Origin of the sequence: Paenibacillus sp. BK033 (assembly GCF_004345425.1) — a bacterium.
Classification (GTDB): Bacteria; Bacillota; Bacilli; order Paenibacillales; family Paenibacillaceae; genus Pristimantibacillus.
The window spans coordinates 115,344-171,077 of sequence record NZ_SLVP01000004.1; the positions used below are offsets into that span (position 1 = coordinate 115,344).

The 55,734-nt window shown below is 53.4% G+C and carries 59 protein-coding genes (2 of these 59 running past the window's edge); 37 read left to right on the forward strand and 22 right to left on the reverse strand.

Annotation, left to right across the window (positions count from 1 at the left end; translation table 11 throughout):
* The 3 genes from EV294_RS15375 to EV294_RS15385 form a co-directional block, all read left to right on the forward strand.
* Positions 1-349, forward strand: partial view of a polysaccharide deacetylase family protein gene (locus EV294_RS15375; RefSeq protein WP_132308239.1) — the 3' end only. The gene continues 950 nt to the left of window position 1, outside the view; the window shows 349 of its 1,299 coding nt (coding positions 951-1,299); its start codon lies beyond the left edge, outside the window; its stop codon occupies positions 347-349.
* Positions 350-583: 234 nt separating this feature from the next.
* Positions 584-958, forward strand: a complete 375-nt coding sequence (locus EV294_RS15380; RefSeq protein ID WP_132308241.1) for a YciI family protein — start codon at positions 584-586, stop codon at positions 956-958.
* A gap of 4 nt (positions 959-962) precedes the next feature.
* The gene (locus tag EV294_RS15385) at positions 963-1,766 is read left to right on the forward strand and encodes a GNAT family N-acetyltransferase (RefSeq protein WP_132308243.1); all 804 of its coding nucleotides are present in this window, start codon (positions 963-965) and stop codon (positions 1,764-1,766) included.
* Here the strand turns inward: EV294_RS15385 and EV294_RS15390 are convergent.
* Both EV294_RS15390 and EV294_RS15395 read right to left on the reverse strand, forming a co-directional pair.
* The gene (locus EV294_RS15390) at positions 1,748-2,110 is read right to left on the reverse strand and encodes a hypothetical protein (protein ID WP_132308245.1); all 363 of its coding nucleotides are present in this window, start codon (positions 2,108-2,110) and stop codon (positions 1,748-1,750) included. The two genes, EV294_RS15385 and EV294_RS15390, sit on opposite strands and share 19 nt — an antisense overlap.
* A 209-nt stretch (positions 2,111-2,319) precedes the next feature.
* The gene (locus EV294_RS15395) at positions 2,320-2,961 is read right to left on the reverse strand and encodes an NAD(P)-dependent oxidoreductase (protein WP_132308247.1); all 642 of its coding nucleotides are present in this window, start codon (positions 2,959-2,961) and stop codon (positions 2,320-2,322) included.
* A gap of 143 nt (positions 2,962-3,104) precedes the next feature.
* On the opposite strand from EV294_RS15395, the gene EV294_RS15400 reads away from it, so the two are divergent.
* Together EV294_RS15400 and EV294_RS15405 are read left to right on the forward strand one after the other, a co-directional pair.
* Entirely contained in the window at positions 3,105-3,455 is a 351-nt protein-coding gene (locus tag EV294_RS15400) for a winged helix-turn-helix transcriptional regulator (RefSeq protein WP_132308249.1), read from the forward strand.
* Positions 3,456-3,701: 246 nt separating this feature from the next.
* Entirely contained in the window at positions 3,702-5,273 is a 1,572-nt protein-coding gene (locus EV294_RS15405) for a malate:quinone oxidoreductase (protein ID WP_279513588.1), read from the forward strand.
* A gap of 66 nt (positions 5,274-5,339) precedes the next feature.
* Here the strand turns inward: EV294_RS15405 and EV294_RS15410 are convergent, their stop codons facing one another.
* The 7 genes from EV294_RS15410 to EV294_RS15440 all read right to left on the reverse strand — a co-directional run bounded on the left by EV294_RS15410 (position 5,340) and on the right by EV294_RS15440 (position 11,792).
* Positions 5,340-5,801 (reverse strand): SgcJ/EcaC family oxidoreductase, encoded by a 462-nt coding sequence (locus EV294_RS15410; RefSeq protein ID WP_132308253.1) that lies wholly within the window; start codon positions 5,799-5,801, stop codon positions 5,340-5,342.
* 109 nt (positions 5,802-5,910) lie between these two features.
* A complete protein-coding gene (locus EV294_RS15415) occupies positions 5,911-7,425 on the reverse strand; it encodes an alpha/beta hydrolase family protein (protein WP_165930692.1) in 1,515 nt (504 codons plus the stop codon).
* 13 nt (positions 7,426-7,438) lie between these two features.
* Positions 7,439-8,203 (reverse strand): ABC transporter permease, encoded by a 765-nt coding sequence (locus EV294_RS15420; RefSeq protein ID WP_243711689.1) that lies wholly within the window; start codon positions 8,201-8,203, stop codon positions 7,439-7,441.
* Position 8,204: 1 nt separating this feature from the next.
* Complete coding sequence (locus tag EV294_RS15425) at positions 8,205-9,125, reverse strand: ABC transporter ATP-binding protein (RefSeq protein ID WP_132308259.1); 921 nt, start codon at positions 9,123-9,125, stop codon at positions 8,205-8,207.
* 118 nt (positions 9,126-9,243) lie between these two features.
* A complete protein-coding gene (locus tag EV294_RS15430) occupies positions 9,244-10,167 on the reverse strand; it encodes a sensor histidine kinase (RefSeq protein ID WP_132308261.1) in 924 nt (307 codons plus the stop codon).
* 4 nt (positions 10,168-10,171) lie between these two features.
* Complete coding sequence (locus EV294_RS15435; protein WP_207918151.1) at positions 10,172-10,873, reverse strand: response regulator transcription factor; 702 nt, start codon at positions 10,871-10,873, stop codon at positions 10,172-10,174.
* A 73-nt stretch (positions 10,874-10,946) separates the two neighbouring features.
* Positions 10,947-11,792 carry an AraC family transcriptional regulator gene (locus tag EV294_RS15440; RefSeq protein WP_132308265.1) on the reverse strand — a complete coding sequence of 282 codons (846 nt, stop codon included), beginning with the start codon at positions 11,790-11,792 and terminating at the stop codon, positions 10,947-10,949.
* A gap of 121 nt (positions 11,793-11,913) precedes the next feature.
* Here EV294_RS15440 and EV294_RS15445 point away from each other — a divergent pair, with 121 nt between their 5' ends.
* Positions 11,914-13,236, forward strand: a complete 1,323-nt coding sequence (locus EV294_RS15445) for an alpha-L-fucosidase (RefSeq protein ID WP_132308267.1) — start codon at positions 11,914-11,916, stop codon at positions 13,234-13,236.
* A gap of 304 nt (positions 13,237-13,540) precedes the next feature.
* Here EV294_RS15445 and serS read toward each other — a convergent pair whose 3' ends face one another.
* Together serS and EV294_RS15455 are read right to left on the reverse strand one after the other, a co-directional pair.
* Positions 13,541-14,818, reverse strand: a complete 1,278-nt coding sequence (serS, locus tag EV294_RS15450; protein WP_132308269.1) for a serine--tRNA ligase — start codon at positions 14,816-14,818, stop codon at positions 13,541-13,543.
* Positions 14,819-15,113: 295 nt separating this feature from the next.
* On the reverse strand, positions 15,114-15,608 hold the full coding sequence (locus EV294_RS15455) for an 8-oxo-dGTP diphosphatase (RefSeq protein ID WP_132308271.1): 495 nt from the start codon (positions 15,606-15,608) through the stop codon (positions 15,114-15,116).
* 191 nt (positions 15,609-15,799) lie between these two features.
* Between EV294_RS15455 and EV294_RS15460 the strand changes: the two genes are divergently transcribed.
* The 6 genes from EV294_RS15460 (at position 15,800) to EV294_RS15485 (ending at position 20,169) form a co-directional block, all read left to right on the forward strand.
* A complete protein-coding gene (locus tag EV294_RS15460) occupies positions 15,800-16,693 on the forward strand; it encodes an NUDIX hydrolase (RefSeq protein WP_207918152.1) in 894 nt (297 codons plus the stop codon).
* Positions 16,690-17,235 (forward strand): NADAR family protein, encoded by a 546-nt coding sequence (locus EV294_RS15465; RefSeq protein ID WP_132308275.1) that lies wholly within the window; start codon positions 16,690-16,692, stop codon positions 17,233-17,235. The genes EV294_RS15460 and EV294_RS15465 overlap by 4 nt, the downstream gene beginning before the upstream one ends.
* A gap of 17 nt (positions 17,236-17,252) precedes the next feature.
* The gene (locus EV294_RS15470; RefSeq protein WP_132308277.1) at positions 17,253-18,092 is read left to right on the forward strand and encodes a TIGR02452 family protein; all 840 of its coding nucleotides are present in this window, start codon (positions 17,253-17,255) and stop codon (positions 18,090-18,092) included.
* Positions 18,092-18,898 carry an AAC(3) family N-acetyltransferase gene (locus EV294_RS15475; protein WP_132308279.1) on the forward strand — a complete coding sequence of 269 codons (807 nt, stop codon included), beginning with the start codon at positions 18,092-18,094 and terminating at the stop codon, positions 18,896-18,898. The genes EV294_RS15470 and EV294_RS15475 overlap by 1 nt, the downstream gene beginning before the upstream one ends.
* Positions 18,899-18,918: 20 nt before the next feature.
* Positions 18,919-19,578 (forward strand): hypothetical protein, encoded by a 660-nt coding sequence (locus tag EV294_RS15480; protein ID WP_132308281.1) that lies wholly within the window; start codon positions 18,919-18,921, stop codon positions 19,576-19,578.
* A 108-nt stretch (positions 19,579-19,686) separates the two neighbouring features.
* Positions 19,687-20,169, forward strand: a complete 483-nt coding sequence (locus EV294_RS15485) for a GyrI-like domain-containing protein (protein ID WP_132308939.1) — start codon at positions 19,687-19,689, stop codon at positions 20,167-20,169.
* A gap of 50 nt (positions 20,170-20,219) precedes the next feature.
* Here EV294_RS15485 and EV294_RS15490 read toward each other — a convergent pair whose 3' ends face one another.
* On the reverse strand, positions 20,220-21,005 hold the full coding sequence (locus EV294_RS15490; protein WP_132308283.1) for a DeoR/GlpR family DNA-binding transcription regulator: 786 nt from the start codon (positions 21,003-21,005) through the stop codon (positions 20,220-20,222).
* Positions 21,006-21,260: 255 nt separating this feature from the next.
* Between EV294_RS15490 and EV294_RS15495 the strand changes: the two genes are divergently transcribed.
* The 12 genes from EV294_RS15495 to EV294_RS15550 all read left to right on the forward strand — a co-directional run bounded on the left by EV294_RS15495 (position 21,261) and on the right by EV294_RS15550 (position 35,246).
* Positions 21,261-22,067: a creatininase family protein gene (locus EV294_RS15495; RefSeq protein WP_132308285.1), complete on the forward strand. Its 807-nt coding sequence runs from the start codon at positions 21,261-21,263 to the stop codon at positions 22,065-22,067.
* Positions 22,068-22,080: 13 nt separating this feature from the next.
* Positions 22,081-22,854, forward strand: a complete 774-nt coding sequence (locus tag EV294_RS15500; protein WP_132308287.1) for an ABC transporter ATP-binding protein — start codon at positions 22,081-22,083, stop codon at positions 22,852-22,854.
* Between the two features lie 15 nt (positions 22,855-22,869).
* The gene (locus tag EV294_RS15505; protein ID WP_132308289.1) at positions 22,870-24,222 is read left to right on the forward strand and encodes an FAD-binding oxidoreductase; all 1,353 of its coding nucleotides are present in this window, start codon (positions 22,870-22,872) and stop codon (positions 24,220-24,222) included.
* 3 nt (positions 24,223-24,225) lie between these two features.
* The gene (locus EV294_RS15510) at positions 24,226-25,095 is read left to right on the forward strand and encodes an ABC transporter permease (RefSeq protein ID WP_132308291.1); all 870 of its coding nucleotides are present in this window, start codon (positions 24,226-24,228) and stop codon (positions 25,093-25,095) included.
* A gap of 12 nt (positions 25,096-25,107) precedes the next feature.
* On the forward strand, positions 25,108-26,433 hold the full coding sequence (locus EV294_RS15515; RefSeq protein ID WP_132308293.1) for an amidohydrolase family protein: 1,326 nt from the start codon (positions 25,108-25,110) through the stop codon (positions 26,431-26,433).
* A gap of 121 nt (positions 26,434-26,554) precedes the next feature.
* Positions 26,555-27,559, forward strand: a complete 1,005-nt coding sequence (locus tag EV294_RS15520; RefSeq protein WP_132308295.1) for an ABC transporter substrate-binding protein — start codon at positions 26,555-26,557, stop codon at positions 27,557-27,559.
* Positions 27,560-27,627: 68 nt separating this feature from the next.
* Positions 27,628-28,323 (forward strand): NAD(P)H-dependent oxidoreductase, encoded by a 696-nt coding sequence (locus tag EV294_RS15525; protein WP_132308297.1) that lies wholly within the window; start codon positions 27,628-27,630, stop codon positions 28,321-28,323.
* Between the two features lie 14 nt (positions 28,324-28,337).
* Entirely contained in the window at positions 28,338-29,651 is a 1,314-nt protein-coding gene (locus EV294_RS15530; protein WP_243711679.1) for an amidohydrolase family protein, read from the forward strand.
* Between the two features lie 93 nt (positions 29,652-29,744).
* The gene (locus EV294_RS15535; RefSeq protein ID WP_132308301.1) at positions 29,745-30,734 is read left to right on the forward strand and encodes a phage baseplate protein; all 990 of its coding nucleotides are present in this window, start codon (positions 29,745-29,747) and stop codon (positions 30,732-30,734) included.
* Between the two features lie 108 nt (positions 30,735-30,842).
* A complete protein-coding gene (locus EV294_RS15540) occupies positions 30,843-31,832 on the forward strand; it encodes a phage baseplate protein (protein WP_132308303.1) in 990 nt (329 codons plus the stop codon).
* A 127-nt stretch (positions 31,833-31,959) separates the two neighbouring features.
* Complete coding sequence (locus EV294_RS15545) at positions 31,960-33,255, forward strand: MFS transporter (RefSeq protein WP_132308305.1); 1,296 nt, start codon at positions 31,960-31,962, stop codon at positions 33,253-33,255.
* A gap of 35 nt (positions 33,256-33,290) precedes the next feature.
* Positions 33,291-35,246 carry a GTP-binding protein gene (locus EV294_RS15550; RefSeq protein ID WP_132308307.1) on the forward strand — a complete coding sequence of 652 codons (1,956 nt, stop codon included), beginning with the start codon at positions 33,291-33,293 and terminating at the stop codon, positions 35,244-35,246.
* Between the two features lie 34 nt (positions 35,247-35,280).
* On the opposite strand, the gene EV294_RS15555 is transcribed toward EV294_RS15550, so the two are convergent.
* A complete protein-coding gene (locus EV294_RS15555) occupies positions 35,281-35,694 on the reverse strand; it encodes a MerR family transcriptional regulator (protein ID WP_132308309.1) in 414 nt (137 codons plus the stop codon).
* A gap of 182 nt (positions 35,695-35,876) precedes the next feature.
* Here EV294_RS15555 and EV294_RS15560 point away from each other — a divergent pair, with 182 nt between their 5' ends.
* The 3 genes from EV294_RS15560 to EV294_RS15570 all read left to right on the forward strand — a co-directional run bounded on the left by EV294_RS15560 (position 35,877) and on the right by EV294_RS15570 (position 38,452).
* A complete protein-coding gene (locus EV294_RS15560; RefSeq protein ID WP_132308311.1) occupies positions 35,877-36,707 on the forward strand; it encodes an SDR family oxidoreductase in 831 nt (276 codons plus the stop codon).
* Between the two features lie 157 nt (positions 36,708-36,864).
* Positions 36,865-37,386 carry a TetR/AcrR family transcriptional regulator gene (locus tag EV294_RS15565; protein ID WP_132308313.1) on the forward strand — a complete coding sequence of 174 codons (522 nt, stop codon included), beginning with the start codon at positions 36,865-36,867 and terminating at the stop codon, positions 37,384-37,386.
* A 115-nt stretch (positions 37,387-37,501) separates the two neighbouring features.
* Positions 37,502-38,452, forward strand: coding sequence for an SDR family NAD(P)-dependent oxidoreductase (locus EV294_RS15570; RefSeq protein ID WP_132308315.1), 951 nt, complete (start codon positions 37,502-37,504; stop codon positions 38,450-38,452).
* A gap of 149 nt (positions 38,453-38,601) precedes the next feature.
* On the opposite strand, the gene EV294_RS15575 is transcribed toward EV294_RS15570, so the two are convergent.
* Together EV294_RS15575 and EV294_RS15580 are read right to left on the reverse strand one after the other, a co-directional pair.
* A complete protein-coding gene (locus EV294_RS15575) occupies positions 38,602-39,588 on the reverse strand; it encodes a GNAT family N-acetyltransferase (protein WP_132308317.1) in 987 nt (328 codons plus the stop codon).
* Between the two features lie 71 nt (positions 39,589-39,659).
* On the reverse strand, positions 39,660-40,298 hold the full coding sequence (locus EV294_RS15580) for a DUF2306 domain-containing protein (protein WP_132308319.1): 639 nt from the start codon (positions 40,296-40,298) through the stop codon (positions 39,660-39,662).
* A 173-nt stretch (positions 40,299-40,471) separates the two neighbouring features.
* On the opposite strand from EV294_RS15580, the gene EV294_RS15585 reads away from it, so the two are divergent.
* The gene (locus EV294_RS15585) at positions 40,472-41,410 is read left to right on the forward strand and encodes an RNA polymerase sigma factor (RefSeq protein ID WP_132308321.1); all 939 of its coding nucleotides are present in this window, start codon (positions 40,472-40,474) and stop codon (positions 41,408-41,410) included.
* 41 nt (positions 41,411-41,451) lie between these two features.
* Here the strand turns inward: EV294_RS15585 and EV294_RS15590 are convergent, their stop codons facing one another.
* Complete coding sequence (locus tag EV294_RS15590) at positions 41,452-42,342, reverse strand: hypothetical protein (RefSeq protein ID WP_132308323.1); 891 nt, start codon at positions 42,340-42,342, stop codon at positions 41,452-41,454.
* Positions 42,343-42,519: 177 nt separating this feature from the next.
* On the opposite strand from EV294_RS15590, the gene EV294_RS15595 reads away from it, so the two are divergent.
* Positions 42,520-42,837, forward strand: coding sequence for a hypothetical protein (locus EV294_RS15595; RefSeq protein ID WP_132308324.1), 318 nt, complete (start codon positions 42,520-42,522; stop codon positions 42,835-42,837).
* Between the two features lie 77 nt (positions 42,838-42,914).
* Here the strand turns inward: EV294_RS15595 and EV294_RS15600 are convergent, their stop codons facing one another.
* Entirely contained in the window at positions 42,915-44,093 is a 1,179-nt protein-coding gene (locus EV294_RS15600; RefSeq protein ID WP_132308326.1) for an MFS transporter, read from the reverse strand.
* 100 nt (positions 44,094-44,193) lie between these two features.
* Here EV294_RS15600 and EV294_RS15605 point away from each other — a divergent pair, with 100 nt between their 5' ends.
* From EV294_RS15605 to EV294_RS15620, 4 genes are all read left to right on the forward strand, one after another.
* Positions 44,194-45,138 (forward strand): helix-turn-helix transcriptional regulator, encoded by a 945-nt coding sequence (locus EV294_RS15605; RefSeq protein WP_132308328.1) that lies wholly within the window; start codon positions 44,194-44,196, stop codon positions 45,136-45,138.
* A gap of 189 nt (positions 45,139-45,327) precedes the next feature.
* Positions 45,328-46,125, forward strand: coding sequence for a lipase family protein (locus tag EV294_RS15610; protein ID WP_132308330.1), 798 nt, complete (start codon positions 45,328-45,330; stop codon positions 46,123-46,125).
* 89 nt (positions 46,126-46,214) lie between these two features.
* Positions 46,215-46,535, forward strand: a complete 321-nt coding sequence (locus EV294_RS15615) for a MazG nucleotide pyrophosphohydrolase domain-containing protein (protein ID WP_132308332.1) — start codon at positions 46,215-46,217, stop codon at positions 46,533-46,535.
* Positions 46,536-46,548: 13 nt separating this feature from the next.
* On the forward strand, positions 46,549-47,130 hold the full coding sequence (locus EV294_RS15620) for an LOG family protein (RefSeq protein WP_132308333.1): 582 nt from the start codon (positions 46,549-46,551) through the stop codon (positions 47,128-47,130).
* Between the two features lie 182 nt (positions 47,131-47,312).
* Here EV294_RS15620 and EV294_RS15625 read toward each other — a convergent pair whose 3' ends face one another.
* Together EV294_RS15625 and EV294_RS15630 are read right to left on the reverse strand one after the other, a co-directional pair.
* Positions 47,313-48,326: a bifunctional glycosyltransferase family 2/GtrA family protein gene (locus tag EV294_RS15625; RefSeq protein ID WP_132308335.1), complete on the reverse strand. Its 1,014-nt coding sequence runs from the start codon at positions 48,324-48,326 to the stop codon at positions 47,313-47,315.
* 17 nt (positions 48,327-48,343) lie between these two features.
* Positions 48,344-49,342, reverse strand: a complete 999-nt coding sequence (locus EV294_RS15630) for a phosphodiester glycosidase family protein (protein WP_132308337.1) — start codon at positions 49,340-49,342, stop codon at positions 48,344-48,346.
* A gap of 438 nt (positions 49,343-49,780) precedes the next feature.
* Between EV294_RS15630 and EV294_RS30905 the strand changes: the two genes are divergently transcribed.
* The gene (locus EV294_RS30905) at positions 49,781-49,903 is read left to right on the forward strand and encodes a hypothetical protein (RefSeq protein WP_279513589.1); all 123 of its coding nucleotides are present in this window, start codon (positions 49,781-49,783) and stop codon (positions 49,901-49,903) included.
* On the opposite strand, the gene EV294_RS15635 is transcribed toward EV294_RS30905, so the two are convergent.
* Complete coding sequence (locus tag EV294_RS15635; protein WP_132308339.1) at positions 49,900-51,192, reverse strand: sensor histidine kinase; 1,293 nt, start codon at positions 51,190-51,192, stop codon at positions 49,900-49,902. The genes EV294_RS30905 and EV294_RS15635 overlap by 4 nt on opposite strands.
* Positions 51,192-51,869, reverse strand: a complete 678-nt coding sequence (locus EV294_RS15640; RefSeq protein ID WP_132308341.1) for a response regulator transcription factor — start codon at positions 51,867-51,869, stop codon at positions 51,192-51,194. The genes EV294_RS15635 and EV294_RS15640 overlap by 1 nt, the downstream gene beginning before the upstream one ends.
* Before the next feature lie 191 nt (positions 51,870-52,060).
* On the opposite strand from EV294_RS15640, the gene EV294_RS15645 reads away from it, so the two are divergent.
* From EV294_RS15645 to EV294_RS15655, 3 genes are read left to right on the forward strand one after another with little or no spacing between them, the layout of a single operon-like run.
* A complete protein-coding gene (locus tag EV294_RS15645; protein WP_132308343.1) occupies positions 52,061-52,801 on the forward strand; it encodes a polyphosphate polymerase domain-containing protein in 741 nt (246 codons plus the stop codon).
* Complete coding sequence (locus tag EV294_RS15650) at positions 52,798-53,478, forward strand: DUF4956 domain-containing protein (protein WP_132308345.1); 681 nt, start codon at positions 52,798-52,800, stop codon at positions 53,476-53,478. Before EV294_RS15645 ends, EV294_RS15650 begins: the two co-directional genes overlap by 4 nt.
* Before the next feature lie 36 nt (positions 53,479-53,514).
* Positions 53,515-55,317, forward strand: coding sequence for a carbohydrate-binding domain-containing protein (locus EV294_RS15655; RefSeq protein WP_132308346.1), 1,803 nt, complete (start codon positions 53,515-53,517; stop codon positions 55,315-55,317).
* Positions 55,318-55,390: 73 nt separating this feature from the next.
* Here EV294_RS15655 and EV294_RS15660 read toward each other — a convergent pair whose 3' ends face one another.
* On the reverse strand, positions 55,391-55,734 hold the final stretch of the coding sequence (locus tag EV294_RS15660; RefSeq protein ID WP_132308348.1) for a sulfatase family protein. It continues 952 nt past the right edge of the window; only the last 344 of its 1,296 coding nucleotides appear in the window; the start codon falls outside the window, past its right edge — the gene reads right to left on this strand; it ends in the stop codon at positions 55,391-55,393.

Below are 55,734 nucleotides of genomic sequence, written 5' to 3' on the forward strand. Positions count from 1 at the left end.
GCTTACCAAATCCGACGCGCAGGAGCAGAGCGAGAATTTGTCCAAAGTAAATATTGCGATTGAAGCGCTGACCCACAAGCCGGTTACGTTATTCCGTCCGCCGTATGGAGCGGTCAATGACGAATTGGTCGCCTCAGCCGGTAAGCAGCATATGAAGACCTTGCTGTGGAACCGGGATCCGGAGGATTGGAATGCGAAGACGCCGGAGGATATTACCCGGTACTTCCATCATGTTGAAGCCGCTGGCGGCATCTATGTTCTGCATGAAGACAAACACACGGTAGAAGCGCTTCCCGCTATCATAAAATATTTAAAAGGCAAGAATTTAACGTTTGTTGCCTTCAAGTAGTCGAAGTAATCGTAACCTTTCTTAATATGGTTCGCAGCGAAGCACCCGTTTGGGTGCTTTTTGTGTTTTTATTCAAAAAATATTTTCGGCCGAATGGGAACGGCAGGTTTCAGTCTTTAAGCGAAGAAAGATTTAACCTTAAGCAGAGTCGAATTCGCAAGCTGCCATTCGTTGATTCTATAGAGCCCGGTACCATTGGCTAACCATAATCTACGGGTAAAGGAGAATATCGTCATGAAATTCCTTTGTTTAGGTTATTTAAATGCGGAGAAAATGGATGCGCTCCCTAAGGAAGCGATCGCTGAGGTCATGGGCCAATGCGCGCCTCATCTTGAGGAGCTTTATGGCACGGACCAGGTTCTTGTCGATGCGGGTCTAGGCAAGGACGTCAGAAGCCTGCGGCGGGCGAACGGGAAGGTAAAGGTGCTGGACGGTCCTTTTACCGAGACGAAAGAGATGATTGGCAGCGTGTTTATTATTGAAGCAGAGAATATGGAAGAAGCGGCGCGGGTCGCGGCCCTGCATCCGGCCGTGCAAGTGGATGACGGCGAGCCGTTCGAATGGGGTATTGAGATCAGGCCGATTCATTATTATAAAGGGGGAGATTGATCCGATGATTATACAGGCGTGCGCAATGGACGAGATTAAACCGCTTGTAGCGGAATATTTGAAAAGCTTGTCTTCGCCGTTTGATTCTTTTCTGGAGGAGCATATCCTGTCATCTGCCTTTTACCGGATTCAAGACGGTCAGGAGGACATTGGGTATTACGCCTTGCACAACGGGGAGCTGATGACGCAGTTTTACATCAGAAGGTCCACTTTGCAGAAAGCACAGGCCTTGTTTCTCGAAGCGCTCGAGCGTCATGCCGTCAAAAACTTGTTTGTACCCACCTGCGATGAGCTGTTTGTAAGTCTCGCTATCGATCGGGACTATAAGATCCACAAGCAGGCTTACTTTTTTCAGGACAGTGGAGTTGAAATTTCGGTAAGCACGGAAAGCGATGCGGTATTCCGTGCTGCGGGGCCGCAAGACCTTCCTGTCATTCAGCAGGTATGCGGGGATTTTCTGAATAATTATGAGCAGTGGCTGCATGACGGAGGGCTGTTCGTTTACTACAAAGACCAGGATTTGCTGGGTATCGGAGTTATGGAACAATCCAAGCTGCTTGAAGGATTCGGCAGCATTGGAATGTTCACGAATGAAGCCCACAGAAAGCGGGGCTATGGGACCGCGCTAATCGTCCAAATGCGCAATTGGTGCAAGGCCCGGGGCATAACCGCGATCTGCGGCTGCTGGTATTACAACGAGGCGTCCAAGCGCACCCTGGAGAGGGCAGGCATGGTAACGAAGACAAGGCTGCTTAATATAGAAGTGTCTTTAAAAGCTGAAAAGGAAGCCTACAACACAGAGAAGTAACTCATGGATTCCTCGAATAAGATGGAGGAATCAGGTGTTTCTTCTTCTTTGGCCGCCGCCGAATGGGCCAGGTTCGATAAAGCCATGAGCACAAGCTCGGTCTTGGCGTCGCCCCATGCCTCGCGGTTCAGGAGAGCCGTACTACGGGCATCGGCAAGAGATTGCCGGTTTAGCTTGCACAGAAAATCGCCCCAGGCAATGATGTCGAAATGCGAAGCATCGGTCGTTATGACGCATTCGCCCCAGCCGGTTTCCGAACCGCTGGACACGCTGAGAAGTCCGTAATGATTTTTGTTTCTGCATAGATGATAAAGCTGAATTCCCGAAATGATGCTTGTGCTCATAGGTAACAATCCTCTCTTTTCTCACGCGCATGAAATTAATAGCATCTTACTCTTAATGGGGCGCGGTGTAAAATAAGAGAGGAATGAATTCCCGCCAAATCCGGTCAATTAACCGGATCTGGCGGGATTACACCCGGTAAACCGAAATAGCTATTCCGTTTACGGCGAGAATTCTTGCTAAAACAGCGCTTCGCGTTTCCCTTTATTCTTTATTCCGCTTCGCCAACAATCGTAAAGCGCTTGTTCACATGCTGCGGATTCTCGATTTCGTCCAATACGGCGATGGCATAGTCGGCATAGCTGACGTAGCTTTGGCCTTGGCTGTTCACGATGACGTGATCGAGACCTTTCGTATACGCGCCGGTTCGTTTTCCTTTTGGATCAAAGAATGCAGCCGGGCTAATGTATGTCCAGGTAATGGAGGTGGTATTCTTAAGCTCATCCAGCTGCTTGCCGGCGTTTGATGCTGTCGGATAGACGAAGGCCGGAAACTCGGGAGTGTCCATCAGCTTTGTTGTCTTTTGATCGTCGACGAAGAGGCTTCCCGCGCCGCCAACTACGATCAGCTTCGTTCCGGGCGCATCCTGTAACGCAGCCGTCAGCGCTTTGCCGGCGTCCACGTAAAGATGCTCTTCCCCTTCGGGGGCTTTAAACGTATTAACGACCACATCAAAAGGCTTCAAATCCGCACCGGTCAGGTGAAAAATGTCCTTCTCCAAAACGGTGACGCTCGAATCGCTGATTTTGGATGCGTTCCTTACGATAGCCGTTACCTCGTGGCCTCTCTCCAGGGCTTCCTTCACAATCAGGCTGCCTACTTGACCGTTAGCGCCAATAATACCGATTTTCATCTTTTATTCCCTCCGAATTTCATGGTTTTAGTTGTGTGATTTCGCATAAACTAATATTATTTCTTTAGTTCAATTTTTTAAAGTAGTCACTATTTTATTACATAGTCATAAAAACCATACCGTGGAAGAAACGAGGGATTGGAATGGCTCGCAGCTCGTTTGAAGGCGAAATTCCGGAGGAGCAGATTGAGGTATGCCCGGTGACAGAGACGCAGAATGTAATCGCGGGTAAATGGAAGATCATTATTTTGTGGCATCTGCGGGAGACGCGGCGGTTCGGGGAGCTTCAGCGCCTCGTGCCCGGCATCTCGAAGGCCATATTAACCAGCCAGCTCAGAGAGCTGGAGAAGGATCGGATGGTCAACAGAGTGGTATATCAGGAGGTTCCGCCCAAGGTCGAGTACTCTCTTACGGAAGCGGGGGAGCAGTTTCTTCCGATTCTCGAAAGGATGGGCGAGTGGGGCAAAAAGTATGCGGCGCGGCGCAAACCGTGAAAGCCTCCCATATTCCAAATGAAGAGATAAGCTGAAGTTATAAGAAACCACGCCAAAGTTTGGGGTGGTTTTGCTGTTTTTCGGGCGTGCCCGATCCGAGAAAGTGGAGAATTGTTCAGGGAATGGTTAAAAAATCATGTGGAAATGGCGTCGATTATAGCTTCAAACTGTCGTATAATAGAACTAGACATTTTATCTATTTATCAACCTGTAGCATAGAAGCAGTTCATTTTTTGATCAGAAATGATGTGTGAGAAATTTCACGAGCGTGAAACATCCTTTCTGCAAATCGAAAGGTTAAGGACGGTTAACATGAGCAAACAAACGAAAACAGACGTAATTTTGATTGGTGCCGGCATTATGAGCGCGACTTTGGGTTCTTTGCTGAAGGAACTGAAGCCGGAGTGGGAAATTACCGTGTTCGAACGGCGCGCAACAGCCGGCGAAGAAAGCTCCAACGAATGGAACAACGCAGGAACAGGACACTCCTCCCTATGCGAGCTGAACTACACAACGGAGAAGCCGGACGGCTCCATCGACATTAGCAAAGCAGTTAAAGTCAATGAAGAGTTCCAGGTGTCGAAGCAGTTCTGGTCTTATCTCGTGAACAGCAATCTGATCCGTAATCCGCGGGACTTTGTAGTACCCGTTCCTCATATGAGCTTTGTGCAAGGGGAAAAAGACGTTACGTTCCTGAAGAAGCGTTTTGCGGCATTATCCGGCAATCCATTGTTTGAAGGCATGGAATTCTCCGAAGACCCTGCGAAGCTGGCGGAATGGATTCCGCTTATGATGAAAGACCGCAAGGTAAATACGCCAATTGCAGCAACCAGAATTGAGTCCGGGACGGACGTCAACTTTGGTTCTTTGACACGTATTCTGTTCAATCAATTGAAGAAGCAAAACGTCGACATAAACTACAACCATAATGTAGATGATATTAAACGTGCGAACGACGGCAGCTGGGAGCTGAAGGTGCGCAATCTGCAAAGCGGCAGCTCGGAGCGCATCAATGCGAAATTCGTCTTTATCGGCGGCGGCGGCGGAAGTCTGCATCTACTGCAGAAATCCGGCATTGAGGAAGGCAAAGGCATCGGCGGCTTCCCTGTAAGCGGTCTGTTCATGGTCTGCAAGAAGCCGGAAGTGGTTGCTCAGCACCGTGCGAAGGTATACGGCCAAGCGCCGGTTGGCGCCCCTCCAATGTCCGTACCGCATCTGGATACGCGCGTTATCGACAACAAAGAGTCGCTGTTCTTTGGTCCGTTTGCGGGCTTCACGCCAAAATTCCTGAAATACGGCTCCAACATGGACCTTATTACATCGGTCAAACCGCATAACTTAACGAACATGCTGGCGGCAGGCGCGAAAAATATGTCCTTGACCACGTACCTGATCAAACAGCTTATGCTTTCCAAAGAGCAGCGCATGGAAGCCTTGCGCGAGTTCATCCCGAATGCAAAAAGCGAGGATTGGGAGCTGCTCGTAGCTGGCCAACGCGTACAGATTATTAAAGAAACGAATGCAGGCAAAGGCACTCTGCAGTTCGGTACGGAGGTTATCAGCGCGGCTGACGGCTCGATCGCTGCCCTTCTAGGCGCTTCGCCTGGCGCATCGACGGCCGTGTCCGTTATGCTCGAGGTTATCGGCAAATGCTTCCCGCAGCATATCAAAGAGTGGGAGCCTAAGATCAAAGAAATGATTCCTTCCTACGGAACCAAGCTTCTGCAAAATCCTGAGCTGATCCAACAGATCAACGCAACGACAAATGCGGCTCTAGGGCTTGCAGGCAAAAAACAAACGAGCTCGGCGTTGGCTTAACGCCTGCTTATATAGAGAAAGCCTTCAGTTGCCGATTCGGCAATTGAAGGCTTTTTTAATTGCTCTCTATTTCGCCGACGTTTTGCTCTTAGGCTGAAACAGGAGCTTGGTCAGCCAATTGAACTTTTTGATGCGGCAATTGTGGAAGGCAGCGATCTTCCATTCACCGTTTTGTCTCACCAGCACATTGGTGTTAATGGAGTCGCGGCTCGCGGGCGCTTTTTTCTGCCACCGCATCAGAACGGCCCCGGTTGCATGGGCAATGGCAACGTCCTGAGAAATAAAACGAAGCTTCATTTCCCGCAAATCCGCAATCATCTTGGATCCGCGCAGCGGACCGTCCCATAAAGCCTGATGAGCGCTGTCAATCTCGCTCCGGCCTTTCAGGTGCTCGCCGAAGAAGGTGACATAGTCGGCATCCGGGGTGAAAAACTCGCTATAGGCCTTGCCGTCACCCTGATCCCATGCCCTATACAGAGCCCGAAATACATTGTGAATAGCCTGAATATCCTCTTGTTGACCCGACATTGGCATCCATCCTTTCTTTCCCGACATTTCTCTATGCCACTGATTATAAAATAATCCCGAAGCCGGATAATCGCCCATAGGAAGGAAGCTGCCTCAGACTTTGGTCGGATCAGAGGGTTACTTTCTCAAGCTCCGGGTATTCCTGAAGCAAGGCGTTAAGGGAATCCGCGGGTGCATTTTTCAAATGCTGATCAAAAAAAGCCCGTGTTAAAGCTTCCGTAATAACCAGGCATCGCGCCGGGTCTGTCTGACCGCCTATGCCAATGAGATTACGGAGTTTGTTAGAGCCGATAAACAGGCCAATGTCGGAAAATTTCATATGGTCGCTGCCCCTAATCGTAAACAAGCTATCGGAGGCTTGTAGCACTTCGGTAAGCCCGGCGATATTGCGCTGCGCCTCACGATAAGCCTGCATGTAGGCGTCTCTCGTGCCATATACGGACTCGGATACCGCCTTCTCTTGTCCTTCGGCGGACAAATCGTCCAGATTCGGAATCAAAGGCTTTCGCTGCTTGATTTGCTGAATATGGTTCCTGTCGTTTGCCAGCATAAGGAATGGCGCCATATTCGCGTTCTCTTCAGGCGTCATATAGACGGCGCCATCGAGGTTCACCGCAGCTTTTACCCGGCTGTTATGAATAGCCAGATTATAAGCGGTGGCACCGCCGACTGAATGTCCGATAACACCAATACGATCGAGATCTAGTTTGTTTTTAAAGCTAACGTCCTGCGTGCCCCTGCCTTCGTTCCATTCGCTGAGCTTATTCATCACGAAAGAAACATCATCGGCCATAATTTGCGTAATAATCTTTGCAGGCTCCGCCGTATGAAAGTCTGTCGTCGCATCCATAGCCGAAACGGCATGATCGGGGAAAACGGTGCCTGCCGAGACATAGGTGTGATCAATGGCGGCAACGATATACCCGTGACTGGCCAGGTCCTCGTATTGAGAGGTGTGCACGGCCATGGAAGTACCGGCGCCATGGGAGAACAGAACAATAGGGTACCGCTGCTCTTGACCGGATACGGGGAGATTGGCTTTGGCATCCGTATGAATCAGATTCAAATGTCCAAGCGCGAATTCGGGTACATGGAAGAAGGAAGCAAATAACCTAATGAGTTCAGGCTGCAAATAACGTTCGTAAGGTTTTGTGTTATTTTTCTCCGACGGATAATAAAGCTTGACCATAAGCTCGCGTTTTTTCGGTGACTGATCAAGGAAAGGATCATTACGGTTCTCATCAACGAGATGCAGCTCTTCTACGCCTATCTGATAATCGCCTGTAGGCTTCGGAAGAGCGAATACAGGAAGCGCATAGGACAGGAAGGAGGTTAAGGCAAGACTTCCTGCGGATACAAGTATGACAAATCCCTTCAGCGCTTTGGGCATTGTCTTTGTGTACAAACGGGTTGAAGTCTTAAATAACGTATAGATGAGCAGCATGGCTACAAAAGCATAGGCCGGAAGCATCTGGAACCGGAAGCCTTCGATAAGGCCATGCAGGGTCAGGATAACCAGATTGACCGCTGCGGCTCCAAGCCAGATTTTCCTCGAAGGCTTGCAAAAGCAAAGCGACAGTGACAGTGCATTGGCGACAACCAGAACGATCTCCAATAATCTCATGTATGCGACCGCCTCAAGATCCGCTGTGCACATCAGATCTCATGTAATAGACGAGACTGAAGGCAAGCGACAGGATAAAGGTTAGCGCCAAAATGATAAGCGCGGGGACCGCGTAAGGGTTCGCCCCTGTATTATCCGCAATGTCCTGGGCAAGATGACGGACGGGCCAATAAGGCGCGAGCCAAGGGAATAGGATGCCGCCTTGACCATGGCCAATCTCGCCAATAACGGTGACGATCGTTGCGAACACCCCAAGAACAGCGGCGGGAATGACATTCTTGGCGACTAGGCTGACGGCCGCTGCAACCGGAACGGTTCCGAAGGACAGCAGGCAGATGAGCAGGTTTGTTTTCAAGCCTAACCCGATCATGGTGAAATCGATATGCCCTTGCAGAAGCTTTACAAACCCGACGACAAAAGCTGCGATACAGGACAGAACGGTTGTTGCGGCGATCAGGATAAATACCACGGATAGCTTCGCTGCAAGGATGGAAGCGCGTGAGACCGGATAGGAAAATAACTGGTTAATGGTCCGTTCCTGGTATTCCCTTGCAATAATATAAGCCGTAATGAGGGTGAATATGGACGGGGCGATCATGACAAGCATCATGCCCTGTCTGTAGAACATATCCTGAATATCTATTCCGGCACGGGTTCCATCCGGCATTATTCTCGGCAGAAAGGCGAACAAAGTAACCAGATTCGCGGGGATCGCCCCAAGCAGCGCAAGCCAGGGGATTTTCGTGGCCTTCAGCTTGAGCAGCTCCGTATAGATCACGTTAAACAAGCGGAACACCTCCCGTTACCTTCAAAAAATAATCCTCGAGGCTGTCTCCGGACAGCCGGATCTCTCGCACGCCAACCCCTTGACTGGTTAACGTCAGATTGACGTTGGCTGACTGATCCAGAATATCGTAAAGATGGATAATGCCCGGACCTGCCAGGCGGTAATCCGATACGCCAAGCTTTTGCTCCAGAAGATAGGCCGCCTTCTTGTCATCGTCAACCTTGATTTCCAGATAGTGCCGGGTCTTTCGCTGCAGGTCCTCGTAATCGATCTCCTCCATAAGAGTTCCTTGATGGATAATTCCAACCCGGGTAGCCAGCTGCTCGACTTCGCTCAGCAGATGGCTGGAGATGATAAAGGTAATGCCACGTTGTCTGGCCAAATCGAGGAATAGCTGCCGGATTTCCTTGATACCTGCCGGATCAAGTCCGTTCGTTGGTTCGTCTAAGACAAGAAGCTCTGGACGATGGAGCAAGGCGCGGGCAATGCCAAGCCGCTGCTTCATGCCAAGCGAGTAATGCTTCACCTTCTGATTCCGGACATCAAGCAGGCCAACGGTCGACAGGACTTCTTGGATATATTCCTTATTGCCTATACCCATAAGACGACGATGAATCTCCAAATTGTCCACAGCGCTCAGGTTTAAATAGAATCCCGGATATTCGATGATCGCTCCAATCCGTTCCATTGCTCCGGCTCTTCCGCCGTTCAGCCCTTCGCCGAACCATTCGACTTCTCCGGCAGTAGGCCGAATCAGGCCCATAATCATCCGGAGGGTTGTTGTCTTGCCTGCGCCGTTCTGGCCGAGAAATCCGTAGATATCGCCTCGCCTGATATTCATATGGACGTTATGGACGACGGTTTTTCCGCCGTAACGTTTGGTTAACTGATTGGTTCGCAGCACGTAGTTCACGCGGCTCAACTCCTTTCGAAGCTTAGTGTATCGCGGATTTTTCACAGACTATTAAGGAATACCTTACAAAAATCTTAAATCGCGTCATAAAAAGAAAAAGCCAAACCGGTCTGCCGGTTTAACTTTTCATAAGGCTGAAGGTAAATACGGTTTTTTCATTGGGCGTACTGGATACTGTTATCTGGCTGCCAAGCTTCCCGACGAGATTTCTGACGATCGCCAGTCCAAGTCCGGTGCCCCGAAGAGAGGTATTTCTGGAGGCTTCGCCGGTATACAGGCGTTCAAAGATATGCGGCAGATCCCGCTCCGGAATCCCCTTGCCCCGGTCCCACACATCGACCCACACCTTGCCGGATTCCTCCCTTACCGTAATGCCAAGCTCGCCGCCGTCTGCCCCGTACCGCAAGCTGTTAGACAGCAAATTATTCACGATTCGTCTTAGAACGGCGGTATCTCCAATGACGAAGAGCGGCTCTTCCGGGAGCTCCATCACAGGCGTCAGGCCCGCTTTCACGAACGCCGGGTAGAAGTCGACGAGAATCTCAGGGATAAGCTCGGACAGATTAAGCTTATGTAGCTCCGGTATTGAATCCTCCGTTTCGAGGCGAGCCAGCTCGAAGAAATTTTGCAGCAGGACCAACAGATCATCCCCTTTGCCCACGGCTATGCCGAGAAACGTCTCTTTCTCCTCGGGGGACAAGCTTGCATCCTGCTGAAGAGCCTCCATGTAGCCGAGCAGCGAGGTCAGCGGAGTACGCAAATCATGCGAAATATTGGCGATCATCCGTTTCCGTTCTTCCTCCAGAAAGGCGGTCCGTTCGAAGGACTTCTGAACGTAATCGATCAGCCGGTTCAGCTCCTCGCTTAGCTCGGTTAGCGGCTTGTCGGCCGAAGGGAGACGATAGCGCCTGTTGAAATTACCGCTTCGGATATCGGACGTGGTGCGGGAGATCCTGCGAATACCCCGCTGCAGCCTGGTATAGCGGGATAGTAAAATAAGAATAAACAGCAGGAGGACGGCGATGATTATGGAGTACGCCATCTTGTCACCACTCGCCCAGTTTGTAGCCGAATCCCCAGACCGTCTGAATATATTGAGGGCTCGAAGGATCCTTCTCGATCTTTGTCCTTATCCGGTTAATATGCACCATCACGGTATTGTCGTCCGACATGCTATCTTCCTGCCATACGGACTGGAAAATATGGGACTTGGCGAATACCCGGGTAGGGTTTGAGAGGAAAAGCTTTAGAATAGCGTATTCTTTGGCGGTAATCGGCTTCTTTTGCCCTCTGACCGTAAGCTCGCAGGAGCTGGTATCCAGCTCCAAATCGCCATGCTTAAGGATTTTGGGTGCAGCCGAAGCATGATCGGGTTGGAAACCGATATACCGGCGAAGCTGCGCTTTAACCCTTGCTACAAGCTCGCCAATGGTAAAAGGCTTCGTGATATAATCATCGGCGCCAAGCTCAAGCATGCTTATTTTGTCCATTTCCCTGTCTTTGGCGGACAAAACAATGATCGGCGTGGTTTTGGTCTCACGGACCTTCCGAAGTATTTCCGGGCCGTCTACAATAGGGAGCATGAGATCGAGAATGACAAGCTGATACTCGTCCCTGGTCAGGTAGGCGAGGGCTTCTTTGCCATTGTAGGCAGACTGAACCTCGTAGTCTTCTTTCTTAAGGTACCGTGCAATAAGCTGGTTGATTTCCAGATCGTCTTCAATAATTAGAATGCGGGTTGCGTTCATTATTAGTCCCCTAACATCGCGGTTATCTTCCGTTTAATTCCGAATATACCTTAGGGCATGTCTAGGTTTCAAGTCAGCTGCGCCCCGCACGCAGGCGGTATTCCGTCGGGGAGCAGCTGGCTTCCTTGCGGAAGGCCTTGGCGAAATGGTTCGTATCGGGGAAGCCGACAAGCTCGGCAATTTCCTTAATGGAGAGGTTTGTTGCGCCCAGCAGGGACTTCGCCTTCTGCATTCGTTTGCGGTTCAAATATTTGAGCGGCGAGACCGCGAAATGCTTGTTGAAATAACGGACAAGATAGTTGGGATGAAGATGGACATGCTTCGCAAGCTGCTCCAGCGTCAAAGCCTCGGACAGATTGGCTTCGATAAAAGCTTCAATCTGCTTCAGTCTCTCGATTTCGCCAAGCCGGCCCGGCACGAATTTCGGATGCGTATCGGACTGCGAGAGAAACAAGGCAATGACTTCCAGAAGAATGGCTTTTTCCCGTATTCTCGCCAGGTAAGAGCGATTCTGACACAGCTCTACCAGCTCCCGGAACAACTTCATTAAGTTATCCCTATGGCCGGGAGAGACGTCGAGAATGGGGGGGATCTCCAGCCACTGGAACAGATCCAATTCGCCCATCGTGGCGGTGAAGTGACACCAGTATTTGGAATAAGGGCGGCCGCTGACAGCGGAGTAGGATTGCAGAACGTGAGCGGGCATATGGACGAGTTGTCCGGGAACGGGGCGGTATTCCTGGCCGTCGATTTTGAGCCAGCCTTCGCCCTCGCAGATCAGATAGAATTTATTGTAGGACGGGATATAATCGAGCTCGCGCCACTGCGGCGTGCATTCGGTATAATAAGCTTCCTCGAGATGCACCTGCAGATGCTGAAGCATTTCGTTAAGAAACCCGTGATTAGGATTGAGCGACATGAAGCGACACCTCGAATTAGGTTAATCTAATCCCCATACAAGCTAATTTGCTGCCTATATCATATCACAAATGACCGCTAGACTAGGGGTATATCCTAAGCTTTTGGAGGCGATCCAGTCTATGAGTCAATCCAATATCGAGCAGCGCACGGAACGGACCAAGTGGTTCCTGCAGGACAGATTCGGCATGTTTATTCATTGGGGATTATATGCGATTCCCGCGCGCGGGGAATGGGTAAGAAACGGGGAACGGATCAGCGTCGAGGATTATCAAGTGTACTTCGACGAATTTAATCCGGAACGATACGATCCGAAAGAATGGGCGAAAGCGGCCAAAGCGGCGGGTATGAAATATGCGGTACTGACGGCCAAGCATCATGACGGCTTCTGTCTCTTCGACAGCCAGTTGACCGATTATAAGTCTACCAATACGGCATGCGGAAGAGATCTGGTGAGAGAGTTTCTGGACGCTTTCCGCGCGGAAGGGCTTAAGGTAGGGCTATACTACTCGCTGCTGGACTGGCATCATCCGGATTATCCGGCATACGGGGACCGTCATCACCCGATGCGCGATAATGAGGAATATAAGCGCGATCCGGAGCGGTTCGCGGGCTATCTCGACTACATGCACGGTCAGGTGCGCGAGCTCCTTACCGGCTATGGCAAGCTGGATATTATGTGGTTCGATTTCTCCTATGACGAGATGAAGGGCGAAGCTTGGCGCGCAACCGAGCTGATGGAGATGATCCGTTCCATTCAGCCGCATATCATTGTCGATAACCGTCTGGATGCAGGCGGGGAAGGGGGCGGGTCGATCTATACGAATAATCCGAACCTCTACGCGGGCGACTTTGCCTCTCCGGAGCAGATTATTCCTCCAAGCGGCGTTACGGACGAAGAGGGCAACTCCATCCCGTGGGAAGCCTGCATTACTTTGAATAATAATTGGGGCTACAGCGCGGCCGATTTTACGTACAAGTCAGCCAAGACGGTTATCCGCAAGCTGGTCGAATGCGTCAGCAAGAACGGCAACCTGCTCCTTAATGTAGGGCCTAACGCCAAGGGCGAGATCCCGCGGGAGTCGTTGAACATCTTGGAGGAAGTAGGGGAATGGCTCGGCAAAAACGGCGACAGCATTTACGGCTGCGTGGAAGCCGGTCTGCCCAAGCCGGAGTGGGGCCGGTACACGCGCAAGGGAAATAAACTGTACGCGCACTTACTCGAGGAAAGCATCGGACCAATCGGCCTCGTCGGTCTGGCCGGCCGCGTGAAGCAGGCGAGACTGCTGTCCGACGGCTCCGAGGTATTTGTCACCCGTCCGTGGAATGTCCATCTGTTTGAGAAGGATGCCTTTTTCAACTTTGCAAGACCGGAGACGGCTACTTATCCGCTCCCGGATGAGCGTAATACCGTTGTGGAGCTTACGCTCATTGACGAGGAATAGGGCAACGGTTCATCGTTTGAAAACAGACCGTCCTGCTATAGCAGGACGGTCTGTTTTTGGCTGCCATGGTTGTAGCTGCCCGGCTACATTGCACAGAATGCAGCATAATGGAGGCAAATAGCCCGGTGTACGGAAATATCCTGCACAGAGTGCAGGATATTGGAGGGGGTTTGCCCGGCTGGGCTCAAGTCGGCGAAATATCATGCATTCTGTACAGTATAATTTGCCGGATCTGCCCGATTTGGGCAAATATCCTGCATTTCGTGCAGCCTACGCTAACTAGCGAGCAAGCTTCTAAACTTCCTCAGAGCTGCAGCCGCTCCATCCCGTTCATATACTTGCGCAAGGCCTCCGGAATACGGATCGAACCATCCTCCTCCTGATGATTCTCCAGCAGGGGGATAAGGATGCGCGGCGAAGCGACGGCGGTGTTATTTAGGGTATGGCAGAATCTTAGCTTGCCTTGGGCATCCCGATAACGGATGTTCGAGCGGCGTGCCTGGAAGTCAAGCAGATTCGACGACGAATGGGTCTCGCCGTATGCTTGGCGGCTTGGCATCCAGGTCTCGATGTCGAATTGCTTATAGGTTTTTTGCGACATATCTCCCGTGCATACCGCCATAACGCGATAAGGAAGCTCCAGCTGCTGCAGGAGATCCTCCGCATTTCGCGTAATCTCTTGAAGCATCTGCTCCGACGCCTCCACGCTGTCCTCGCATATGACGATCTGCTCGACCTTTGAGAACTGATGAACCCGGTATAAGCCATGCACATCCTTGCCCGACGAGCCTACCTCGCTGCGGAAGCAGGTCGAGGCGGCTGCCAGTCGAATCGGCTTGCCGACATCCACGATTTCATTATCGTAGAACGCGATAAGGGGCACCTCCGATGTGCCGACCAGATAGTGGTCGCCGCCATCGATGCGGTAGGTCTGATCCTCCCCAAGCGGGAAGAAGCCGGTATTGTAAAGGGCTTCCCTGCGCACCATAAGCGGCACCTCGAGCAGGGTGTAGCCTCTCTCGATAAGCAAGTCGAGCGCAAGCTGCTGCACGGCACGATGCAGGGTGGCGCCGGCTCCGGTTAAATAATAATTGCGGCTTCCGGCCGTTTTGACCCCGCGGGGGATGTTAATCATTTGGTGAAGCTCGCCAAGCTTTACGTGATCCTTGATTTCAAAGGCAAAGCCGGGCGGCTCGCCGACTCTTTTTACCTCGACATTATCCTGATCCGATAGACCGGCCGGCGTATCCGGCGACACGATGTTCGGAACAATCTGTATAAGATCCGCGAACTCCGCTTGAACGGCTTTGTGCTCGTTTTCCAGACTTGCGATGCGTTGGTTGATTTCCTTCATGCGAAGCTTTCTCTGCTCTACATCCTTCTCGTCGCCGCTATAGATGGAGAGGTTAATTTCCTGAATGGTCTGGTTCCGTTCCTGGCGAAGCTCCTCAATGTCCTGCTGCAGTCTCCGCCGCTCACCATCCACTTCCACAAGCCGCGAAATGGAGATGGCGATCCCTTTCCGGTCTGCGACCGTTTGAACCTCATCCCGGTTGTTTCTAATCCACTTGATGTCTAACATGGCAACTCGCTCCTCTTCGATAAGAATACAAAAAAGCGCTCTAATCGTCCGATTGGGACGAAGAGCGCTTGTATTCTCGCGGTGCCACCCAAATTGATTAAACAGATCTACCACTGTTTAATCCACTTAGTTCCGCGGTAACGGGCGGGTCCGGTAAACTTAGGGAGAACGGTAATTCCCCTTGACGAGAACGCCTCCGAGTTGGATTCTCTTCATCGGCATAATTTCGTTTGAATTTTTACTAGTATAGCTTATGCTGCTATTTTTATTCAAGTGCGAATTTAAAACACGCAGTTTAATGCTGCTGCATGGGGGCGGGGGAGTAGAAGCGCTCGGTTTTATCGAGTGTTTCTCTAACCTTCTCATCCCATACGTAGCTTAGCTCGAACGTCCCCTCCTGGAAGAAAAGCGGGAACCGGCGCGCAAACCAGCTTTGCATCGGAAGCTTAAGGGCCTCATCCTTGTTCACCCAGAGCAGCTCGCCTTCTGGCGGGTCTTCGAGCAGCGTTCCTTCAAACGAAGTCGCCAGGTAGTTGAAGACCATATATCTCAGGTTCGTGGTCGGATCGCAAAATTCCTCAAGACCCTTATAGATGATATCCTTTACGATCAATCCGGTTTCCTCCCGTACCTCGCGGATGGCGCCATTCACGAGGCTTTCCGGGAAATCCACTTTGCCGCCGGGAGCGATATAGCCGGGAAACCCCTTTTTATCTGGCCTATTGATTAAAAGTACCTTATCCTTATCTTGAACCATGCACATCGTATACATTTTATAGGTAATGGACATATCGCGCCGCCGCCTATTCTATTGGACTAGGATGGATAGATTTTATTGTAACACTTTTCATTACTATTTTTCCCGCCGCTTTCGTTATAACTGACTTTGCCCTTGCTGGACAGGAGCCTGTTCTGCTATAGTTGTTAGTAATAAATTGTTATTATCAAAATATAAATAAGAATAGATGAGGTGTGGGCAAGTTGGAACGGCGCGATTCGAACGGATTAACAGAGCGCGAATTTATGGAGCGGTATATACCGGGTGATTATGAGCGCCCTTCGGTAGCCGCGGATATGGTTATTTTTACGGTGACCCCTACAGAGGAAGACAATTACCGCAAACTGCCCGGGAAGGAGCTTCGGGTGCTGCTTATTCAGCGAGGCGGCCATCCGTTTCTGGGACAATGGGCGTTGCCGGGCGGCTTTGTACGACCTCACGAAACAACGGATGAGGCTGCGGTCAGGGAGTTACAGGAGGAGACGGGAGTCGATAACGTTTATCTGGAGCAGTTATATACGTTTAGCGATATCGGCCGGGATCCCCGGACTTGGGTCATAAGCTGTTCTTACATGGCATTGGTAAATAGCGATAAGTTAGAGCTGAAAGCGGGAGACGATGCGGCGAACGCTGCATGGTTTAAAGTATCGTACCGATTGCTCAGGGAGCAGAAGGAGTTTGTTGAGGACGGATATGTAAGTACACTGCAGTATGAACTCCTTCTAAGTTCCGATTACGCACAGCTGAAGGCAATGGTGGAGCGTAAGGATACCGTTACGGAGGCAGCATCGAAAACCTCTTACAGTATTGCGAGCAACGAGGGTTTGGCTTTCGACCATGCCAAAATCATTGCTTATGCGATTGAACGTTTGAGAGGAAAAGTCAACTATACGGATATAGCCCTTCATCTGATGCCTAAGCTGTTTACTCTAACGGAGCTGCAGCAGGTGTACGAGGTTATTTTGGATAAAGAGCTTCTAAAGGCGGCGTTTCGGCGCAAGATTGCGGATCTCGTGACGGAAACGGATCATTACACGGAAAGTTTCGGTCACCGTCCGTCCCGCCTTTTTCGAAGAAAGGTGGAGAGACTTCAATGAAATACAGCATAGAACAATTGCAGAGGGAACATGCCGTTGGCGAGAGAGGGACGTTTTTGTTCTTCTGGGGCCATACGCCTTCCGAGCCCGGCAAGATCGACAAAAGCTGCTTGAGCCAGTGGTGGATGAGTCCATTTATTATTGATCGGATTCCTTACACATGCACCGAGCAATATATGATGGCCGAAAAAGCCAGGCTGTTTCAGGATGAAGAGATGTTGGCCGAAATCCTCAAAGCCAGTGATCCGAAAGAGATTAAAGCTTTCGGCCGGGCAGTAAAGAACTTCGATAAAACGGCATGGGAGAGCCAATGCTATGTGATTGTGAAGAGAGGGAACTTTGCCAAGTTTTCGCAAAACGCTGAGCTTGGACTATTTCTGAAGTCAACGGGTACCTCCATCCTGGTTGAAGCGAGCCCATATGATCGGATTTGGGGGATCGGGATGGAGCAGGCGGATTCCAATGTTGGAAATCCGTTAGAATGGCGCGGCCGGAACCTGCTTGGATTTGCCCTGATGGAAGTCAGGGACGAATTGATTTAAAGAGAGAAGGAATGATCATGAATCGCAAGGAAATTGCGCAGGAGACATTGGTTATCCAGCAGCAAGGCTACTACGTCTGTAATGGAACCAGAGTTGATATAGCAGAAGCCCAGAGGCTGTCGGAGGAAAACAGCCGGCTTTTTACACCGGAAGAGGGAGTGAGCATAATCGGTAATTGGCAGATACCGATCAAGGGTACGTCCAAAGCTTCTTTTTCCGTCACTGACGAAGCGACTGTTCAAGCGATTATGCGCTATGCTGAAGCGGGAGCCGAACGGGTTGGGGTGCTCAACTTCGCAAGCGCCAAGAATCCCGGCGGCGGATTTCTGAACGGAGCAATGGCGCAGGAGGAGAGCTTGGCTGCGTCAGGCGGATTATACGGGACGCAGCTGCGGCATCCGCGCTTCTATTCCGCAAACCGGGCCTGCCGTTCCATGATGTATACCGATCATGCGATCTATTCTCCTGATGTCGTATTTTTCAGGGATGCCCGATTTAACCTAGTCCGTCGACCTTTTTCGGCTTCCGTGCTGACGCTTCCGGCCGTGAACTACGGGCAGGTCGTGCAGAAAGGCGAGAATAAGCTGCAGGCGGAACGCGTTATGAAAGACCGCATGCGGCTGACGCTGGCTATCTTTGCTCATCAAGGGGATACCAGCCTCATATTGGGCGCTTATGGATGCGGTGTATTCAGGAATGATCCGGTAAAAATAGCAAACTGGTGGCATGATTTGTTGGAGGTTGAAGGCTATGGCACATTGTTCTCGAATATTACCTTTGCCGTACTTGATACGTCGAAAGACCGTAAATGCTATAACGCCTTTGAGCAAGTGTTTCGAGTAAAGGAGCAAAGATAATGAGCGAACACGACATTATAAAGCAAACGCAGCTGCCGGTAACGGTAAGCGGCATAGCGCAAGATCTGCGTAAGCTTGGCATACGGGAGGGGGACCATCTTCTTGTTCATTCCTCCATGTCCAGCTTAGGCTGGGTATGCGGCGGGCCGCAGGCGGTTGTGCAGGCGCTCTTGCAAGCTGTTGGACCTGAAGGTACGCTGGTCATGCCGGCGCAGTGCGGAGACTGGAGCGATCCCGCCGAATGGGGCAATCCCCCCGTACCGCAGGAATGGTTAGAGATTATTTACAACGAAATGCCGGCCTTTGATCCGGCTGTAACCCCAACGCGGGGGATGGGGCGTATTGCGGAGCTGTTCCGCACCTATCCGGGTACGGTAAGGTCGGAGCATCCGCAGGTATCCTTTTGCGCTAACGGCAAGTATGCGGAATATATCGTATCCGGTCATCCGTTAACGCCGCAGTTTGGGGAAGCCTCCCCGCTTGGCAAGCTGTATGCGTCGGGAGCAAAGGTGCTGCTTCTCGGCGTAGGCTTCGACTCCTGTACAAGCCTGCATCTTGCCGAGACAAGGATTGACCGCATGCCTGTGAAAAGAATGGGAACCGCCATGCTGGTCGATGGGGCGCGTTCCTGGCAATGGTTCATGGACTATGCGTACGACTCGGGCGATTTCGAAGAGTTTGGCGCGCAATTCCATGACGGGGTTCGGCAAGGCAAGGTTGGCCAAGCCGACAGCAAGCTGTTTGAGATGAAGGCAGCGGTTGATGCCGCGGTTCAATGGCTGCCAAAGCATCGGCATTTCACCTAACGAGGGATGGAGCTGGCGATATGATCGAAAGATTGATGTTCAGGGCGGCATGGAAGGACGGGCTTCAAGAGGAGGGCTTAACGGCCTTGCGGCAGGACGAACAGGTTATCCGCCTCGTGACGCAGGGACGCTTGATGACGGCCGCGGCTTTTTATTGGAATCATAATCTTTTTCTCTATTACGAGTGCCTGGAGGGCAAGCTGGCTCCGGAAGAAGTTGCCGGCGCGGCGGAGCCGTACTTGTTGGATTGGCCGGGGCAGGCTGAGCCCCGCAAATGGATTCGGATGATGGATGTCTTTCACTTCAACGAGCCCGCGGACCGGGAGCATTGGCAGCGCAGGCAGCCGGTTGACAGAAGAGTGGGGCGCGTTGCCCATCTGAAGCCGGAGATGATCAGCAGCTACGTGTATTATCACTATCAGCTTCAGGAGGAGCGGGCCTTCTTTGGTCCCAAGTATGAGATCATTGGAATCCACGAGAATCTCCTGTTCGGCTATCAGGAATTCCCGAACGTGACGGAGGAGCCTGTTGTGCCGGGACGTCTCCAAACAACGGGAACGCCGGAAAATTGGAGCGACTCGAGAATGGATTTGCATTTCCAACCGTGGGAAGACGGGCATCTTTATTTCAAACCGATTGAACCGATTTATGCCTATTACATAGGAGATATTACCGAATAGAAAATAATGTAAAATATGAAGAAAAATACAAGGAAGAATAAATAGACAGCTTTCATAATCCATATCCTGTAAAATAAGAGGGAGAACTCTATTTTGGAGGTTGATGGTATGGACCAGGTCTTTGAAGCTATCCTAGTTAGCAAGCCCTCTTTCCAAGCGGTCGGAATGAGGTGGGAAGGAACCTTTGAGGAAGCGGGAGAGGGAGGCATCCGTAACGTTCAGACGGAAATGATCCGCAGACTGGCGGAGATCAGGCATGTTGTTCGCCCGGAAACCTTACTTGGCTTATCCTATCATCATGAAGGCGACAGCTTTGTTCACTATGCGGCCCTCGAGGTTGAACGGGTGGAGCAAATCCCTGAAGGCATGACAAGCGTGACCGTTCCGGCTCTGACTTACGCCAAGACGGAGCACAAGAAGGGGGACAATATCGACTCCTCCTATACGAATATATTCGCCTGGATCGAGAAGCAGGGTTATCCGTTACATAGAGGGGATGTCACCCATTTTGAGCTGTACCCCATGGCGCAGGATCCTTACGCCAAAGACCCCGAGTTTACGATTATGATACCGGTTGATTCAAAAGCATAACGCTATGGTTGGAAGCCTCCGCAGACCTGTCTGCGGAGGCTTTTATTGTTTCACCCCATGGCTGCGGCCGATACGATCGTCAAAGGCATTCCGGATTTGCGGTAAGACGCTGCTTCATACTCATCCAGACGACTGTCGGTAATGATCTCGTCAAATTCGTCGAGGGAGGCGAAAATCGCCAGCGAATTGTAGCTGAACTTGGCAGAATCGGCCAGCAGGATCGTTTTTCCCGCGGCCTCCATGGTGGTCTGCCGGACGCCGACAAGGTTTGGAGACCAGGCCATGGCGCCTTTTGTCAAAGAGACCGCCTCGCAAGTCAGGAAAGCCGCATCGACGGTCAGCGACTGAAGCATTTTCTCCGCATAAAAGCCGTCCAGACTATACGCCCATTTGCTTATTCTTCCCCCCGAGCAGTACACGTCGAAGCTGCCGAATCTCTCTTCATTGGACAGCATCAGGGCCGTATGCAAGTCACGGGTAATAATCTTAAGCCCCTTAAACCTCTCCAGCTCATCCACCATGGAAGCTACGGTTGTCCCCGCATCCAGAATAATGCTCATGCCATCCTGAATATGCTTGACGGCTTCCTTGGCAATGGCCAGCTTCTCCGCCTTATGCTCGTTTGCGCGCTGCTCGTATTTGGCGCCCATGAACCGCTTTACCTTGACGGCGCCCCCATGGAAGCGCTGAATTTTTCCTTCCGACTGCAGAAGATCGAGGTCGCGGCGAATCGTCATCTTGGAGACGTTAAACTGCTCGGCAAGCTCGAGGATCGTTAACTGCGGCTTTGAATCGAGTAGCATCATAATTTCGTGACGGCGTGTTCCGATGAGCATGATTGATCTCCTCCTATTAGCTGCCTTAATGTTAACTTACAATGTTATGTATTTGTGCAATTGCGTGAAAATTCTGTATACAAACTTTCGTTTGTGTGATATAAGGTGAATATGAGGTTAATTCGTGTTACTTAAATGTGACTTTAGTTTACTTAAAATTCAGAAAATTTGCTATACCCTCATGAATTCCATTGCTATCCGTCGTTTATATGTCATTTAATCTTACACTTAAATTGATGAAGAGGTGAGCGTTTCATGTTCTTTCGTTATCAGGGAGAAGCTTATGACCGCCGGTTCCTGCCAAGATTGACGACCAAAGAGATTGCGGCCATGGACAAAGAGGATGTACTGCTTGTTCTGCCGGTAGGCGCGGTGGAGCAGCATGGTCCGCACATGCCGGTGTTTACGGATACGCTGCTCGGCGAGGCGATGCTGGCTAAAGCTTTTGAGCATTTGCCGGAAAATTCTTCGATCTGGCTGCTGCCGTCCGTAAGTTATGGGAAAAGCACCGAACATGCGGGTCATCCGGGTACCATCACCCTTTCGGCTAAGACCTTAATGGCGGTACTGGAGGATATCTCTTCTTCCCTAGCCCGAAGCGGCTTCCGCAAGCTGCTGCTCTTTAATACGCATGGCGGCAACGCGGATCTGCTCGGCATGATGGCGAGGGAAATCCGGATAACAACGGGGCTTGAGGTGTACCGGCTGGATCCCGGCGCCGTCGGCTACAGCGATTCCTTCACGGATGAAGCGGAAAAAGCCTGCGGCATTCATGCCGGGGATGTGGAGACATCCCTTGTTATGGCGACGTGTCCGGGCTGGGTAAACGCGGAGCTCGCGCCACGCGAGATGCCGAACTTCCCGGATTCCCGCTATTTTTCTTTCCGGTCCCGGTCTTTTGCTTGGGTCATGGACGATATTTCGGGCAGCGGGGTAGCGGGAGACGCGACCAAGGCAACGGCGGATAGGGGGGAGGCCATGCTGGAGACGGCCGGGCCGCTTCTGGCAAAGGCTCTGCTGCATATTGCTTCGTTCGATATGGCATCACTGAAGAACGGATAGGAGGAGGATCACCATGACAACGATGACGGGAGCCAAGGAATGGGTAAGGATGGAACGGCTGTCCAAGGTTTATCCGAACGGAACGGTAGCGGTCAAGGAAGTTGACCTAACCATTCATGAAGGTGAATTTCTTTGCTTTGTCGGTCCTTCCGGCTGCGGAAAATCAACGATCTTCAAGATGATTACCGGCTTGTCCAACCCAAGCAGCGGTACGCTGCAGGTCATGGGGGCGACTGCGAGCGAAGCCCGCAAGCGGTCGGATACGGCTTTTGTGTTTCAGGATCATACGCTTCTGCCTTGGAATTCGGTAATCGACAATGTAACGCTGCCGCTTGCGCTTCGCGGAGTATCGAGGAAGGAACGCCAGCAGGAGGCGGAGCGCGTGCTGGAGATGGTTGGCTTGAAGGACCATATGCGCTCCATGCCGCGCGAGCTGTCCGGCGGAATGAAGATGCGGGCATCCATCGCCCGCGCCCTTGTCGCGAGACCCAAGCTTCTGTTAATGGATGAGCCGTTTGGCGCGCTCGATGAAATTACCCGCCAGACGCTTCAAATCGAGCTGCTTGAATTGTGGCGGCAGGATCCGGAGATGACGGTGCTGTTTGTCACCCATAACGTTTTTGAGGCTGTATTTTTGTCGACCCGCATCGCGGTCATGACCCCTCGCCCGGGCAAGGTTTCCGATCTCATTGACGTACCGGTACCGTTCCCTCGCGACGAATCATTCCGTACGACACCGGAGTTTGGCCAAATTGTCCGCTCCGTGTCGCAATCCCTTAAGCATTAGAGAGGAGGAGAAACCATGTTGAAGGATTGGATGGTTGAAATGCAGGAAGCGGTCGGGGAGGAAAGGCTGCTGTCGGACCCGGGGCAGGTAGAGAAATTATCCAAGGATTATTATTGGTATTCCCCGGTACTGGTTCCGCTGCTTCAGGATAAAAGGGCGGAGGCGATTGCCGTCCCGCATTCCGTGGAGGAAACGGCGAGCGTGCTCGCTTACGCTTGGAAACACCGGGTTCCGGTGACAACCCGCGGCGCGGGTACCGGCAACTACGGTCAGGCGGTTCCGCTCGAGGGCGGCATTGTTCTTGATCTGAGCAAGCTCGACAAGGTCATTGAAGTAACCGATACGTATGCGCGCGTGCAGGCCGGAGTTCGGCTTGGCGGGCTCGAGAAGCTTCTCCGTTCCGAGGGGAAAGAGCTCCGGATTTACCCAAGCACCTACGTGAAAGCAACGGTTGGCGGCTTCGTAAGCGGCGGCTCGGGCGGAATCGGCTCCATTACCTGGGGCAATCTGTGGGACGGCAACGTGCTGGAGGCGGTCATCCTGACGGTGGAAGAAACGCCGCGCAAGCTGACCGTCAAGGGCGACGATCTGATCGCTTACATTCATAACTACGGAACGACGGGCGTGCTTGTCGAGGTCGTTATTCCGATTGCGGCAAAAGTGGAATGGACGCAGACGGTTGTCCAGTTCGATGATTTCGCGTCGGCTGCGCGGTTCTCCCATACGGTGGCGATGGATGATTCTATCCGCAAGCGGCTGGTTGCTCCGGTCGAATGGCCGATCCCAACCTTCTTCAAGCCAATCGCCTCGAAGCTGGAGGCCGGCTGCAGCGCTTGTCTGCTGGAGACCGCGCATGGCAGCGAAGAGCGGCTCTCGGCGCATGCCGGAGAGTTCGGCGGCCGAATCGGCTATACCATTCCGCCGGAGCAGTACCGCAAGGTGATCGGGCTGTCCGATTTTACATGGAACCATACGACGTTATGGGCGCTTAAGACCGACCCGTCGCTGACTTATTTGCAGGCGGGCTTTGATAAGGAGCGGTTTCTCGACCAGATCGCGCTTATTAAAGAACGGTTCGGAGACGAAGTGCTGATGCATCTCGAGTTTATCCGCACGGCGGGCGTTGTTGTTCCCGCGGCGCTGCCGATTGTCCGTTATACGACGCATGAACGTCTGTATGAGATTATTGCCTTCTTCCGGTCCATTGGCGTCCGTATTAACGATCCCCATACCTGGGTTCTCGAGATGGGAGGCCGCGGAGAGTGGGACGCGATGGTAAGCGCCAAGCGATCCAACGACCCCCGCGGACTGCTGAACCCGGGCAAGCTGCAAACGCCGGTTGAGCGTATTACGAATCAGGAGGGATAAGCGATGCGAGAGGAGACAATCACCAGCCCGGATTTATCGTTTGGAACGACAGCGGGCACAACAACCAAGCTGCGCGCCTCAGCACTGAAAAAAGCATGGAAAAGAATAGGTCCGCCGTCCGTCGCTTTTATTCTGTTCATCGGCGGATGGGAGCTCTTCTGCAGGTTATCCGGCCTGAAGCCGTATTTGCTGCCAAAGCCTTCGGATATTGTGCTGGCCGCCTCCGAGAACGCCTCGAATCTGTGGGTATCCGTGTATACCACCATTACCGAGGCGGTGCTGGGGTTCCTGCTCAGCATTCTACTGGGCGTCGGCTTTGCCATACTGCTTGCCAGCTCCAAGCTGATTGAACGGAGCATTTACCCTTACGCCATCATTATGCAGACGATTCCGATCGTCGCTATTGCCCCTATTATTGTCATCTGGTTTGGCGCCGGCATGAACGCCATCATCATTATCGCTTTTCTGATCGGATTTTTCCCGATGCTGTCCAACACCCTTATCGGTCTCAACTCGACCGACCACAATATGAAGAACCTCTTCTATCTCTATAACGCTTCCTCCTTGCAGACCATGATCCGGCTTCGCATTCCCGCGGCGCTTCCTTATATCGTGGCAGGCCTCAAAATCTCTTGCACGCTTGCCGTTATCGGCGCCATTGTTGGCGAGTACATTGCCGGCATCGGCGGGGGCAACGGCGGACTCGGTTATGCCATTACCGTTGCGTCCTCCCGTCTGCAGACGGCTTATCTGTTCGCCTGCGGCTTATCCGCATCCTTGCTGGGCATTGCGTTCTTCCTGCTCGTGAACGCCTTCTCCAAGTGGATGCTGAGCTCTTGGCATGAATCCGAGATGAAATCTTCCGAAGGTTAGGGGTGAGTTCTCTTGCGCACAGAAACGCTGGAAGCCATTAACGTAAAGCTGCCGCTGCAGCAAAGCGATGAACTGTACACGGTTAAAGCGCAGGGAGGCCGGTGGACGGCGGTCGAACGCCAGGAGGGAGTTATCGTCTCCTCGGAGCATGTGCCGATCCAAGGGCTCTCCTTCGACGAATTGAAGACAACGGACTCGCTCGATCTGGAGGGAAAGGTCATGCTGCCGGGCTTTGTTGACGCCCATATGCATCTCGACAAAGCGTATTCCCTGCCTTGGGTGCGCAACCGGTCCGGCACGCTGCTCGAGGCTATCGAGAATTACCGGGCGGCTTCGCCAGCCTTTACGAAAGAGATGATCCGTGACCGCATGATGAAAGCAGCGCTGAGCTCGGCTTCCTTCGGCTCGGCTGTGCTTCGCAGCCATCTCGACGTGCCGGTGCATCTCGGCCGCGAGATGGCGATGCGGACGATTGAAGCGGCGCTGGAGGCCCGGGAGAAGGTCAGCGGAATCGTTGATATTCAGTACTTCCCGATGTTCTTCTATGACCCTGCTTATGAACGGGAGCTCACGGAGTTTGCTTCGGAGACGCTCCGCATGGGCATAGACGGAATAGGAGGCGCGCCGCATCTGTCGCCTAATCCGGAGACCAATGTGGGCTGGGCGTTCCGGCTGGCTCAGACGTTTGATAAGCCGATCGACCTTCATACCGATGAATCGGATAATCCCGACACCAAGACGATCGATATTTACTGCGATTACGTGAAAGCAGGCGGTTACGGCGGCCGGGCAACGGCCGGCCATCTATGCTCCTTGTCCGCGATGGAGCATAACGAAGCGGAACGGCTGATTGCGAAAATGGCGGATGCGGGCATAGCGGCGGTTACCTTGCCCGCGGTAAATCTTTATCTGCAAGGACGCGGCGACCGGGGCAACGTGCGGCGCGGCGTCACCCGCGTCAGGGAGCTTGAGGAAGCGGGAGTGACCATTGCCGCGGCTTCGGACAATATTCAGGATCCGTTCCATCCGTTTGGCAGAGGGGATCTGCTGCAGATTGGCCTGATGACGGCCTATGCGTCCCATTTGGCCAAGGAGGAAGATATCGTCACCGTGCTCCGCCTGCTGACGACCAATCCCGCCAAGCTTGCCGGCCTTACCCAATACGGAATTGCCCCGGGCAATCCGGCCAGCTTTGTCGTGCTGGACGCCTGCTCGGAAGAAGAGCTGTTTCAAGAGCTTCCGTCATCGCGGTGGGTGTACAACAAGTCGAAGTGGACCTTTGTTTCCATGCTGAGCCGCTTCGGCCTGGAGCCGAGTCTGTCGGGCTCGCCTGCATAGATCCAAAGTAGATAGAACTACCGGTGTTTGTCCGCTGCCAGAGGGATGCGCATATAGAGAAGAAGAGGATAGGCTTATGCTTTCGAAGTAAAAATCAATTTATTTTAGGGGGAAGAGAAACATGCTGACAAAGACGGGATCAAAGAAAACACTGGGCGGAATGACGGTGCTTCTTGCCGCGGCGCTTACGTTGTCCGCTTGCGGGGACAGCAAATCATCGGGGGATTCGAAGGAGCTGACCAAGGTCAGCCAGGTGACCAACTGGTTCGCGGAGCCGGAGCATGGCGGGCAGTATGCCGCGCTGGACAAAGGCTTTTACAAGGATGCGGGTCTCGACATGACCATTCAATCCGGCGGCCCCGGCATCTCTTCCACCCAGATCGTAGCCGGCGGCAAAGCGGAGTTCGGCATGGGGCAGGCGGATGAAATCCTGCTGGCGCGCCAGAACGGCATTCCGCTTGTGGCGATTGCGGCAACCTTCCAGAAGAACCCGCAGGGCATCATGTTTCATAAGGGTCAGTTCAAGGACATTAAGGAGTTGAACGGCAACAAAATTTATGTCGGCAGCGGCGTGGTGTTCTGGGAGTACTTAAAGAAAGCCTATAGTCTCGATAAGGTGACGGAGATGAAATATACCGGCTCGCTTGCCAACTTCGTAGCGGATCCGAAGGCGGCCACGCAAATCTATATTACCTCCGAGCCTTTCTCCATGCAGCAGGAGGGCGTCGACGTCGATTACTTCCTGAATTATGACCTTGGCTACAAGCAGTACGGCAACGTTCTTTATACAACCGAGGATTTCCTGAAGAAGCATCCGGATACGGTCAAAGCCTACGTGGAAGCGTCCATTAAAGGCTGGGATTATTACAAGGATCATTCCGATGAGATCAACAAGGTGATGCAGGAGAAGAACCCGGATCTGAAGCTTGAGGCCATGGCATATGGCGCGAAAGCGCAGGAGCCGCTTGTGTACGGCGGCGATGCGGAGACCAACGGCGTTGGCTACATGAGCAAGGACATCTGGTCCGGCCTTCAGGCGCAGCTTGTCGACATGGGGCTTCTCAAGAAAGCGGAGCCGATTGAAGACGTGTTTACGAACGAATATTTGCCGGGCAAGGGCAAGTAACCAATGAAGCAACGGAGCCGCTGCATGCGGGCATGCGCGGCTCCGGCTTTTATCAGGGAGAGATCGCCATGGCGAACGTACTTGTTATTTACTTCAGCGCATACGGGCATATTCACCGGATGGCGGAAGCCGCCGCGCAAGGAGCGGAGCAAGAAGGGCATACCGCCAGACTTGTCCGCATTCCGGAATTCCGCCATCCGGACAATGTCACCGCGCTGCTGGATCATCCGGACCGCAGACGGCCGGCGGAAGACAGCCGGCTGTCCGGTACCTTCCGGGTTGGCGCCCGCTGGGAAAAGTACGAAGCGGCGCAAGCTTTGCAGCAGCCGGTGCCGGAAGCGGCGGCTGACGATCTCCGCTGGGCGGACGGAATCGTATGGGGATTCCCGACCTACTACGGCTCCATGCCGGCGCAGGTCAAATCCTTCCTCGATCTGTCGGGCAGTCTATGCGCAAGCGGGGAGCTGGAAGGGAAGCCGACCGGCGTCATGACAAGCGCCGGATCCATTCACACGGGCCATGAAGCGACGATTCTGACGTCTATCATTCCGCTGCTTCATTTCGGAATGGTGTATGTCGGATTGCCGTATTCGCAAAACCCGGAATATTTGACCGCGGACCCCATTGGCGGCTCCCCCTACGGGCCTTCAACGCTGGCAGGTCCGGACAGCGCAAGAACGCCCGACGAGCGCGAGCTGCGGATGGCCGGGAGGCTTGGCGCGAGAGTAGCTAGATTTGCAGCAGCAACCAAAGGCATAAAATGAATGGCGGGGATACGATGACGATACCATTTGATTTGCTTGTTTCCGGGGTTAGGCTGCCAGGCAGCGAAAGCTTAACGGATCTGGGCATTAAGGGCGGCAAAATAACGGCAGTCGGCAAGCTGGCAGGGGCCGCCGCCAATAAGGTCTTTCACGCGCAGGGCAGATTGCTGCTGCCTCCTTTTGTTGAATCGCATGTGCATCTGGATACGACCTTAACGGCGGGCGATCCGGTCTGGAATGAAAGCGGAACGCTGGCGGAGGGCATCTCGGTATGGACCTCCCGCAAAAAACAGCTGAACCGCGAAGATGTCCTTGCCAGAGCGGAGCGTACGCTGGAGCTGTTTACCGGTTATGGCGTGCTTCATCTGCGCGCAATGGTTGACATTGGAGATCCGAAGCTGACGGCGCTGCACGCGGTGCTGGAGCTGAAGGAGAAATACCGGGACCGCATGTCTATGCAAGTGATCGCTTTTCCGCAGGACGGACTAATCGCTTGCCCGGAAAACGAAGCAAGGCTGGAGGAAGCGCTGCGGCTTGGGGCGGACGGAGTATCCGCCGTTCCGCATCTGGAACAGACCCGCGAGGACGGGGTATTAAGCCTGCGCAAAGCCTTTGCTCTTGCGGAGCGCTACAGCGCTTACTTGCATGTTTTCTGCGACGAGACCGACGACGAAGCCTCGCGGTACCTGGAAGTATGCGCTGCTCTTGCCATAGAGACCGGTCTCGGCGCCAAGGTGACGGCCGCTCATGCCAATGCCGCGGCTTATTACAATGAGCCTTATTTTCAGAAGGTGCTTGGACTGGTGAAGCAATCGGGCCTCTCCATTGTGGCCTGCCCGCTGATCAACAGCGTTATGCAGGGCCGTTATGATGCGTCTCCGAAGGGACGCGGTATTACGCGGATTCAGGATTTTCACCGGGCCGGAGTTAACGTAGCTTTAGCGCATGATGATATCCGTACCCCCTTTTATCCGCTTGGAACGGGAAATCCGCTTGATGCGGCGCATATGGCCGCCCATCTGGCCCATATGTGCGGCCGCCGGGAGCTGAACGATATAGCCGGCATGATCACGTACGGCGGGGCAAAAGCAATGGGGATCGTTGGCTACGGCTTTGAACAGGGAGTGCCGCGAGTCGGTGATCCGGCCTCCTTCCTGCTGTTTGATGCCGCTGACGCAGCTGAGCTGATCCGTACCCGGTCTGCTCCCCGTTATGTGTTCCGTCTGGGCTTGCTGGCCGCGGAAACTGCGCCAGCCATGACGAAGCTGCTGCATGCGGAGGGCAGCGATATGGCATTGCCAAGCCGTGAAACAGAAGTAAGATTATAAAATTCTAACCAAATTTTAGGCCGACGCGACTATTCAAAACCATGCTCCTCTCCTTGATAATCGGATGTAATCGTTATTGAGGAGGGATCTGGAATGATTCACGCTCAGAAGCTGAGCTTTATAAACAGGCCGTTCAAAATGGTTGTCTCCATCTTTCTTGCCGTGCTTTTGTTTGGCGCAGCCGTTATGCCCGCCTTTGCGGCTAGTCCGGGCAAAACCGTCAACGCATCGGCTACTCTCGCCTATAGCCTAAAAGGTCTGAAGCATAACCTGGCCGTCCAGAAGGCCTACATCGCTTCCAAGTATCTTTACGTCACCCAGCGTTCGGGAGGAACGGTGTATCTGTCGAGACTGCTCATGAAGGGCAGCACCGCCACTTATGTCGACGAGATGACGATAACGAATTCCGGTCACGGCCAGACGCTGGATATGTACACTTACAAGGATATCGATTACTTCTATTTCAGTTCAAAGGCGGACTCTTCCACGTCTTACGATTGGTCGCTTCAGGTAGCCCGGCTGAAATACTCGGCGGGCAAAAAATATGATTACACGGATCTTCGCCGCTTCACATACTTGAACTACGCGAATAAGACGGGCAAACGATTAGGCGATACCTATCGCGTGGACGGCGGGGGGAACAGCGATTACACCATTTTCCGCGTACAGACCTCTCAAGGCAGCGTGACATGGTCCATCTATAGCACAGCGGCCTTAAACAAGCTGTTGGACGGCAGCGAGCAAGTGCGGATGGACAGCGCCTCGGCTAAAAAAGCCTGCGTGGCCAGCTTTACCCAATCGGGAAGCCATATCGTCCGGCCAAACGGATCATTTCAAGGCATGGATATGCTAAGCAATACGAAGATCTTTACGTCAGGCGGGGCGGAAGGGCAAACGCCGAGCATTGCCTTCATGTCCCAAACAGGCGCATACAAATCCCTTGTCAAGATCACGAACGTGGGGAAACATGAAATCGAAGGGGTGCAGACGAAAAACGGCAGGGTTTACTTCACGATCGTAACGGATCCAAAAAACAAGAAAGACACGCAGAAGGTGTACTATGTGCCGGAAAGCAAATTTTAAAGGCATCACAATCTTTTAACATTTATTGGTTCGTCCAGACTATTTCAAACGCGATCTCCCTCCTCGATAATCTTCTGGGAAACCATAATGATCTTGGAGGGATATTTTATGTTGCCGCTTTACGCATCGGGTCTCAAAAGCAGGTCTTTCAAAATGTTTGCTTCCGTCGTTCTCGCCATCCTTCTGTGTGGCACCGTCGTACTGCCCGCCTTTGCGGCAAGTCCCGGAAAAACCGTCAATGCATCGGCTACTCTCGCTTACAGTCTCAAAGGGCTTAACCACAACCTGGCTGTTCAGAAGGCCTACATCGCTTCCAAGTATCTTTACGTCACCCAACGCTCCGGGGGAACGGTGTATCTGTCGAGACTGCTTATGAGCGGAACCACGGCTACTTATGTCGACGAGATGACCATTACGGACGCCGGGCACGGCCAGACGCTGGATATGTACACCTACAACGATATCGACTACTTCTATTTCAGCTCCAAGGCGGATCCGTCCACCACGTATAACTGGTCGCTCCAGGTAGCCCGGCTGCAATACTCGGCGGGCGCGACTTACGACTATACCGATCTTCACCGATTTACCTATATGAACTATGCCGATAAGACCGGCGCGAGATTAGGCGATACCTATCGCGTCGATGCCGGCGGCAACAGCGACTATACGATTTTCCGCGTACAAACCGTCGAAGGTACGGTTACATGGTCCATTTACGATACGGCAGCCTTGAACAAGCTGCTAGGCAGCAATGAACAGGTAAGGATGGACAGCGCGGAAGCGATTAGCGCCTGCGTGACGAGCTTTACCCAATCGGGCAGCGATATCGTCCGGCCAAACGGATCGTTCCAAGGCATGGACATGCTCTCGAATACGGAGATCTACACGTCGGGCGGGGCGGAAGGCGAGACGCCGCGCATTGCTTCGATGTCCAGCACCGGTACTTATAAGACACTCGTAAATATTACAAACGTAGGAACCCACGAAATCGAAGGCGTACAAACGAAAAACGGCAATGTCTATTTCACCATCGTGACAGATCCGGACAATAAGAAGGATACGCAGAGGGTGTACTACGTAGCCGACAGCCTATTCTAAGCCATTCACGAAAACAGGGCTGCCCCGTAAGCAATTTGCTGCGGCGGCAGCCCTGTTTGCATATCCGGAGGACACGCCGCATAAGACGTAAGGTAGCTTTACTTCGGCAATAGGGAGGGAACAAGCGGTGAGCAAGAGGTTCCTGAATTCTCCAACGGCCTATGCGCTTGGAATGTTCGCCATGATGGTCCCAAGCCAAGCCTTTGCGTCTTTTTTCAATTATTACTACGTGGAAAAGCTGGGGCTCAGCCTTGGGCTCGCAACGATTGCGCGTACCATCTACCTCATCTGGGATGCGGTCAACAACCCGATGGCCGGTTATTTGTCCGACCGGACCCGCACGAAATACGGCAGGCGCAGACCTTGGATCTTTTTCTCAACGCCGGCGTTTATGCTTGTCTTTATCATGGTCTTCTCCGTTCCGAAGGGACTTGGCAATACGGAGCTGTTCGTGTGGCTGCTTACTTCGCTTGTTCTGTTTGAAGGCATTGCAACTCTCCTATGGGTGAACTACGGAGCGCTGTTTCCGGAGCTGTTCGAAGGGGACCGGCTTCGGGCGAAGGCATCGGCCGTCCAGCAGGGCTTTCAGATAGTCGCTATTCTGATCGGAACGGCGCTGACGCCCATTCTCTACGGATGGATCGGCTTCGGCTGGATGTCGGTTGCTTATTCGCTTGTATTCGGTATTTTTATGACCTGGTTCGCTTTGTCCGTCCGCGAGAAGGAGAGCACCCATCAGGAAGCGCCGCTTCCGCTCATTGCCGCCTTCCGGGAGACGCTGACGAATAAGCCGTTCTGGATCTTTAATATAGCGGGCTCCTTCGCCCAGACGGTGAACGGCTTGCTTGCCGCCCTGCTTCCTTTCTATGCGAAATACAACCTGCATATCTCGGAGGGGGAGGTATCCATTCTGATGGGGGCCGTCTTTGTCTCCATTATTCCGCTGGTCGCGGTCTGGTATTTGATCTCCCGCAGGCTTGGCGGGCTGCACAGCTGGCGGCTGGCGCTTGCCGTTTACGGGCTTTCCGTCATTCCGCTATGGTTCGCGGGCAATCTTGGCAGCGGTATTCTCGCCGGCATTCTGGTCGGCTTTGGGATGGCGGGGTTCCTTGTTACGCCGGCGATGCTAAGCGGCCGGATCATTGATCTCGACGCGGAGCGGACCGGCAGACGCAGAGAAGGGATTTATACGGCGGTAGCCGGTTTTATTACGCGGTCCAGCGGATTGATCGCGGCGGTAGCCTTCTGGATTGTCGGTCTTATATACGGCTACCAGAGCGGTGATGAGCCGGGGTCGCAGCCGGAGACCGTATTCCGGGTGCTGATCTGCGCGGTTCCCCTTATTTTGCTGACGGTATCCTTTGCCATTTCCTTGTTCATGAAGAATTTAGAGGAGCCGGGTCAATCGAAACGTCCGGTGTGATATGATAATGGCAAAATCAAATCAAGGGGAATCGCATGAAGCAAGTAACGATTGGCATGTTCGCGCATGTGGATGCGGGCAAGACCACGCTGGCGGAACAGCTTCTTTATCATACGAACAGCATACGGGAGCGGGGACGGGTCGATCATAAGGATGCCTACCTCGACAGCCATGATATTGAACGGGCGAGAGGGATTACGGTGTTTGCGGATCAGGCCGTTATGACCTATAACGGCGCTACCTATTACTTGATTGATACGCCGGGACACGTCGATTTCTCGCCGGAGATGGAGCGAGCCGTCCAGGTGATGGACTATGCCGTTCTGGTCGTGAGCGCCGTGGAGGGCGTTCAGGGACATACCGAAACGGTCTGGCAGCTGCTTACCAAGCACCAAGTTCCGACCTTCTTTTTTATCAACAAAATCGATCGGACCGGAGCGGACGTTGACCGCGTAATGGAGGAAATTCGGCAGCATCTGACGCCGGATGCTTGCCTGATAACGGACAGCTTTGCCGGCGGCATTGTCGGAGAGCCGTTAGCGGAAAGTCTGGCGGAGAGGGATGAGCGGCTGCTCGATGCGTTCCTCTCCGGCGAAGGCGATCAGGCCTTCTGGCTGCAAGCTTTGCGGGACATGGTGAAGAACGGCAGGCTGTATCCTTGCGTTAGCGGCTCGGCCTTGCAGGATACCGGCGTGAAGGAGTTTCTGGAGCAGCTTCATCTGCTTACGACGGTCGACTATAACGGACAGGGTCCTTTCGGTGGGCGAGTCTATAAGATCCGTCATGACAAGAGCGGTACCCGGTTAACCTATGTCAAAGCATTAAGCGGGACGCTTAAAGTTCGCGAAGAGCTCTGCTACGGAGGCGGGGACGGCCGAATCTGCGAGAAGGCAACCAGGCTGCTGCTCGTAAGCGGCAGTAAAATGCAAGCGGTAGATCAAGTGTCGGCCGGGGATCTTTTTGCCGTTATCGGGTTATCCGAAGCGGACGCGGGACAAGGCGTAGGCCTTTATTCGGACAAGCTGTCCTATGATCTGGTGCCTGCGCTGACGTCAAAGGTTATTTTCTCCGAAGCCCTCCCCGTGAAGGATGTGCTGACGGCATTCCGTCTTCTGAATGCGGAGGACCCGTCTTTGAACGTTGTCTGGGAGGAGACTCTGCAGGAGATTCATATTCACGTCATGGGCGTGATTCAGCTCGAAGTGCTTGAGCAGCTGGTGAAGGACCGCTTCGGATTCGACGTGGTGTTTGGAAGTCCGGAGATTTTGTACAAGGAGACCATTTCGAGTCCGGTAAAAGGCTACGGCCATTTCGAGCCGCTCCGGCATTACGCCGAGGTGCATCTGCTCTTGGAGCCGGGTAAGCGGGGCAGCGGCATCACGTTCAAGAACGCTGCCCACGTGCATGACCTGAGCATAGGCAATCAGAATTTGATCGAGACGCATCTGTTCGAACGCGAGCATCATGGGCTGTTGACGGGCAGTCCGCTGACGGATGTGCAAGTGACTCTGCTTACGGGCGCCGCCCATAACGAGCATACGCATGGCGGCGATTTCCGCGAGGCAACCTTCCGGGCGCTCAGGCAGGGGCTCGAGAAGGCGGGCAATCTGCTGCTTGAACCCTTTTACGAGTATAAAATCAAGGTTGAGCTGGACCATTTAGGCAAGGTGTTGTCGGATTTGCAGCGCGCGTCCGGGCAGTTCGATCCGCCTCAGACCACGCAGGCCCATGCGGTCGTTACAGGCAGAGTGCCTGTCGCGACATTTATGGATTACAGCACGGAGCTGGCCGCCTTCACGCATGGCCGGGGCAGCATTCAGCTTGTCTTCGCCGGTTACGACCGCTGCCATAACGAGCAGGAGGTCATCGAGCGGAAAGGCTACCGGAAGGATGCCGACCCTTTGTATACGTCATCGTCTATCTTTTGTGCGAAAGGGGCCGGTTATGCGGTGCCCTGGGATGAGGCGGAGGCAAAAATGCATTTGCTCTAGCTGCTAGGACGATAAGGCCGTTTCCCCTTAGTTATCAGTGAGGGTAAACGGCCTTTATGGCTTTGAGCATCGCTTCTGCCTTCTCGGGATCTTTCATTAAGGCCTTCCTGTATTCGATCATCCAATCCAGCGTTTCAAGGACCTGATCGTATTCGGCTTTTTTTCGCTCAATCTCGTCTTTCTTTAGTTCCATCCATTCGATCATCTGCTGATGCGTCTTTGCATTTGCATCCTGATCCTGAAAGAGCTCCTTTAATTCCGCCAACGAACATCCCAGCCCCTGGAACTTTCTGATCAACCGCAGCCGCTCGATTGCCTCGCCGGTATAGGCGCGATAGTTATTTTTCTCCCGCCGCACATGACGGCTGTCGAGCAGGCCTTCCTTTTCGTAAAAACGGACGGCGTGGACGGATAAGCCCATCTTCTCGGCTAATTCTTGAATTTTCATCGTTTTCTCTCCCAAAAAGAAATTGTGATATTGAGGTCTTGCCTTAGAGTTCACTCTATAGTTTATGCTTTAGTTGTTCGACAAATCAATTACACAAAGCGAATGCTTTCGAAGCAAGAATCACTACAAGTGATTTTTCCTTCATCCTTTGTGTGGTAATTCTTTTTTGGGAGGGATCCACTATGCGTATATTCGTAACAGGAGCAACAGGCTACATTGGTACGGAGGTTGTTCGGGAGCTTATCGAAGGCGGTCATCAGGTTGTTGGGCTTACCCGTTCGGACAAAGGGGCGGCTTTATTAGAAGAGGCTGGTGCGGAAGCACACCTTGGCACTCTTGAAGATCTCGATAGCCTTCAGCGCGGCGCTGCTGCCGCGGATGGCGTCATTCATTTGGCATTCCGTCATGACTTTTCGGATTTTGCCGGCTCGCTGGCCATGGATCTTCGCGCCGTTGAGGCGATGGGGGCCGTGCTTGAAGGCTCCGGCAAGCCTTTTGTGATTACCGCTCACGCGAACGGCACCGAATCGGAGAATGTGGTATTGGGATTAGCGGAGCGAGGGGTACGGACCTCCATCGTGTCGCTTGCGCCTTCGGTGCATGGAGAGCGGGATAAGGGCTTTGTTCCCCATCTGATTCATACTGCCCGTACGAAAGGGTTCGCTGCGTATATTGGGGACGGGGCAAACCGTTGGCCGGCCGTGCACCGCATCGATGCGGCATCCTTGTTCCGACTGGCCGTGGAAGCAGCGCCGGCTGGCTCGAGGCTCGACGGCGTTGGCGATGAAGGCATCCCGTTCCGCGATATTGCTGCGGTTATCGGGCGGCATCTGAACGTACCGGTACGCAGCATTACCCGTGAGGAGGCCGCCGCCCACTTCGGTTTCCTTGGCATGCTCGCCGGGCTTGATTTTCCTAGATCCAGTGCAGAGACGCAGGAGCTGCTCGGCTGGAAGCCCGTTCATCCCGGACTGCTTGAGGATCTGGAGCAGGGACACTATTTCAGTAAATAATCGGCGCAAGCGAAGACCTTTCCTGTGTTGCAGCAGGAGGGGTCTTTTTTAACGGAGCTTTTCTCCATAACCGATAGCATATTGCTTGGCGTATATGAAGCTTGATACACTAATAAGTGATTCATCAATAAATACAGCTGACAGGAGTTAAAGACTTATGGCGAAAAACGATACAGCGTCCGTAAACCGGAGGATGGAAATTATATCGGCGGCAATCGAAGTATTCGCGGAGACCGGCTATTACCGGACGACTACCGCGCAGGTAGCGCAGCGGGCGGGGATCTCGCAGCCTTACGTATTCAAGTTTTTTGCAACGAAGGAAGCTTTAATGCTCGCAGCGCTTGAAGTGTCCTGGGAAAGAATTACGGAAGCGTTCAGCCGGGTGGTAGATACAGCGGCGCCGGATCAGCTGGAAGGGGAGCTCATTGAAGCATACGAAGAAATTTTAGCCGCACACCGGCAGGAGACGCTGCTTCAGATGCAGGCCCAGACCATGCAGGAGGAGCCTATTCGTGCCGCGATGCAGACGGGATTAAAGGAAGTGCGCCGCATTGTGCTGGAGGCGTTTACTGCCGGCAAGCTTGCGAATCCGGAGGAAAGAACGATGCTGTTCCTCGCGCGCGGCATGCTGTGCAATATTTCGATGGCACTCGGCATGCCGGAGTTAATGGTTAAATAAAGGGGCTGCCAAGCCTTTGCAAAATAGTGATTAATCAATCACTAACTAAGTGATATAGTGGATTCATCAAAGATTAGTGATTGATCAATCACTAAATAAAAAAGGAGTGGCAGGAATGAAAAAAGCGGTTGTTATTGGAGCGACGGGCGGCACAGGGGCTGCGATAACGGAGGAATTGGTGAGCCGGGGAATTCCGGTTGTGGCGTTTGGACGATCGCGGTCGAAGCTGGAAAATTTCGCGGCAAGATTAGGGCATCCGGCAAATCTGGCGCTGGCCGTAGGGGATGCCTTCAAAGCGGACGATGTCGAGAAGGCATCCCGCGGCGCCGAAGTGATGTTCCATTGCGCGAATGTTCCTTACCACGAGATGGAGGAGCGGCTTATTCCCCTTGGAGAAGCGGTTATGGAGGCGGCAGACCGCCTTGGTCTCAAGGTAGTGGTGATTGATGGTATTTACCCGTACGGAAAACGGCAGATGGAGCTGGTGACCGAGGAGCATCCGAAGCAGCCGCATACCCGCAAAGGGCGGACGCGTCTAAAGTTTGCCGAAATGGTGTTTGACGCCAAGTGGCGCAGGGCTCGTCCTCTTATTGTCCGGCTGCCGGACTATTATGGACCAACCGCCAATGAAGCTTCTTATCTCGGTTCCACGCTGGAGGCTATTGCGGCCGGCAAGACAGCTTTTTTTATCGGGAACATGAATGTGCCGCGCGAATATGTCTATCTGCCGGACGCGGCGAAAATGATTGCCGAGATTTCGCTTCGGGATCAAGCTTACGGCCAGGAATGGAACATTCCGGGGGGCGATGTTATATCCGGTCATGAGATTGTCCGTCTCGCCCGCGAAGCGAGCGGCAGCAAGAAGGCTGTTCTCCCGCTCGGCAAAGCCGGCTTGTCCTTGCTCGGGTTATTCGTTCCCGTTATGAAGGAGGTTGTGGAGATGCTGTATCTGACGACGGAACCGCTTCGCCTCAGCGGCGAGAAGTATGAACGGTTCATCGGGCCAATCGAGGCAACCGGCTGCGAACGAGGGATTTCTGAGACCATCGGCCGGTTGAAGAAGTAGAACAAAGCAGCGGTGACGGGGAGTCACCGCTGCGCGCGTTACCGGTATAAAAGAAGGCTGTACCCGTTATCCCTCCGATGGGCCGGGAGGACATACGAACGGGGCAAGATTGGCGCTGCGCTCCCGGGCACAGCCGCTTTTTATGATTGTCACAGCGTACAAACGATCTTGTAGCTGCCCGGCTCCGCACGGAAACCCATCAGATCCCGGTTTACGCGCAGCATGGGAATATTGGCCGAATCGTTGTGCGTCCGGAGATAAGGAGCACCGGCTGCCTTGGCGGATTGCATGCCTAACAGCTTCAGGGCCAGGGCAATGCGGCGGCCGCGATATTGCGGCAGAACGCCCGTGTATTCGTGGTACATCGCCCCGGTCTGTTCGTTATGCTGCAGACTTACCACGCCAACGTAACGTTCGCCGTCCTTGGCGATATGAATCCATTCCGGGCGAACGCCGGGCAGGCCGAGGGTCCATTTTTTCCATTCCTCGAACCACGGATATTCCCCCGTATAGCCGGGAATGTCGCGGTGGGTAATTTGGTATAGCTCATGCAGCTTGCGCTCGTTGTCCTCGCCCGGCTCCTCCGCCAACGTAACGAAGCGAATGCCGGAACGCTCCGCATCGCCAATGGAAGCAAGCTGCCGCTCGTCTGCGGCATACTCCCCCAAATCCAGCACGGACTCAAAGGTCAGCCGTTCCCTGATATAGCCGCGCTTTTCTGCAAAAGCAAGAGAGCTCTCGTCCGTCTCCTTCATATTGTAGTTCATCAGACGTGACGCTTTCACCTCCTGCGCCCAGGCATGAAGGGCACCGTAAATGGCAGTGCCGACGCCTTTGCCGCGGAATTCGGGATGAACGATTAACGTATGGATTAATGCGCCGGGTTCGGTCCACGGCGCCCGCCAGGCTATGGCGTAAGCGATGATTTGACCATTCTCGTGTTCGGCCACCCACTTCGGACGATCCCAGCCCATAAGCTCGCCTTGCTCGTTATAATGAAGCTGGCCAGGAGGGATTTTGTCCTCGTCCTCCTGCAGCCGTTCTGCCGTTGTTGGTTCCGACCACACCAGATTGACGAGAGGCGCAACGGCCTGAAAGTCTTCGGGCTGCCTTAGCTTGCGGATTGTAAAGTTCATATTGACCACCACCGTTATTGGAATAATCCAAGTATGGCATACCTTTTATTCCAATGGTTGGAAGATTTCTGTTATAACGAAATTTGCTCACGCCGCGGCCGGCGGATGAACCACTCTACGATTACGAAATTTACGATAAGGGCGGCCCATATGTTATTGTCCAGCACCTCTTCGATCATTCCCATCCGGCCGTCCGGCAGAGCGAACCGGTGCAGGAGCAGGTACAGGAGGATCAAGAGGGGCACCAAGGCTCTCGCGCTGACTGCGGTTAAAGTCATGGCGAAGCTTCGGATCATCCATTGCTTATGCGACTGCCAGTCTCTTTTCCTTGCGGAACGATACCCCATTGCTGTCGTGATCAGCCACAGCAGATCGAGGAAGAGGAAGGATAACGTCCGGCCGAAGTCGGGCTCGTAGCAGGACACGATTAGGGCAAGTCCGCCGCTTACGAAAACCGAGCCTGCGTACACTTTGCCTAGAAGGGTATGCAGGGACGGTCTGTTCTGCCGCAGCGTGCGGTGAAATTGCAGGAATCCCGCAAGCATGGCTATAAAGGCTAGAATAATATGGCCGACCAGGGCAGGATATTGCAGCATCCTTGAGGAAACCTCAATACGGCTGCTGGATGGATTTAAAGTCAGGTACGGGATAACAAACGGCAGCATTATGGCGATAGACAGCGACAGCAGAATCCACCAGCTTTTTTTCATCGGAACGCTCCTTCGGGATTGATGACCCTATTATAGCCGGCGGATATTTATGGGCTCTAAAAACTTTCTAAAAAAACGATAAAACGTCCGTATGATTCCGTTTCGCAGATACGTCTTAAATAAGACAACGCTTAAGCAAATGTTTAGGATAATTTTTCTTAGGAGGAGATTTGATGTCTGACTTCGCGACAACCGTAGCCGAGGAGACCCGCGCTGCGCATAAAAAGTTTGAGGAGCTGGTGCTGCCGCATAGACAGTCCTTATGGCGGTATTGCCGTTATTTGACGGGATCCCCTTGGGAAGGGGAAGACCTGTTTCAAGAGACGATGCTGAAGGCTTTCGCCACCATGACGCAAATCTGGAATCCGATCGCCTATCAATCTTACTTGTTCCGGATTGCGACAAACGCGCGAATTGATTCTCTCCGGAAAAGGCAGGTGCAGATAGATCAGTACGCGGGGCCGGATGCGATCGAGTCGGCATCGGCGGTCGATCCTCTGGAGACGATTGAAGCGGTTGAAACGCTGCTGCAGCATTTGCCTCCGCGCCAGATTGCAGTATTTCTGCTCATGGAGGCATTTGGCTTTAGCGCGGCCGACGTGGCCGGTATGGTTCGCATAACGGAGGGTTTGGTCTATTCCGCGCTGCATCGTGCACGGGTTGCCATTCGGCAGCTGCGCAACGGGACGCCCAAGCCGAAGTGGACGGAGAAGGATGAGCAGGCAAATCCTCTGCTAATGGAGCTGCTGCAGGCTTTAAGGGAGGGCGAGGCCGTTCCTCTCCTGCAAATGCTGGGTGATTCTGTTCATAATGACGCGCAGCCGGGCTTTCAGGAGTATTCCAAGAGAGAGATGCTCGAGGGATCGCTTCGGCATAGAGGACCCGCTCTGCATGTCTCGCTGGAATGGCTGTGGGGCAGGCGGGTCTTTATTATCCAGGCGGAGACCCCGCAAGGGCTGGAGCTGCATGATATTCATGAATACGAGTTCGACAAGGATCAGATTGTGTACCATAGAGGATATTATTTCTGCAAAGAGCTTCTCTCCGCGGCATCGAAGGAGCTGGGAATACCGCTTCAGCTGCAGAAGGATCCTCATATCGATTGGCGGTAAAAGAAAAGGGAGCTGCCGGTCGGCACCTCCCTTATTTATTGTTAAAAACGGGCAGGTCTGTTCCGATTGCCGTTGTTAGGACGCGAACCGGAGAGAGCGGCCTTGCGCAACGCAACTGCGCCGGCCGTAATAGAAAGGATAAAGCAGATGATTGCCGCTGCCGGAAGAAGAGACCACTCCATAAGGGCATGACCGTTCATCGTCTGCCATCCGATCGAGATCAAGCCAAGCAAAAAAGTGATGCCGGTCAGATGAATCAGACTGTGCGCTTTGGTGCGGGAGCGCTCGACAAGCCAAGCGACAACCGGCACGGCCTGTAGCGCATGGAAGCCAAGCCCGTGCAGCCAGATGATGTTGCCGTCCACTCCGACGAATCTGCCTTGGTTAGCCGAGATCCAGATGCCCGCGGCAAAAGACACCGTGACGGCAATCATGGCGTAACGCACGCCTAGCGCCAGCTCGGGCCGAAGCTTATAGGCCTTGGCACGGAAAAACTGAACGCCGAGATACAGATAGAACAAGACGAGAAAGAGGGCGACAAACGTAAAGACATTGCCCACCGTTTGGTCGAAGAGCGAATCGCTTTCAACGAATCTCGGATTGACGCCGCGAAAATTTTGAATCGTCTCCGCTCCATAAGAGTAAAGAGCAAGCCCGATATATACCCTCCGGAATAACGCCCGGCTTCGGGCTTTCATTCCCGATAATGGCGCGATTGCGGCGGTAGATAGAATAAAAGCGCCAAGGGCCGCGTCAAAGGAAAAGGCCTTGGAAACATCGCCTCCAGGAGCCACCTCCCCTCCGTTTGCAAGGGTCCATACCCCGCAAAATGCCGCAAGAAGAAATCCGAGAAGGCCGGTCAGGACAAGCCATTTCTCCCCCTCGAACAGCTTCGGCTTCTGCTTTGTTGCCTGATTCGCATAGCTTTGCATGCTACCCGCATCCCTTCCTGTAAATTGGATACTTTAAATTTACTGGAAATGGCTTACAGGGGATAATGGACCCGCGGCTAGAATTCGAGCGGCCTTAAGAAGGTTCTTTTCTCGGGCGGAGGTCTTAGGGTATTCGTCTTCTCGTATGTATAAAGGATAACTGGGGTGAGGTGGAGCATGAAGAACGTATTATTATGCACCGCGATTCTTCTCCTGGCCGGCTTGATGCTAGGAGCTTGCTCTTCGTCTAAGGCACAGGAAAGGGAAACGTTTGCCGTAAATGTAAAGGTAATCGATAAAGGAGAAGGGGATAATGGGCAGTACTGGATTATGACGGCCTACCCCGACAAGAAAAAGTTAAAAAGCGTGGACAAAATTATTCTGGAGGAGAGCGTGTGGGATACCGTTCAAATCGATCACAAATATACGGTTCGTTATAGCAGGCAGGAAGACGGAACCTACATTTTCTCCGCGATTACGCCTTTAAAAGATTAGGAGAGTCGGCGTCTGGGCTGACTCTCCTTTTTAATTTAACGGATGCTGTTGGCGGGCTGTAATGCTTTTCCCTGCTGTCAGGCAGGCTCCGACTGCCGCTTTGCCGCCGTGCTCTTGTCCGTTACAAGACCGCCGAGCCGGAACGCGACGAGCGAGAGAACGATGCATACCGCCGAAAAAATACCGATGGACGCATAACCCGCAAAGTGAACGTACAATAGTCCGGCCAGCCAGGCGCCAAGCGTATTCGCGCCGTTCATGGTCGAGTTGGCAAGGCTGGAGATGGTTCCGCGGATCGATGCGTTAAGCGCGGTAAGAAGACCCATAACAAGAGGGAAAATGATCCCGAGAACGGTAAAGATAACGAAATAGATAATGACCGCGGACGATAGGCCGGCATGAGGGCCGACGATATACAGCAAAGCGAGCAAGAGCATGCCGGCGGTTACGGCCCGCGTGCTGCCAAGCCTGCGGATAACCGCGGAGCTAACGACACTTCCGAGCAAGGTGCCAAAGCCAAGGCCCATCATTACGTTGCCGATTCCGCCTATGGACAGCTCGAAACGGTCGGCCATCCATTTGCCGATAAAAGCCATCGCCGTGCCGCTTCCCAAATGGAGCAGCAGGTAGGCGAGGAAGCCGCCTCTTGCTCTTCCGCTTGTAATTAAAGGCATATACCGGCTGAAGATCGAAGCGCGTGACCGGCCGCTAGGCTTCATGTTCGGAAGCAGCAGGAAAGCTGCCGCGGCAAGAAGCAAGGAAAACGCGCCGATGCTCCAGAAGGGGACAGGCCAATCGGCCGCGGCCAGCCAGCTCCCGATCGGAACGCCAAGCGCTTGGGCCGCGGCCAGCCCGCCGAAGGCGATCCCCATCGTCTTCGCAATCCGCTGCGGCGGCATAACGGCAGGAATGGAAGCCCACACCTGCGGCGCCGTGAAGGCAGCGCTGACACCGGCGAGGAAACGGAATAGCAGCATCATCCAATAGCTGTCCGCGAAGCCGCATAAGGCGGTCGAGACGGAGAAGGCGATAAGCCCGCCTATCATAACCGTTCTGCGGTTCCAGCCGTCGGACAACGGGCCGGAGACTAGCGCGAACATGGCCGATCCCAAGGTATAAGCGCCAATCATCCAGCCGGCTATGCCGGTCGATACGCCGTACTCCGCCTGAAGCGTAGGCAGCAGCGGCGAGATAAGAAACGTATCGGTGCCAATCATGAACATGACAAGGAAAAACAGAATGGGGTATTTAAGCATTTTTCTTCGCTCCTTTGGTTTGGGATTGCTTCTTGCCTCCATCGTAACGGATAATAGTGACACATTCTGTCATGGATATGAAAACGAGGAGGAGCAACGGATGCCCAAATCCAAACGGCTTATGGAGCTGATGATGACGGTGAACCGAAAGCGGCGATTCAAGGTGCAGGAGCTGGCCGATGAATTCGGCGTCTCGAAGCGGACGATTCTAAGAGATCTGCAGGAGCTCAGCGAGCTGGGCGTGCCGCTGTATTCGGAGGTTGGGCCCAATGGGGGTTATCAGGTATTAAGGGAACGGGTACTGCCGCCCATTGCCTTCACGGAGGAGGAAGCCGTGGCGATGTTCTTCGCCGTGCATGCGCTGCGCCATTACTCCTCGCTGCCGTTTGAGGCGGAATCCGTCTCTGCGCTGAACAAATTTTATCTGCATATGCCCGGCGACGTGCGGGACCGGATCGACAGTATGAAGCATCGGGTTGATTTCATTACGCCAACCAGGCGCGGCGATGCGCCCTGCTTGTCCTTGCTGCTGGATGCGGCAGTGCGTCAGAAGGTGCTCGATATCGAATACGAGACGAAGGAAAGCGAAGCGGGCTGCCGAAAAATCCAGCCGGTATGCATTTACGCCCATAACGGCCTGTGGTATTGCACGGCGTATTGCTTCCTGCGCGAAGGCTTCCGCGTCTTCCGCTGCGACCGGATCCGCACCGCTTCGGAGGATACCTCCGGTACGGAAAAGCGCGACCTTGGCGAAATCCGCTTAAGCCGCAAGGAGGCCGTTATGCCCGAGGATCCGGTCCGTCTGCAAGTAGAGCTGAGCCGGGCCGGAGTCCAGCGCTGCGAAGCGGAGCTATGGCTCGCCCCGATGCTGCAGGTGCGGGAGGACGGGTGCGGCAGCATTGACGCGGATGTATCCCGCGGCGATATGCCCTTTTATACCGAATTTCTGATTGGGCTTGGATATGAAGCAATACTGAAAAGCCCCGAGGAACTGCGGGATGCGGTCCGGGACCGGTTAACCGGGCTGCTTGACCGCTACCGGTAACTCGGAAAGCACTGAAACAGGGGCCCTCTGCCTGCCGGCGGGAGGGCGCATCCACATCCTGCTCGGATAACGGAGCTGTCCGTCGGTGGCCGCCTTTTTCTTTAGAAGACTGCCGCTAGAGGTTTTTCCCATTATTTGTCGAATTAAAGGTCGAAATGACCATTTTCGCAGGTAGAGGGAGCTGAACGAATGAGCAATACGATTAGTATGGAAAAGCTGATTGACTGGGGGCATTTCGTTAAGGTTGCGTACGAGATGTACGCGCAGAATCATCTGTCGCCGGTGAAGCCGGCGGACTTTCCGGAGGGCTGGGAGCTGGTGGCGAATTTGACGATGACGCCGCGTCTCGAGAAGATAAAAGAAAGGGAATTCGGAGGATTTATCGCAAGATCCGTGGACAATCCGCTGCAGCAGGTGGTGGCGATTCGCGGAACGGAAAGCCCGCTCGATTGGCTGTCGGATTTCGAATTCGTATTGGAGACCTTTCACGAGGTTCCAAACGGAGGCAAGACGGAGCAAGGATTTACGAACCTTTACCGCAGCATGATGGTGGAGTATGCGGACGCGGGTATTCCCTCCGAGCCGCTCATGGCCTCTATCGACGCGCTGCCGCAAGGCACGAAGCTTCTTGTAACCGGACATAGCCTTGGCAGCTCGCTTGCCACGCTGCATGCCTTTCTTGCCGGAAGCAAAAACGTGGATGCCGAGCTCATAACCTTCGCCTCGCCGCGCGTTGGCGACAAGGGCTTTGTCGAAGCGTTCCAGCGGATGAACATTCCGACTACCCGTATTTTCAACAAGCCGGATATCGTGCCGCAGGTGCCGGTAGAGATCGCCGGTTACCGTCACCTCGAGCCGGGACTGGAAATCAACTCGACCTTATACCCGATCAAGCATTCCATTCCTTGCTATCATGCGCTCAGCACCTACCTGTACGTCATGGGGGATACGGAAGCTAATATTTCGAAATGCAAGGCCACTCCGTAGGGAGCAAAAAACGGGACACCTTACTTTAAGGGGAGTTCCGTTTTTGTTTATAATGAAGTGAACAACAAGAGCGGAGGAGAACGGGCTTCATGCAGGAGAAGGAATTTCAACAATGGATTCAGGACTTTTACAAAGAGCGAGGCTGGTCCGGCTACGGTCCGTTTGAACGGATGGCCTTTCTGACGGAGGAAGTCGGCGAGACGGCCAGGGTGGTAAGGACAATCGAGATTGGACGGGATCGCCCGGATGAAGCTGCCCAGCCGGTGCACGTACTAAAGCAGGAACTGATCGAGGAGCTTGGGGACGTATTGGCCAATGTCTATATTCTCGCGGGATTATACGATCTTTCCATAGAGGAAATTCTGAGAGCACATAAGGATAAGCTGAGCGAGCGTTACAGCAAGGAATAACAGGGGGATTACGATGAATAAAATTTGCGTATTTGCCGGCTCCAATGCCGGAGTGAGTCCGGAGTACGGACAAGCGGCAGCCCAGCTTGGGCAGTTGATGGCTGCTCAAGGGATCGAATTAGTATACGGCGGCTCCCGAATCGGCCTGATGGGGCTTGTTGCCGATGCGGTGCTGGCTAACGGCGGCCGGGTAACCGGCGTTATGCCGCGGGGCCTGTTCATTGGCGAGATGGCGCATAAAGGTCTGACGGAGTTCATTGAAGTGGGGAATATGCATGAGCGGAAGGCGCTGATGTCGGAGCTGTCGGACGGCTACATCGCGCTGCCCGGCGGACTTGGAACGTTCGAGGAATTGTTCGAGGTGGCAAGCTGGGCGCAGCTTGGCATCCACAAGAAGCCGGTGGGCATTCTGAACGTAAAGGGCTTCTACCAGCCGATCGCCGAAATGCTAACGCAGACCGTCTCCGCAGGCTTTATGCGGGATACGAATCTGGGGCTGATGCTCTTTGAAGAAAATCCGTCCGTTCTGCTCGACCGCATGGCCGCATACACGGCCCCGGAGCAGGCGAATAAATGGGCGGAGCTTCCGAAATAGACGAGATATGCTGTTAGCAGGCAAGCCTTGTCTATTACGTTGGACGAGACTCTTCATGCTCCTTTTACTGGAGTGGGTCCAACGTAGCCCATGGGGCTGCCCTCGCATCTGTGGGACAGCCCCATTTTGATACTTAAACTCTGGTGTACTGCTCAATCAGGCCCGCAAGCAAATGTATAAATTCAATAAACGAACTTCCTTTGCACCAGATAGCTGAAGGCGAACAGGAGGACCTCCGTCATCAGCTTGGCAATAAACAGCGGGATTCCTATGCTCTCGTGGAACAAATACAGGAGCGCGTAATTGGCTACCAAAATGACGACTACAAGTGAGAAATACCGGGGAAGCGACTTTTGCACCGCTATCCCTTGTCCATCGTTAAATACATAGCGGCGGTTCATCGTAAAGTTGAAGATCGAGCTGATCACCCTAGCTCCGATTACCGATGCAAGCAGGCTTCCCGTCATCCACTGCAGGAGGAACAGAAGCACGAAATCGACAACCGCCGAGAAGCCCGATGAAGTAACGAACTTCAGGAACGGGAAATAGACTTTGGCCGAATCCGCCAGCGGACGGAAGTGGGAGGACTTGTTGTTCTCCAGATAGACCGTCTCGATAGGAACCTCTACAAAATCATATCCCGCTTTTGGCGCTTCAAGCAGCATGTTCATCTCGTATTCGAACCGCTCACCCGGCACTTTGCACAGCCAGTCGAGCATCTCGGAGGAGTAGCCGCGAAGACCGGTCTGCGTATCCTGGATCGGCTTCCCTGTCGCCAGCGCGTAGACCATGCGCGTCGCGGAATTGCCAAATCGGCTGCGGAGAGGCACTTTGCCGGTAAATTGCCGGCTTCCGAGTACGATGTGATTGCGGTTTTTGCGCACGGCATCCGTAATTCTAAGGATATCCTCCGGCAGATGCTGGCCGTCGCTGTCGGCGCAGACAATCCCGTCCGTGCCGCCATGCTGCCGGACGTAATCGAAGCCGGTCTTGAGCGCGCTGCCCTTGCCTTGGTTAACGGGATGCCGGAGCACCGTGCAGCCTGCCTCGGCGGCCGAATCGAAGATCGGCTTGTATTGCTCGCCGCTGCCGTCATCCACGATCAGAATGGAGGCGCCGTCGGCCTCTTCCTTCAGATTATGAATAAGCGTCAGCAGCCTTTCGTCCGGCTCGTAAGAGGGGATCAATATCGTCATTGGTTATGCCTCCATTCTTAAGATTGCGGGATGTAGATAATGTCGCTTACGCCGCGTTCATTACCCTTGCCCAGCGGGTTGTTCACGACGCGGCCCATGAAATACATCGTGGACGAGCCGCCGCCGTCAAGGTTGTAGGCTTCCGTCGCTCCAAGCTCCTTGAACAGATCCGCGAACTCCGTCAACGTCATGCCGCGGCTGTAGCCGGTGCTTCGGCCGTCAACGATAACAAACACGTAATGGTTTGCAGAGATCATTCCGATGCCGGTTCGCGGGTTCGAGTTTTGAATCGAGCGGTTGCCGAAGTTCTTATCGATCTCCACATGGCTGAAGTCGCCGGCGACTTCGCCGTCCGTTACGAGAGCCGGACCGAAGGAAAAGGCATTCGTTACCCCTTGCGAGAGCAAGTCGTCGGTCGAGGTTTCTTCTTCGTCGTAGGACTTCATTGTGCCGTCGTTAAATAGGGCCAGTCCAATCCGTGCCGGTTCATCCCGGTAAACGGTGCCGTTGCGGATAACAACCCCGTCGCTGCGGAAGCCGTAGTAATCGCCGTTAATGGCGAACACCGCATTGTTGTTGGCAGCAATGGTCGAGGTGTTCTGGGTGATGTTGGTGCCGAAGGAATCCTTGGCAAAAGCGGTTAGCAGGTTCATTTTGCTGTTAAACGTGACGTCGGCGACATAATAAGTGATCCTATCCGAGCCGGAGCCCGTCTCCACCTTCTTGATGCTGATCGTCTCGTTGCCATCCTTGTAATTCCAGTCATCGTATTCGGCATCCGAGGATGCCGTGGAGGTGGAGGAGCCGCTGCTTGCGCCAGTACCGGGGCTGGTCCCAGTGGTGGTGCCCTGCGTGGTGGATGTGTTAGGCGTTACCTTCACCTCGACATGCTCGATTAAATACCGATCGGCAAGCTTGTACAGAATGGCTGCTACGATGAGCAGAATGACCGCTATAGTGGTGAGGATTTTGGATTTGCGTGTGCGGAAAATCGTAATCAACTCCTTAGTAGGCATCTGCCTGTTCGTTATGGAGTTATCTTAGAACGGGAACCTTTAGTCAAACTTAAATAGAGGGAGGGGGTATGAGGGAGAATGATGCGAGATGACTGAGCGTCGGTGGAGGGGAGCCGGGGTATCGCCTTCTGCGATATGTAGTTTCTTTAAAAATTTTGGCTAGCCCATTTGGGGCAAATAAGAATAAGATGCAAGGTGCAGGTCATCGAGGGGGAAGTAGCGCCGTACGGTCATTCTGATGCAAAAGTACAGGTAAATGCCTCGTATAAACTGAATGGGCGGGATGGTGTATTTGATCGTTGGCCGGACGGCGGGGAGTTGCAATGTATTTTTGCATTTTCGGAGTGACTGAAGAGGGGCCGTGAGTATATTGGCGGCGGTGCGGAGTGTAGATAGGGTGTGCCGGTGAGATATTGGTTAGGGGGAGCAAGTTGGTTAATGGAGAGAGGCTGGCAAGGCTGCAAAGGGAAAATCGAAGGCGATGGCGACGTCTGCTCGCCGGGCCTTCATACGCAAAAAAACGGCCGTGCAGGGAAACCCTGCACGGCTGCTCCAATCTAGTGACGTTCAGCCGGGAGCTGAACGGTGAACGAGGTCGTCTCGCCCGGCACGCTTTTGGCGTGAATTTTTCCTTTGTGCTGCTCGACGATCGCTTTGGCGATGGCGAGGCCAAGGCCGTAGCCGCCGTTCTTGCGGGAGCGGGAGGCATCGGCGCGATAGAAGCGGTCGAAGATTTTGCCCAGATGCTCGGGCGGGATGCCTTCTCCGGAGTTGGCGACGTTAAGCACCACTTCGCTGCCGTGTTTTTTCAGCGTGAGGTCGATCTTGCCCTTCGTATTGGTATACTTGATGGCGTTATCCAGCAGAATCAGCGCTACCTGCTTCATCTGCTCCGCGTTGCCGTTGATGGACAGCTCCGGCGATATGTCGTAGCTGAGGGCAATGTCCCTCTCGAAGATAACCGCTTCGAGCGTCAGAATAACGCTCTCCACCGCGTCGCTTAAGTTGAACGGAGCAAAAATCACGTTTTCCCGCGCATCATCCATTTGGGTCAAGTACAGCAGATCGCTGGTCAGCGTCCGCATGCGCTCCGTCTCCGACTTGATATGATGCAGCCACTTCTCCTGATTGCGGATGAGATCATCGTTGTTGGACAGAAGCACGTCGGCGTTCGTATTAATAACGGCGAGCGGCGTCCTCAGCTCATGGGAAGCATCCGCAATGAACCGCTTCTGCTTGTCGAAGGCATCCTTGACGGGCGCAATCGAACGGTTGGCGAAGTAACGGCTCGTGAAATAGATGACGATGAGCATAATGAAGCCTACGGCAAGGAACGTATACAGAAGCGTCATCAGGAATTGATGCTGATTCGTGACATCCAGGAAGACGACCGAATAGCCGTTCATAACCTGCTGCACGTCATAAGCCCAGCGGTTGCCGTCGAGGTTAAACTCGCCGCGGCCCGAATCGCCCGATGAGGCGGCTTTGATGGCAAGCGCATAGAAATCGCTGTCCATATCGAAGCGGGAATCCGTCTTCGTAATGTTCCAGCCGGCATCCGTCGTAAGCGCAAAGGATACCGAACGCTCCGGCGGCGGACCGGCCTTCATTTTGCCATCCGGAACCATCATATCCCCGCGTCCATGGCCACCTCCGCCACCGCTGTACTTGCCGCCTTCGGGGCCTTCCTGCTTGCGGTAAAACTCCGATATTTGAATGAGATCCTCGTTCATGGTCTTGCGGTTGTTCTGATAGGTAATCGTATAGATCGAAGAAAAGGCCAAAATCATAATAAAGCTGATGATTACCATATTGACGATCAGGAACCGGTTGCGCAGCCGATTAAACATCAGGAGGTCGCCTCCAGTACGTAACCAACGCCCCGAATAGTGTTGATTTTCACGCCGGATTGCAGGAACACAAGCTTTTTCCTCAAGAAAGAAACATAGACCTCCACATTGTTATGCTCCACGTCCGAATCAAAGCCCCATAGCTTCTCGATAATCTGTTCCTTGGATGTGACCGCGGTTTTCCTTACGATAAGCAGCTCCATCAATTCGCTTTCCTTCAGAATCAGCTTAAGCTCCTTCCCTTTGCACATCAGCTTCAGGTTGGAGGTGTTAAGCTCGATATCGCCGTACTTCAGGCCATCCTCCGGAACAACCTCGCCTCTTCTTCTTAATGCAGCCCTGATGCGGGCCAGCAGCTCGCCGGTCGAGAATGGCTTGGCTACGTAATCGTCCGCCCCGTAATCGAGCCCGGTAATCTTATCGTTAATTTCTCCCTTGGCGGTAAGCATGATAACCGGGGTTGCAATGCCTTCCTCCCGCAGCTTCTTCAGCACCGTAATCCCGTCCATCTCCGGAAGCATGATGTCCAGGAGCAGCAGATCATAGATGCCGCATAAGGCGTTATCCAATCCCGATTGACCGTCGTGCGCGACGTCTACGGAGTAATTATTCTTTTTCAAAATTTGGGATAAGGCGTCGGCCAGGTTGACCTCGTCTTCCACAATCAGTATTCGCATGAAGCATTCCTCTTTTCGTTAGTGCTGACTTTGACTTAGTAAACTTATTATAGGTAGGCAACCTTTAATCAATCTTAAGTAAAAAATTAGGACGAAATAAGCTTTACAAATATTTAAGATTCATTAAAGGTTGCCCTTCTAAGATACAGACATGACAGGCGGCAAGCCAAAACGGAAAGGAGCCTGAACGCATGGCTATTGAGGTGTTTAACCGTTACGAAAGCAAGTATTTAATGGACAGCCAGTCCTTTCTCGAGATCTATAACCGGCTGCTTGATTATATGGAGCTCGACGAATACAACAAGAACGATCAATTCTACTCCATAAGCAATCTGTATTTCGATACCGACCAGCACTCGATTATCCGAAACAGTCTGGCGAAGCCGAAGTATAGGGAAAAGCTCAGACTGAGGGCTTACGGGGTCCCAAAGCCGGACGCCAAGGTATATCTGGAGCTGAAGAAGAAAGTGTTCGGCCTGGTGAACAAGCGGAGAACGGGACTGACGCTGGGTGAGGCGTACGAATTCGTCCGCACGGGAGTGGAGCCTGACTTGAAGCCTTACATGAACAAGCAGGTTATTCAGGAGATCAAATATTTTCTCGGGCGGTACGAGCTGCAGCCCAAGGTGTATCTGGCCTACGACCGGATTGCCATGTTCTGCAAAAACAACCGCGACCTGCGGATCACCTTCGATACGAATATCCGCTCGAGACGTTATGATCTAAAACTGGAAGCCGGGGACCACGGGGACCTGCTGATGGCCAAGGACCAATGGCTAATGGAAGTCAAAGCCGAGAAGACCGTGCCGGTCTGGCTCGCCCAGCTGTTGTCCGAGCTTGGCATGTTCCGGACGGGGTTCTCGAAATACGGCAACGAATACCGCATGAATATCCGGCACGAAGAACGAATAAAGGAGCGCCTTTTATTATGATCGATTCCCTCTTCTCCACAGCCGCATCCGTGACCGAGCTAACCTTCGGCCAAGCCATGCTGACGCTGTTATTATCCTTTGCGCTTGGCGCAATGATCAGCTTCACCTATATGAAAACGCAGTCCGTGTACACCCAGAACTTTGCCTTAACGATGATCGTCCTGCCGACCATAGTTGCGATTATCATCCTGCTGATCGGCAGCAATATCGCCCGGGCGTTCAGCTTGGCCGGTGCCTTCTCCATTATCCGGTTCCGGAGCGCGCCCGGCGATCCGAAGGATATCGCTTTTGTCCTTTTCACCATGGCTTCCGGACTTGCCTGCGGCGTTGGGGCTTACGGATACGCGGTGCTGTTCACGATCGTGCTCTGTCTCCTGATGTTCCTGCTGAAGGCCGTGAAGTTCGGCTCGAAGTCGTCTACGCAGAAGCTGCTTAAAGTAACGATTCCGGAGAACCTGGGCTACGAGGAAGCTTTTGCCGAAATTTTCAACATCTATAACGTGCAATACGAGCTGAAAAAAGTAAAGACAACCGAGCTGGGCAGCTTGTACGAGCTTGTCTATGCCGTCACGCTGGATCCTTCCCTGAATCAGAAGGAGCTGCTGGACGCGATCCGCTGCCGGAACGGCAATCTCGATATTTCCTTAACGATGACTCCGACGGTCGTTGAAGCTTAAACCTGCTGACTTTAACTATAGAGAGGAAGAGAAAAGATGAATAATAAAAAGAGATTAGGCAAATTAGCTTTTATTTTATTATGCGCGGCAGCCTTGTCCGCATGCAATAGCCAGACGAACGCGGGAACCAATGCGACGGGCAGCACGGGCTCGTCTAATTCAGGCGGAACAGCCGCAGCCGTTCAGACGGCAAGCTATCAACTGGATGACACCGTTGAATACGACGAGGATGATACGTATGCCGACTGGAGCGCATCGGATGCGACGAGAATTGCCTTAAGCGGAACGACGGCAACGGTTGACGGCTCCGGCGCGGAAGTGAAGGATGGCGTTATTACGATTACGGCTGCCGGAACCTACGTAGCCAGCGGCAAGCTGGACGAAGGCCGGATTGTCGTAGATGCAGCGGATAAAGGCGTAGTCCGTCTGGTTCTGAACGGAGCAGAGATCCATTACAGCAAGAGCGCTCCGATTTATGTAGAGGAAGCGGGCAAGCTGATCCTGTCCCTGCCGGAAGGCACGAACAATGTAGTATCCGACGGAGCCGACTATGTCTTCCCGGATTCGGAAACGGATGAGCCGAATGCGGCTATCTTCAGCAAGGACGATATGACGATCAACGGTACGGGCAAGCTGACCGTGCAAGGCAGCTACAACAACGGGATTGCGAGCAAGGATAAGCTGAAAATCACCGGCGGAACGTTTGATATTCAAGCGGCGGACGATGCCGTCATGGGTCGTGATCTTGTGGCGGTGAAGGACGGAAGCTTCACGCTGGAAGCAGCCGGCCATGGCATCAAAACGACCAACGATACGGAAGGCGAAGAAGGCATCATTGTGCTTGAAGGCGGCACGTATAGCATCCAGTCGGGCAAGGACGGCTTGCACAGCACGGGCGGCTTGTCCATCTCCGGCGGGGAGTACCGGATCGCGGCCGACGACGACGGTATTCATGCCGAGACCGCTTTGCAGATTGCGGATGGCACGATCGATATCACGAAGAGCAATGAGGGAATCGAGGCAACCGATATTACCATCGCAGGCGGAGATATCAAGCTTGCGGCAAGCGATGACGGAGTGAATGCCGCAACGGGGGCGGACGGCTCCGGCGTAGACGGAGCAGCTCCGGGCGGCGGCGGTCAACCGGCAAGCGGCGCTTCGGAAGGTCTTCTTACCATCAGCGGAGGCAACCTTTATGTTAATGCGGAAGGCGACGGTCTTGACGCAAACGGCTCCATTGTGATGACGGGCGGCACCGTTAGGGTTGACGGGCCAACCATGAGCGGCAATGGCGCATTGGACTATGACGGCACCTTCGACATGACGGGCGGCACGCTTGTTGCGGCAGGCAGCTCCGGCATGGTGCAGGCGGCATCGGACAGCTCGACGCAAGCCGGCATTCTGATGATGTTCCCTCAGACTGAGCAGGCGGGTACGCTGGTTCACCTGGAAGACGAGTCCGGCAAAGCGATTATGACCTATGCACCGTCCAAGAACTATCAGGCAGTCTACATCAGCACGCCGGATCTTGCAAAAGACGCTTCCTACGCCATCTACTCGGGCGGCAAATCGACGGGCACGGCAACAAACGGGCTTTACAACGGCGGCGAATACAGCGGCGGGACAAAAGTGGTATCCTTTACGGCTTCCTCCCTCATCACTTGGGTCAACGAATCGGGCGTTACGGAGGCTCAAAGCGGATTTGGCGGCGGTATGGGCGGCGGACGCGGCGGTCATGGAGGCATGGGAGGCGGAGGCCGTGGCATGGGAGGCGGTAAAATGCCGCAGGACGGCGCGGCTCCTCCGGATGCTCCCGCAGATGCGACAACGGCACAATAAGCCTGGCAAAGAACAGAGAGGCGTCCGCGGACGCCTCTCTGTTTCGCAATTAGACAAGAAAGCCTCTAGGTTCTCATTTATCCGCAGGCAAGATCACGGGTGCTTCTTCTCCTGCTTCCAGCATGCGGCGAATCAGCGTTTCCCGAAGCTCTTCCCTTACTGATGCATGGTATTTCGAGGCGACCAGGTTGTTTAACTCATAAGGATCGGATTGCAGATCGTATAAAAAGTCCTCGATATATTGATCGGAAGATCCTTTGTTAGAGGCTGGCGATGTGACGCTGTATTTCCAACGCTTCGTACGGATGGCTCGGCCGACCTGCGATTCACTAATCTGGACCAACACCTCCTGCGGCCATTCCTTTGTCTCTTTGCTCAGCAATGGCAAAATGGAGCGGCCTTGCATATCGTCCGGCA

What these genes read in the sequence shown, in the direction of transcription:
- EV294_RS15410 (WP_132308253.1), bottom strand. Translation starts at nt 5,801, where the DNA reads ATGTCGGGTCAACAAGAGGATATTCAGGCTATTCACAATGTATTTCGG.
- EV294_RS15390 (WP_132308245.1), bottom strand. Translation starts at nt 2,110, where the DNA reads ATGAGCACAAGCATCATTTCGGGAATTCAGCTTTATCATCTATGCAGA.
- EV294_RS15430 (WP_132308261.1), bottom strand. Translation starts at nt 10,167, where the DNA reads ATGGCGTACTCCATAATCATCGCCGTCCTCCTGCTGTTTATTCTTATT.
- EV294_RS15405 (WP_279513588.1), top strand. Translation starts at nt 3,702, where the DNA reads ATGTGTGAGAAATTTCACGAGCGTGAAACATCCTTTCTGCAAATCGAA.
- EV294_RS15610 (WP_132308330.1), top strand. Translation starts at nt 45,328, where the DNA reads ATGAGCAATACGATTAGTATGGAAAAGCTGATTGACTGGGGGCATTTC.
- EV294_RS15485 (WP_132308939.1), top strand. Translation starts at nt 19,687, where the DNA reads ATGGACCAGGTCTTTGAAGCTATCCTAGTTAGCAAGCCCTCTTTCCAA.
- EV294_RS15525 (WP_132308297.1), top strand. Translation starts at nt 27,628, where the DNA reads ATGGCGAACGTACTTGTTATTTACTTCAGCGCATACGGGCATATTCAC.
- EV294_RS15480 (WP_132308281.1), top strand. Translation starts at nt 18,919, where the DNA reads ATGATCGAAAGATTGATGTTCAGGGCGGCATGGAAGGACGGGCTTCAA.
- EV294_RS15580 (WP_132308319.1), bottom strand. Translation starts at nt 40,298, where the DNA reads ATGAAAAAAAGCTGGTGGATTCTGCTGTCGCTGTCTATCGCCATAATG.
- EV294_RS15620 (WP_132308333.1), top strand. Translation starts at nt 46,549, where the DNA reads ATGAATAAAATTTGCGTATTTGCCGGCTCCAATGCCGGAGTGAGTCCG.
- EV294_RS15585 (WP_132308321.1), top strand. Translation starts at nt 40,472, where the DNA reads ATGTCTGACTTCGCGACAACCGTAGCCGAGGAGACCCGCGCTGCGCAT.
- EV294_RS15630 (WP_132308337.1), bottom strand. Translation starts at nt 49,342, where the DNA reads ATGCCTACTAAGGAGTTGATTACGATTTTCCGCACACGCAAATCCAAA.
- EV294_RS15650 (WP_132308345.1), top strand. Translation starts at nt 52,798, where the DNA reads ATGATCGATTCCCTCTTCTCCACAGCCGCATCCGTGACCGAGCTAACC.
- EV294_RS15575 (WP_132308317.1), bottom strand. Translation starts at nt 39,588, where the DNA reads ATGAACTTTACAATCCGCAAGCTAAGGCAGCCCGAAGACTTTCAGGCC.
- EV294_RS15640 (WP_132308341.1), bottom strand. Translation starts at nt 51,869, where the DNA reads ATGCGAATACTGATTGTGGAAGACGAGGTCAACCTGGCCGACGCCTTA.
- EV294_RS15600 (WP_132308326.1), bottom strand. Translation starts at nt 44,093, where the DNA reads ATGCTTAAATACCCCATTCTGTTTTTCCTTGTCATGTTCATGATTGGC.
- EV294_RS15395 (WP_132308247.1), bottom strand. Translation starts at nt 2,961, where the DNA reads ATGAAAATCGGTATTATTGGCGCTAACGGTCAAGTAGGCAGCCTGATT.
- EV294_RS15560 (WP_132308311.1), top strand. Translation starts at nt 35,877, where the DNA reads ATGCGTATATTCGTAACAGGAGCAACAGGCTACATTGGTACGGAGGTT.
- EV294_RS15615 (WP_132308332.1), top strand. Translation starts at nt 46,215, where the DNA reads ATGCAGGAGAAGGAATTTCAACAATGGATTCAGGACTTTTACAAAGAG.
- EV294_RS15625 (WP_132308335.1), bottom strand. Translation starts at nt 48,326, where the DNA reads ATGACGATATTGATCCCCTCTTACGAGCCGGACGAAAGGCTGCTGACG.
- EV294_RS15550 (WP_132308307.1), top strand. Translation starts at nt 33,291, where the DNA reads ATGAAGCAAGTAACGATTGGCATGTTCGCGCATGTGGATGCGGGCAAG.
- EV294_RS15590 (WP_132308323.1), bottom strand. Translation starts at nt 42,342, where the DNA reads ATGCAAAGCTATGCGAATCAGGCAACAAAGCAGAAGCCGAAGCTGTTC.
- EV294_RS15475 (WP_132308279.1), top strand. Translation starts at nt 18,092, where the DNA reads ATGAGCGAACACGACATTATAAAGCAAACGCAGCTGCCGGTAACGGTA.
- EV294_RS15530 (WP_243711679.1), top strand. Translation starts at nt 28,338, where the DNA reads ATGACGATACCATTTGATTTGCTTGTTTCCGGGGTTAGGCTGCCAGGC.
- EV294_RS15570 (WP_132308315.1), top strand. Translation starts at nt 37,502, where the DNA reads ATGAAAAAAGCGGTTGTTATTGGAGCGACGGGCGGCACAGGGGCTGCG.
- EV294_RS15440 (WP_132308265.1), bottom strand. Translation starts at nt 11,792, where the DNA reads ATGTCGCTCAATCCTAATCACGGGTTTCTTAACGAAATGCTTCAGCAT.
- EV294_RS15415 (WP_165930692.1), bottom strand. Translation starts at nt 7,425, where the DNA reads ATGAGATTATTGGAGATCGTTCTGGTTGTCGCCAATGCACTGTCACTG.
- EV294_RS15465 (WP_132308275.1), top strand. Translation starts at nt 16,690, where the DNA reads ATGAAATACAGCATAGAACAATTGCAGAGGGAACATGCCGTTGGCGAG.
- EV294_RS15385 (WP_132308243.1), top strand. Translation starts at nt 963, where the DNA reads ATGATTATACAGGCGTGCGCAATGGACGAGATTAAACCGCTTGTAGCG.
- EV294_RS15510 (WP_132308291.1), top strand. Translation starts at nt 24,226, where the DNA reads ATGCGAGAGGAGACAATCACCAGCCCGGATTTATCGTTTGGAACGACA.
- EV294_RS15535 (WP_132308301.1), top strand. Translation starts at nt 29,745, where the DNA reads ATGATTCACGCTCAGAAGCTGAGCTTTATAAACAGGCCGTTCAAAATG.
- EV294_RS15500 (WP_132308287.1), top strand. Translation starts at nt 22,081, where the DNA reads ATGACAACGATGACGGGAGCCAAGGAATGGGTAAGGATGGAACGGCTG.
- EV294_RS15470 (WP_132308277.1), top strand. Translation starts at nt 17,253, where the DNA reads ATGAATCGCAAGGAAATTGCGCAGGAGACATTGGTTATCCAGCAGCAA.
- EV294_RS15445 (WP_132308267.1), top strand. Translation starts at nt 11,914, where the DNA reads ATGAGTCAATCCAATATCGAGCAGCGCACGGAACGGACCAAGTGGTTC.
- EV294_RS15380 (WP_132308241.1), top strand. Translation starts at nt 584, where the DNA reads ATGAAATTCCTTTGTTTAGGTTATTTAAATGCGGAGAAAATGGATGCG.
- EV294_RS15490 (WP_132308283.1), bottom strand. Translation starts at nt 21,005, where the DNA reads ATGCTCATCGGAACACGCCGTCACGAAATTATGATGCTACTCGATTCA.
- EV294_RS15605 (WP_132308328.1), top strand. Translation starts at nt 44,194, where the DNA reads ATGCCCAAATCCAAACGGCTTATGGAGCTGATGATGACGGTGAACCGA.
- EV294_RS15520 (WP_132308295.1), top strand. Translation starts at nt 26,555, where the DNA reads ATGCTGACAAAGACGGGATCAAAGAAAACACTGGGCGGAATGACGGTG.
- EV294_RS30905 (WP_279513589.1), top strand. Translation starts at nt 49,781, where the DNA reads ATGGAGAGAGGCTGGCAAGGCTGCAAAGGGAAAATCGAAGGCGATGGC.
- EV294_RS15505 (WP_132308289.1), top strand. Translation starts at nt 22,870, where the DNA reads ATGTTGAAGGATTGGATGGTTGAAATGCAGGAAGCGGTCGGGGAGGAA.
- EV294_RS15655 (WP_132308346.1), top strand. Translation starts at nt 53,515, where the DNA reads ATGAATAATAAAAAGAGATTAGGCAAATTAGCTTTTATTTTATTATGC.
- EV294_RS15555 (WP_132308309.1), bottom strand. Translation starts at nt 35,694, where the DNA reads ATGAAAATTCAAGAATTAGCCGAGAAGATGGGCTTATCCGTCCACGCC.
- EV294_RS15565 (WP_132308313.1), top strand. Translation starts at nt 36,865, where the DNA reads ATGGCGAAAAACGATACAGCGTCCGTAAACCGGAGGATGGAAATTATA.
- serS (WP_132308269.1), bottom strand. Translation starts at nt 14,818, where the DNA reads ATGTTAGACATCAAGTGGATTAGAAACAACCGGGATGAGGTTCAAACG.
- EV294_RS15495 (WP_132308285.1), top strand. Translation starts at nt 21,261, where the DNA reads ATGTTCTTTCGTTATCAGGGAGAAGCTTATGACCGCCGGTTCCTGCCA.
- EV294_RS15645 (WP_132308343.1), top strand. Translation starts at nt 52,061, where the DNA reads ATGGCTATTGAGGTGTTTAACCGTTACGAAAGCAAGTATTTAATGGAC.
- EV294_RS15635 (WP_132308339.1), bottom strand. Translation starts at nt 51,192, where the DNA reads ATGTTTAATCGGCTGCGCAACCGGTTCCTGATCGTCAATATGGTAATC.
- EV294_RS15400 (WP_132308249.1), top strand. Translation starts at nt 3,105, where the DNA reads ATGGCTCGCAGCTCGTTTGAAGGCGAAATTCCGGAGGAGCAGATTGAG.
- EV294_RS15540 (WP_132308303.1), top strand. Translation starts at nt 30,843, where the DNA reads ATGTTGCCGCTTTACGCATCGGGTCTCAAAAGCAGGTCTTTCAAAATG.
- EV294_RS15435 (WP_207918151.1), bottom strand. Translation starts at nt 10,873, where the DNA reads ATGAACGCAACCCGCATTCTAATTATTGAAGACGATCTGGAAATCAAC.
- EV294_RS15455 (WP_132308271.1), bottom strand. Translation starts at nt 15,608, where the DNA reads ATGTCCATTACCTATAAAATGTATACGATGTGCATGGTTCAAGATAAG.
- EV294_RS15595 (WP_132308324.1), top strand. Translation starts at nt 42,520, where the DNA reads ATGAAGAACGTATTATTATGCACCGCGATTCTTCTCCTGGCCGGCTTG.